Annotated in this window: 47 protein-coding genes, 1 other RNA gene and 2 pseudogenes (1 of these 50 running past the window's edge); 39 read left to right on the top strand and 11 right to left on the bottom strand. The window is 45.4% G+C overall.

The window, feature by feature from the left end:
* Positions 1 to 461, bottom strand: the beginning of a protein-coding gene (locus AACQ21_RS13355) for an inorganic phosphate transporter (RefSeq protein ID WP_026027278.1). The gene continues 799 nt to the left of window position 1, outside the view; 461 of the gene's 1,260 nt are visible here — the first part of the coding sequence; it begins with the start codon at positions 459 to 461; its stop codon lies off the left edge, out of view.
* Between the two features lie 144 nt (positions 462 to 605).
* A complete protein-coding gene (locus tag AACQ21_RS13350; protein WP_013856047.1) occupies positions 606 to 1,286 on the bottom strand; it encodes a TIGR00153 family protein in 681 nt (226 codons plus the stop codon).
* 204 nt (positions 1,287 to 1,490) lie between these two features.
* On the opposite strand from AACQ21_RS13350, the gene AACQ21_RS13345 reads away from it, so the two are divergent.
* The 4 genes from AACQ21_RS13345 (at position 1,491) to hldE (ending at position 9,120) form a co-directional block, all read left to right on the top strand.
* A complete protein-coding gene (locus AACQ21_RS13345) occupies positions 1,491 to 3,014 on the top strand; it encodes a CYTH and CHAD domain-containing protein (RefSeq protein ID WP_105976916.1) in 1,524 nt (507 codons plus the stop codon).
* 382 nt (positions 3,015 to 3,396) lie between these two features.
* On the top strand, positions 3,397 to 4,653 hold the full coding sequence (locus tag AACQ21_RS13340) for a methyl-accepting chemotaxis protein (RefSeq protein WP_013856051.1): 1,257 nt from the start codon (positions 3,397 to 3,399) through the stop codon (positions 4,651 to 4,653).
* A gap of 126 nt (positions 4,654 to 4,779) precedes the next feature.
* Positions 4,780 to 7,626, top strand: a complete 2,847-nt coding sequence (gene glnE, locus AACQ21_RS13335; protein WP_105976914.1) for a bifunctional [glutamate--ammonia ligase]-adenylyl-L-tyrosine phosphorylase/[glutamate--ammonia-ligase] adenylyltransferase — start codon at positions 4,780 to 4,782, stop codon at positions 7,624 to 7,626.
* Positions 7,627 to 7,689: 63 nt separating this feature from the next.
* Positions 7,690 to 9,120, top strand: a complete 1,431-nt coding sequence (gene hldE / locus AACQ21_RS13330) for a bifunctional D-glycero-beta-D-manno-heptose-7-phosphate kinase/D-glycero-beta-D-manno-heptose 1-phosphate adenylyltransferase HldE (protein WP_013856054.1) — start codon at positions 7,690 to 7,692, stop codon at positions 9,118 to 9,120.
* A gap of 85 nt (positions 9,121 to 9,205) precedes the next feature.
* Here the strand turns inward: hldE and tolC are convergent, their stop codons facing one another.
* Entirely contained in the window at positions 9,206 to 10,513 is a 1,308-nt protein-coding gene (gene tolC / locus AACQ21_RS13325) for an outer membrane channel protein TolC (RefSeq protein WP_105976913.1), read from the bottom strand.
* Positions 10,514 to 10,747: 234 nt separating this feature from the next.
* Between tolC and nudF the strand changes: the two genes are divergently transcribed.
* The 6 genes from nudF to parC all read left to right on the top strand — a co-directional run bounded on the left by nudF (position 10,748) and on the right by parC (position 17,627).
* Positions 10,748 to 11,377 carry an ADP-ribose diphosphatase gene (nudF, locus tag AACQ21_RS13320; RefSeq protein WP_105976912.1) on the top strand — a complete coding sequence of 210 codons (630 nt, stop codon included), beginning with the start codon at positions 10,748 to 10,750 and terminating at the stop codon, positions 11,375 to 11,377.
* On the top strand, positions 11,365 to 11,799 hold the full coding sequence (locus AACQ21_RS13315; RefSeq protein WP_017042669.1) for a DUF1249 family protein: 435 nt from the start codon (positions 11,365 to 11,367) through the stop codon (positions 11,797 to 11,799). Before nudF ends, AACQ21_RS13315 begins: the two co-directional genes overlap by 13 nt.
* Positions 11,800 to 11,846: 47 nt before the next feature.
* Positions 11,847 to 12,668 (top strand): 3',5'-cyclic-AMP phosphodiesterase, encoded by an 822-nt coding sequence (gene cpdA / locus AACQ21_RS13310; RefSeq protein WP_013856058.1) that lies wholly within the window; start codon positions 11,847 to 11,849, stop codon positions 12,666 to 12,668.
* A complete protein-coding gene (yqiA, locus tag AACQ21_RS13305) occupies positions 12,658 to 13,254 on the top strand; it encodes an esterase YqiA (protein WP_017042667.1) in 597 nt (198 codons plus the stop codon). The genes cpdA and yqiA overlap by 11 nt, the downstream gene beginning before the upstream one ends.
* Before the next feature lie 212 nt (positions 13,255 to 13,466).
* Positions 13,467 to 15,350, top strand: coding sequence for a DNA topoisomerase IV subunit B (gene parE / locus AACQ21_RS13300; RefSeq protein ID WP_017042666.1), 1,884 nt, complete (start codon positions 13,467 to 13,469; stop codon positions 15,348 to 15,350).
* A complete protein-coding gene (parC, locus tag AACQ21_RS13295; RefSeq protein ID WP_105976911.1) occupies positions 15,351 to 17,627 on the top strand; it encodes a DNA topoisomerase IV subunit A in 2,277 nt (758 codons plus the stop codon).
* 71 nt (positions 17,628 to 17,698) lie between these two features.
* On the opposite strand, the gene degS is transcribed toward parC, so the two are convergent.
* From degS to zapG, 3 genes are all read right to left on the bottom strand, one after another.
* Positions 17,699 to 18,763: an outer membrane-stress sensor serine endopeptidase DegS gene (degS, locus tag AACQ21_RS13290; RefSeq protein ID WP_026027274.1), complete on the bottom strand. Its 1,065-nt coding sequence runs from the start codon at positions 18,761 to 18,763 to the stop codon at positions 17,699 to 17,701.
* Positions 18,764 to 18,905: 142 nt separating this feature from the next.
* A complete protein-coding gene (locus AACQ21_RS13285; RefSeq protein ID WP_094149138.1) occupies positions 18,906 to 20,270 on the bottom strand; it encodes a Do family serine endopeptidase in 1,365 nt (454 codons plus the stop codon).
* 116 nt (positions 20,271 to 20,386) lie between these two features.
* Positions 20,387 to 20,830, bottom strand: a complete 444-nt coding sequence (zapG, locus tag AACQ21_RS13280) for a Z-ring associated protein ZapG (protein WP_017046504.1) — start codon at positions 20,828 to 20,830, stop codon at positions 20,387 to 20,389.
* A gap of 144 nt (positions 20,831 to 20,974) precedes the next feature.
* Between zapG and zapE the strand changes: the two genes are divergently transcribed.
* From zapE to sspB, 8 genes are all read left to right on the top strand, one after another.
* Positions 20,975 to 22,081 carry a cell division protein ZapE gene (gene zapE, locus AACQ21_RS13275; protein WP_105976910.1) on the top strand — a complete coding sequence of 369 codons (1,107 nt, stop codon included), beginning with the start codon at positions 20,975 to 20,977 and terminating at the stop codon, positions 22,079 to 22,081.
* A gap of 237 nt (positions 22,082 to 22,318) precedes the next feature.
* A complete protein-coding gene (rplM, locus tag AACQ21_RS13270) occupies positions 22,319 to 22,747 on the top strand; it encodes a 50S ribosomal protein L13 (RefSeq protein WP_013856066.1) in 429 nt (142 codons plus the stop codon).
* A 15-nt stretch (positions 22,748 to 22,762) separates the two neighbouring features.
* Entirely contained in the window at positions 22,763 to 23,155 is a 393-nt protein-coding gene (rpsI, locus tag AACQ21_RS13265; RefSeq protein WP_010318040.1) for a 30S ribosomal protein S9, read from the top strand.
* 326 nt (positions 23,156 to 23,481) lie between these two features.
* Positions 23,482 to 24,078 carry a ubiquinol-cytochrome c reductase iron-sulfur subunit gene (gene petA / locus AACQ21_RS13260; RefSeq protein ID WP_010318038.1) on the top strand — a complete coding sequence of 199 codons (597 nt, stop codon included), beginning with the start codon at positions 23,482 to 23,484 and terminating at the stop codon, positions 24,076 to 24,078.
* Complete coding sequence (locus AACQ21_RS13255; RefSeq protein WP_017046505.1) at positions 24,078 to 25,343, top strand: cytochrome b; 1,266 nt, start codon at positions 24,078 to 24,080, stop codon at positions 25,341 to 25,343. Before petA ends, AACQ21_RS13255 begins: the two co-directional genes overlap by 1 nt.
* Complete coding sequence (locus AACQ21_RS13250; RefSeq protein ID WP_105976909.1) at positions 25,340 to 26,077, top strand: cytochrome c1; 738 nt, start codon at positions 25,340 to 25,342, stop codon at positions 26,075 to 26,077. Before AACQ21_RS13255 ends, AACQ21_RS13250 begins: the two co-directional genes overlap by 4 nt.
* A gap of 97 nt (positions 26,078 to 26,174) precedes the next feature.
* Positions 26,175 to 26,810, top strand: coding sequence for a stringent starvation protein SspA (gene sspA / locus AACQ21_RS13245; RefSeq protein WP_105976908.1), 636 nt, complete (start codon positions 26,175 to 26,177; stop codon positions 26,808 to 26,810).
* Between the two features lie 9 nt (positions 26,811 to 26,819).
* A complete protein-coding gene (gene sspB, locus AACQ21_RS13240; protein WP_026027949.1) occupies positions 26,820 to 27,299 on the top strand; it encodes a ClpXP protease specificity-enhancing factor in 480 nt (159 codons plus the stop codon).
* An 86-nt stretch (positions 27,300 to 27,385) separates the two neighbouring features.
* On the opposite strand, the gene AACQ21_RS13235 is transcribed toward sspB, so the two are convergent.
* From AACQ21_RS13235 to AACQ21_RS13220, 4 genes and pseudogenes are all read right to left on the bottom strand, one after another.
* On the bottom strand, positions 27,386 to 27,955 hold the full coding sequence (locus AACQ21_RS13235) for a BON domain-containing protein (protein ID WP_017042658.1): 570 nt from the start codon (positions 27,953 to 27,955) through the stop codon (positions 27,386 to 27,388).
* Between the two features lie 3 nt (positions 27,956 to 27,958).
* A pseudogene (locus AACQ21_RS13230) lies at positions 27,959 to 28,550 on the bottom strand (phosphoheptose isomerase).
* Between the two features lie 3 nt (positions 28,551 to 28,553).
* Positions 28,554 to 28,922 carry a YraN family protein gene (locus AACQ21_RS13225; protein WP_105976907.1) on the bottom strand — a complete coding sequence of 123 codons (369 nt, stop codon included), beginning with the start codon at positions 28,920 to 28,922 and terminating at the stop codon, positions 28,554 to 28,556.
* Positions 28,909 to 30,714, bottom strand: coding sequence for a penicillin-binding protein activator (locus tag AACQ21_RS13220; protein ID WP_105976906.1), 1,806 nt, complete (start codon positions 30,712 to 30,714; stop codon positions 28,909 to 28,911). Before AACQ21_RS13220 ends, AACQ21_RS13225 begins: the two co-directional genes overlap by 14 nt.
* A 69-nt stretch (positions 30,715 to 30,783) precedes the next feature.
* Between AACQ21_RS13220 and rsmI the strand changes: the two genes are divergently transcribed.
* From rsmI to lpxC, 16 genes and pseudogenes are all read left to right on the top strand, one after another.
* Positions 30,784 to 31,650 (top strand): 16S rRNA (cytidine(1402)-2'-O)-methyltransferase, encoded by an 867-nt coding sequence (gene rsmI / locus AACQ21_RS13215; RefSeq protein ID WP_013856074.1) that lies wholly within the window; start codon positions 30,784 to 30,786, stop codon positions 31,648 to 31,650.
* A 119-nt stretch (positions 31,651 to 31,769) separates the two neighbouring features.
* An RNA gene (gene rnpB, locus AACQ21_RS13210) (RNase P RNA component class A) lies at positions 31,770 to 32,173 on the top strand.
* Between the two features lie 200 nt (positions 32,174 to 32,373).
* Positions 32,374 to 33,324 (top strand): 16S rRNA (cytosine(1402)-N(4))-methyltransferase RsmH, encoded by a 951-nt coding sequence (rsmH, locus tag AACQ21_RS13205; protein ID WP_010318016.1) that lies wholly within the window; start codon positions 32,374 to 32,376, stop codon positions 33,322 to 33,324.
* A gap of 3 nt (positions 33,325 to 33,327) precedes the next feature.
* Entirely contained in the window at positions 33,328 to 33,645 is a 318-nt protein-coding gene (gene ftsL / locus AACQ21_RS13200; protein WP_105976905.1) for a cell division protein FtsL, read from the top strand.
* Positions 33,642 to 35,386 (top strand): annotated as a pseudogene (locus tag AACQ21_RS13195) (penicillin-binding transpeptidase domain-containing protein). Before ftsL ends, AACQ21_RS13195 begins: the two are co-directional and overlap by 4 nt.
* A gap of 16 nt (positions 35,387 to 35,402) precedes the next feature.
* Positions 35,403 to 36,890: a UDP-N-acetylmuramoyl-L-alanyl-D-glutamate--2,6-diaminopimelate ligase gene (gene murE, locus AACQ21_RS13190; RefSeq protein ID WP_105976904.1), complete on the top strand. Its 1,488-nt coding sequence runs from the start codon at positions 35,403 to 35,405 to the stop codon at positions 36,888 to 36,890.
* Positions 36,887 to 38,245: a UDP-N-acetylmuramoyl-tripeptide--D-alanyl-D-alanine ligase gene (locus AACQ21_RS13185; protein WP_105976903.1), complete on the top strand. Its 1,359-nt coding sequence runs from the start codon at positions 36,887 to 36,889 to the stop codon at positions 38,243 to 38,245. The genes murE and AACQ21_RS13185 overlap by 4 nt, the downstream gene beginning before the upstream one ends.
* Positions 38,242 to 39,324, top strand: a complete 1,083-nt coding sequence (gene mraY, locus AACQ21_RS13180) for a phospho-N-acetylmuramoyl-pentapeptide-transferase (RefSeq protein WP_013856079.1) — start codon at positions 38,242 to 38,244, stop codon at positions 39,322 to 39,324. The genes AACQ21_RS13185 and mraY overlap by 4 nt, the downstream gene beginning before the upstream one ends.
* 15 nt (positions 39,325 to 39,339) lie before the next feature.
* On the top strand, positions 39,340 to 40,677 hold the full coding sequence (murD, locus tag AACQ21_RS13175; RefSeq protein WP_105976902.1) for a UDP-N-acetylmuramoyl-L-alanine--D-glutamate ligase: 1,338 nt from the start codon (positions 39,340 to 39,342) through the stop codon (positions 40,675 to 40,677).
* A 42-nt stretch (positions 40,678 to 40,719) separates the two neighbouring features.
* Entirely contained in the window at positions 40,720 to 41,895 is a 1,176-nt protein-coding gene (gene ftsW / locus AACQ21_RS13170; RefSeq protein ID WP_094125312.1) for a cell division protein FtsW, read from the top strand.
* Positions 41,882 to 42,943 carry an undecaprenyldiphospho-muramoylpentapeptide beta-N-acetylglucosaminyltransferase gene (gene murG, locus AACQ21_RS13165; protein ID WP_017046515.1) on the top strand — a complete coding sequence of 354 codons (1,062 nt, stop codon included), beginning with the start codon at positions 41,882 to 41,884 and terminating at the stop codon, positions 42,941 to 42,943. Before ftsW ends, murG begins: the two co-directional genes overlap by 14 nt.
* Positions 42,944 to 42,956: 13 nt before the next feature.
* Positions 42,957 to 44,417, top strand: a complete 1,461-nt coding sequence (murC, locus tag AACQ21_RS13160; protein WP_105976901.1) for a UDP-N-acetylmuramate--L-alanine ligase — start codon at positions 42,957 to 42,959, stop codon at positions 44,415 to 44,417.
* Positions 44,418 to 44,605: 188 nt separating this feature from the next.
* On the top strand, positions 44,606 to 45,379 hold the full coding sequence (locus AACQ21_RS13155) for a cell division protein FtsQ/DivIB (protein WP_088718004.1): 774 nt from the start codon (positions 44,606 to 44,608) through the stop codon (positions 45,377 to 45,379).
* The gene (gene ftsA / locus AACQ21_RS13150; protein ID WP_010317995.1) at positions 45,372 to 46,634 is read left to right on the top strand and encodes a cell division protein FtsA; all 1,263 of its coding nucleotides are present in this window, start codon (positions 45,372 to 45,374) and stop codon (positions 46,632 to 46,634) included. Before AACQ21_RS13155 ends, ftsA begins: the two co-directional genes overlap by 8 nt.
* Before the next feature lie 30 nt (positions 46,635 to 46,664).
* A complete protein-coding gene (ftsZ, locus tag AACQ21_RS13145; RefSeq protein WP_017042647.1) occupies positions 46,665 to 47,882 on the top strand; it encodes a cell division protein FtsZ in 1,218 nt (405 codons plus the stop codon).
* Between the two features lie 97 nt (positions 47,883 to 47,979).
* Positions 47,980 to 48,897, top strand: coding sequence for a UDP-3-O-acyl-N-acetylglucosamine deacetylase (gene lpxC, locus AACQ21_RS13140; protein ID WP_010317993.1), 918 nt, complete (start codon positions 47,980 to 47,982; stop codon positions 48,895 to 48,897).
* Between the two features lie 70 nt (positions 48,898 to 48,967).
* On the opposite strand, the gene AACQ21_RS13135 is transcribed toward lpxC, so the two are convergent.
* Positions 48,968 to 49,423 carry a DUF721 domain-containing protein gene (locus AACQ21_RS13135; RefSeq protein WP_105976900.1) on the bottom strand — a complete coding sequence of 152 codons (456 nt, stop codon included), beginning with the start codon at positions 49,421 to 49,423 and terminating at the stop codon, positions 48,968 to 48,970.
* 324 nt (positions 49,424 to 49,747) lie between these two features.
* On the opposite strand from AACQ21_RS13135, the gene secA reads away from it, so the two are divergent.
* From secA to carB, 5 genes are all read left to right on the top strand, one after another.
* On the top strand, positions 49,748 to 52,474 hold the full coding sequence (gene secA / locus AACQ21_RS13130; protein ID WP_013856087.1) for a preprotein translocase subunit SecA: 2,727 nt from the start codon (positions 49,748 to 49,750) through the stop codon (positions 52,472 to 52,474).
* Between the two features lie 104 nt (positions 52,475 to 52,578).
* Positions 52,579 to 52,977 (top strand): 8-oxo-dGTP diphosphatase MutT, encoded by a 399-nt coding sequence (gene mutT, locus AACQ21_RS13125; RefSeq protein WP_026027953.1) that lies wholly within the window; start codon positions 52,579 to 52,581, stop codon positions 52,975 to 52,977.
* Between the two features lie 104 nt (positions 52,978 to 53,081).
* Positions 53,082 to 53,891, top strand: coding sequence for a 4-hydroxy-tetrahydrodipicolinate reductase (dapB, locus tag AACQ21_RS13120; RefSeq protein ID WP_105976899.1), 810 nt, complete (start codon positions 53,082 to 53,084; stop codon positions 53,889 to 53,891).
* 482 nt (positions 53,892 to 54,373) lie between these two features.
* Positions 54,374 to 55,513 (top strand): glutamine-hydrolyzing carbamoyl-phosphate synthase small subunit, encoded by a 1,140-nt coding sequence (gene carA, locus AACQ21_RS13115; protein WP_105976898.1) that lies wholly within the window; start codon positions 54,374 to 54,376, stop codon positions 55,511 to 55,513.
* Positions 55,514 to 55,529: 16 nt separating this feature from the next.
* A partial coding sequence (gene carB / locus AACQ21_RS13110) for a carbamoyl-phosphate synthase large subunit (RefSeq protein ID WP_105976897.1) occupies positions 55,530 to 57,671 on the top strand: 2,142 nt, incomplete at its 3' end.

Raw genomic sequence — 57,671 nt, 5'->3', positions numbered from 1 at the left:
ACTGGAGTGACAATCCAACTGCCTACGATGCCTTTTACTGAGGCCCAATCAACCGCTTCTGGGCCGACAGATATGCAGGCAAATCCGATAATGGCGCCGATGATAGAGTGAGTCGTTGATACAGGCCAACCCATGTATGAAGCCAGCAATAACCATGTTCCGGCTGCGAGAAGCGCAGACATCATGCCATAAACAAGAACGTCGGGTTGGTGAGCGAAAAGTGCGGGTTCGATGACGCTGTTACGAATGGTTTCGGTTACTTCACCACCCGCTAAATATGCACCAGCGAATTCAAAAATCATCGCAATGATAATAGCTTGTTTTACGGTTAGCGCTTTTGAGCCTACTGAAGTTCCCATTGCATTAGCAACATCATTTGCACCAATACCAATCGCCATCATGAAGCCAAAAGCGGCTGCAACAAGAATCAGGACAGTGCCGTAGTTCGCAAGGATATCCATCGTAATACCTAGTCTTTTGATAACAAGCGGAGCATAACTGGACTCATTTTCTCGAAGCGAGTCAAAACCATCAGCGGAGAAAATAATCAACGCCTAAGCTGATGGATCAAGTTTTGCTCTTCGTTATTTGGTTAACTTACTGATTTAAGAGCGAGAAAGCATTAGTTCAAGACGAGCGCCAACGCGCTGAGCTTGATCGGCAATGCCGCCCACCCATTCTAGAATTTTGTACAAGAACATTACATCGATCGGATTCATTTTCGACTCAATAGCCATTAATTGTTGGCGGAGTCGAACCTGCATCGCATCGGTGTCATCTTCAATCACATCCAGTTGATTGATCATTTCCGCCACCAGTGTGACTTCACGACCTTTAAATCCTGTTTCCAATAACTCATCGAGCTCATTGATCACTTTTTGCGCTTGATTTGCTGCATCAAGGCAGCGTTTTACGTAGGCAATGAAGTTTTCTTGAAGAGGCTCTGGGATGATCAATTGACGACCGTAGACACGGCCTGCAATATCTTTTGCAAGGTTGGCCAGTTTATCTTGCTGAGTTAACAGCTCTAGCATGTCAGTACGATCGACAGGCATAAATAAACCGCGTGGTAGTTTAAGACGAATTTCACGCTTGAGTACGTCCGCTTCTTTCTCTAAATGAGAAATTTGGGCTCGAATTTCACCTGCTTTCTCCCAGTCACCCTTTGAACAAACTTCAAAGAAATTGACTAAGTGAGAGCAACATTCATTCACACACACAACGTGGCGCTGCAAAGGCTTTATAGGGGACTTTGCAAATAACCCCATAATTGTATTTACTGGCATGGTCGTTCAACCTAAAAAATATAACCTTAAAATAACATACACCATTCATGGCGAAATGTTGAGCGATGGCTATAAAGGCGCGCATGTTAACCCATTAAATCTCTCATTAAAACTGTTTTAGATCATCATTCCGGTGATATTTGTTACTTGCCCCACTGTGCATTAGGCCATATTCTTTCGCTATCTGCTTTGAAAGGGTTAGTTATGGAAACCGAGATAGAACTGAAGTTTTTTGTTTCACCAGAATTTTCGGAAATTTTGCGTTACAAGATCTCTGAAATCAAAGTACTTCAGCACAGTTGTCGAGCGTTAGGGAACACTTACTTCGATACACCTGACAACTGGTTGCGTCAACACGACACAGGGCTTCGTATTCGTCGCTTTGATGATGTGTATGTTCAAACTGTTAAAACGGCGGGTCGAGTCGTTGCAGGGTTGCACCAAAGACCAGAATACAATGCTGAGCACAACAGCAATGAACCGAACTTGACGCTTCATCCGGAAGATATCTGGCCACAAGGTAAAGATATGACGACCTTACAATCTGAACTGATGCCTCTATTTTCGACCAACTTCACACGCGAGCAGTGGTTGATTGGCATGGCCGATGGCAGCCAAGTTGAAGTGGCTTTCGATCAAGGCTTTGTCGTTGCAGGTGAAAAACAAGAACCTATCTGCGAAGTGGAGCTGGAGTTGAAATCGGGGCAAACGGATGCTTTGTTTACGTTAGCTCGCCAGTTTTGTGAGCACGGTGGTATGCGTCTGGGTAACTTGAGTAAAGCGGCGCGAGGCTATCGTCTTGCGTCTGGTTATCAAGGTGATGAAGTTCACGCCTTAACCTTGGTCAATACAGTCAGTACTGACAGCGTGGAAGAGTGTTTTATTCACTCGCTAGAGCATGCATTATCCCATTGGCATCACCATGAACAGATCTACACCGAGCGCGATTCAATTCCGGCGTTACATGAGATAAGCCACGCCACTAGTTTTTTACGTCAGATCTTGAGCATTTATGGCGGCATTGTGCCACGTCGCGCTAGCGCTATTTTACGTCAGGAATTGAAATGGTTGGAGCAAGAGTTATCGTGGTTAAAAACTCATGACTACCTAACCAATCTGCTTGAAGATAAAGGCCACGCACTGCGTAAACTGGACGCTCGTAAATTTATCATCGCCGAGTTAAAAGAGCAGCAAGAGGCACTACCTAATCGGGAAGAAAACTTAAAGCTGCTCAGTTCGGCGCGGTATACTGGGTTACTGCTTGATCTCAGTCGTTGGATTTTGAGCCGTGGATGGCAACCCTTCTTGGACGATAAAGCCAGAGAAAAAATGGCGCGTAACGTCGGTTCGTTTTCGGTGAAGCAGTTGGATCGCACATGGGCCGAGTTAATGGAAGCTTTTCCCCCTAAAGTTGAGCTAAGCCCTCAAGAGTATATTGATCAGCAGTATCGTTTAATGCGTAATCTCTACACTGGCATCGGTTTTGCGAGCCTTTATGATATTGAAGAACGCAAAAACTTCCGTCTCCCTTGGGCTGATTTACTGCAAGGAATAGATGATTTATTAATGCTCAAGCCGCTAGAGAATTTGATCGACAAGTTGCAAGAAGACGAACAAGAACAACTCAAGCGATGGCTGATTCGCCAACAAAACTCCATTGTTCATGCGATGGAGCAGACGCGACAAATTGGCATTGAAGCCGAGCCTTATTGGCGTAAAAGTCGCTAATCAACATGGCTCACAGCCAAAATGAAAAAGAGATACTGCGGTGTCTCTTTTTTTATATCTCTGCTCATTTAGTTTCATTAATTACAATTGATTTGTGGATGAGATCAAATCTCCAACATGTTGCACAACGAAACGACTACAGTTCAAAAAATCAGGGTCGATAGAAACCTAACAGGTATCATGATTGACAGGGATGAACAACAAGCCTGAGATCACAAATAATGTCATGAGTGAGTGGATCAGCAACAATAAACACATTGGATTTGTCTCATCTTTGATATCATCTTTTTTCATACGAAGCTCAAAATAAATAGCTTTTTTAGTTTTTGAGTTTGCTTACTTACCGAAATTTCAACATATAAGACATAGTGGAGAACTGACAATGGCAACAATGGCATTTAAGCCATGGGAACGTTTGATTACCGATATTCGTCTCGTTCCTAAAATGGTTATGCTGATGGTGTTTAGTACAGTATTGATCATCGCAAAGCAGCTTTGGGATGCTCGTACTTTTTACGAATCACTGCTTGCAGCAACTCAGAATACCGAAATCGCTCAGCAACACTATGATGCTTATTTGACTCAAGTAGTATGGCAAACGGCATTCATGATCATCGTTTTTGTTGTGCTTTTACTCGCCGCAGCCAAAGTCATGCTACGCCAAACACAATATTTAAGTGATTCAATTAAGTTGATGGCAAGTCGTGATCTTTCCACACCGATTAATATGGAATGTAAAGATGAGTACGGCGACGTTGCGCGAGAGCTTGAGAAAACCCGCCGTCAGTTGCAAGACGTCATTAAGATGCAAGTGGATGCCTCACAAGAGCTTTCGTCACTTACTGAAGTCATGACCATCAGCATGTCAGAAACCAAAGATTCGGCTCAAGAAGAGTTTAACGAAATTGACCAATTGGCCACCGCCATGAGTGAAATGACATCCACGGTGCAAACGGTCGCAGAGCATGCACAAAATGCATCAGCACTAACCGAGCAAGCGTCAGGTCAAGCAGAAACTGGTCAGCGTTTTGTCAAAGGCACCATCACTAAGATGAGTGAGCTATCGAAGGATATCGCGGCATCAGCGCAAGCCGTCAACCAAGTTGAAGAACGAGTGGTTGCGATTGGCAGTGTTGTTGGAACCATCCAAAGTATTTCCGAGCAAACCAACCTACTCGCGCTCAATGCTGCCATTGAAGCGGCTCGGGCTGGTGAAGCTGGGCGTGGTTTTGCGGTGGTGGCCGATGAAGTGCGTAACTTAGCGCAGCGCACCCAAAAAGCGACGATTGAGATCCAAGAGATGATTTCTCAATTACAAAATAGTGCCAATTCAGCCGTTGATTTAATGGAAAAAAGTGTAGTTGAAGCGGCTGAAGGAGTTGAGCTGGTTACGAATGCGGGCACTGAATTAGATGGTATTGTGAATCAAGTGCAACGGATCAATGACATGAATATCCAAATCGCAACGGCCGCTGGGCAGCAAACTAGCGTGGCTCAGGAAATGGACCAAAATCTAACCAATGTGAGGGAGCTCGTTGAAGCCTCAGTAACAGTAGTTGGTGAGTTGCTTGAAACATCAGAGATCATGCAAAGCAACGCTGAAGAGTTAGATCGGAAAATCACGATGTTCAAAGTCTAACTCTGTAGAAATTCGATCCTTCAATCAACGCCCACAATTCTTGTTGTTGGGCGTTTTTTATTGATATAAGTTTGCTATAAATAGCCTTCTAGCGACTGCATTGGTCTCAATTCACAAGGATGTCTCATGTTACTGCCTTCATCACTTCACGCTTTTGCGCACACCACCTATCAACATTTGCTAGAGCAACAACCGAGCATTGCACAGTGGTCCGAGCCATTGAAAAAACAGCTGTTGTATGTGGTCGGGATGAGCCAGTTTATCAATGAAGCATTATTGCGCGATGAACGGTTGTGTATGCAATTACCGGAAATGTTGGCGGGAGAGTCAAGGCTAGAGCATTACCGAGACGATCTCGTTATACAGCTAGAAGAGTGCAAAGATGAAATGTCAGGGCATCGTATTTTGCGTCAGTTTCGTAACCGGGAAATGGTGTACATCGCTTGGCGAGATTTCACCGCCAGTTGGACATTAGAAGAGAGCCTTGCACATCTTTCAGCACTGGCGGAAGCACTCATTTTTGAGACTTACCAGTGGCAGTACGCTGTTTGCTGCTTCGAGTGGGGAACGCCAACTAACGACCAAGGTGAAGCACAACCGATGCTGATCATCGGCATGGGCAAGTTAGGTGGCGGTGAGTTGAACTTCTCATCGGATATCGACCTCATTTTTACTTATCCTGAAAACGGTGAAACACAAGGCGCTCGCCGCAGCATCGCGAATGCGCAATTTTTTACCCGTTTAGGCCAGCGAATCATTAAAGCGTTGGATCAACATACCTTTGACGGTTTTTGCTACCGAGTTGATATGCGTTTGCGTCCTTTTGGTGAAAGTGGCCCACTGGTGATGAGCTATGCGGCGCTCGAAGATTATTACCAAGAGCAAGGGCGTGATTGGGAGCGTTATGCGATGATCAAAGCTCGAGTAATGGGGCGGGAAATGTATCCGCAGTATCAAGAGCTGCGTCAAATGCTGCGACCATTTGTGTTCCGCCGCTACATCGATTTTAGCGCCATTCAATCTCTGCGCCGTATGAAATCGATGATCAGCAGCGAAGTGAGACGTAGAGGGCTGCATAACAACATCAAATTAGGCGCAGGCGGGATCCGCGAAATTGAATTCATCGCACAAGTATTTCAGTTAATTCGTGGTGGACGAGAACCCAGTTTACGTCAGCGTGGACTATTAGAAACACTGGTTGCAATAGAAGAACTTGCCCTGCTCAAACCGCAAGAAGTGGCCGATTTACGACAAGCTTATCTGTTTTTACGCCGCCTTGAGAACCTATTGCAAGCGATGGCCGATAAGCAGACGCAAACCTTGCCAGACAATGAACTGGATCAACTTCGCTTAGCTGTTGCTATGCAATGCACTGACTGGGTAACGCTGCTTCACGAAACGCATCAACACATGACCAAAGTACATCAAGTATTTGCAACTCTGATTGGCGATGATGAAGAAGAAGATGACCACTGCGTTGCTAAACATTTTCACGAGCTGTGGGATATGGCGCACAAGCCAGATGTGCTTGAAACGATTTTTCAACAAGAGCTTACCTGTGATGATCCTGCCGGCATGGCGCATGTATTGATCCAATTTAAAGAGGATTTGGCGAAAAAAACGCTGGGCCCACGCGGACGAGATGTATTAAACCGGTTGATGCCAAAACTGTTCCAAGCGATTTTCATTCACCCAGATGCGCAGTTTGGCTTACCTCGTGTGCTGCATTTGATGTACAAAATTGTGACTCGAACCACTTACCTTGAGCTGCTAGATGAACACCCTGCGGCATTGACGCAGCTGGTGCGTTTATGTACCGCAAGCCCGATGATTTCGGAACAGCTTAGTCGTTACCCCATTTTACTCGATGAACTTATCGACCCGCAGCATCTCTATAATCCAATCGAGTTGTCTGCTTATAAAACTGAACTGCGTGATTTTCTTGCTCGTATTCCCGAAGAGGATATGGAGCAGCAAATGGAAGGATTGCGCCAATTTAAGCAGATCTGCATTTTGCGTATTGCTGCTGCTGATATTGCCGGTGCGTTGCCTGTGATGAAAGTGAGCGATCACTTAACCTACCTTGCTGAAGCCATCGTTGAAGCTGTGATCAACCAAGCTTGGCAGCAAGTCAGTGCAAAATACGGCCAACCCACTCATTTAAAAGAGAGGGATGGTAAAGGGTTTGCAGTCGTTGGCTATGGCAAAGTGGGGGGCTGGGAGTTGGGTTACAATTCCGATCTTGATATCGTGTTTCTCCATGACTGCCCAGTGGATTGTTACACCGATGGCGCAAAAGAGATTGATGGCCGTCAGTTTTATTTGCGCTTAGCCCAGCGCGTGATCCACATTTTTGCTACTCGTACCGCTTCTGGTATTTTGTATGAAGTTGATACTCGTTTGCGCCCGTCTGGAGCGTCCGGTTTATTAGTTAGCCCCGCTGAAGCGTTTGATGAATACCAGCGCAATGAAGCGTGGACGTGGGAACACCAAGCCTTAGTTCGAGCTCGAATGATTTATGGTGATGAGCCACTGCAACAGGCTTTCCATCGCACCCGCCATGAGATTTTGTCATTGGCAAGAGATGAAACCAAGCTCAAGCAGGATGTAGTCGCGATGCGGATAAAAATGCGCGATCATTTGGGGGGAAAGAAAAGTGGCCGTTTTATGCTTAAACAAGATGCTGGTGGCATCACTGATATTGAGTTTTTAGCTCAATATCTAGTGCTGCGTTTTAGCCATGAAAAGCCAAAATTGACGTTTTGGTCAGACAACGTACGCATTTTTGAGTCACTGCTGAACCAAGGCGTTATGGAGGAAGAACAAGCGCTGGCTCTCACCGATGCCTATACCTCAATGCGCAATCAGATCCATCATCGAAACTTGCTTAACTTGGATGCGGATGTTGACGAAAGTAAGTTTGTTGACCTGCGAAAACGAGTCACAAACGCTTGGCAGCAGTGGCTAGGTTGAGTGTTTTAGAGACTCAATGAGCTGTGTTACACTCAGCGCAATAACAAAAATTGGAGATCCACAATGAAACCAATCCTACCTGACTACAATGATGCAGGTGTATTGATTATTGGCGATGTGATGCTTGATCGCTACTGGTATGGCCCAACCGGTCGCATCTCACCAGAAGCCCCCGTTCCTGTAGTAAAAGTAGAGAATAGCGAAGAACGTCCAGGCGGCGCGGCAAACGTTGCAATGAACATTGCTTCGCTGGGCGGTCATGCGCACATTGTTGGTTTAACTGGCGTGGATGAGCCAGCGAAGGTTCTGACTGAAACGTTAACAGCGTTGAAAGTGAGTTGTGATTTTGTTGCTCTGCCAAATTATCCAACCATTACAAAATTACGCGTGCTAAGCCGAGGCCAGCAGCTGATCCGTTTGGATTTCGAAGATAAGTTTGAGAACACCGATCCAGAACTGATTTTATCTCGCATGGAGCTGGCGTTACCGAAAGTAAAAGCGGTGATCTTGTCCGATTACGCCAAAGGCGCATTAGAGCATGTGCAGCAATTAATCCAAAAAGCACGTGCAGCCAACGTTCCCGTTTTTATCGATCCTAAAGGAGCCGATTTCGAACGTTATCGTGGCGCAACATTGCTCACACCTAACATGTCTGAATTTGAACAGGTCGTAGGCAAAGTAAAAACAGAGCAAGAGCTAGTAGAAAAAGGCTTTGCCTTGATTGAACAGTTTGATCTTGGCGCACTGTTGGTGACTCGCAGCGAACATGGTATGACACTGTTACAACGCAATCAGAAGCCATTCCATTTACCAACATTAGCCAAAGAAGTGTATGACGTAACGGGCGCTGGAGATACGGTGATTTCAGTGCTTGCAGCATCAGTTGCGGCAGGTAAACCACTTGATGAAGCGTGCGCATTGGCCAATGCGGCGGCGGGTGTTGTGGTTGGTAAACTGGGCACGTCAACCGTTTCAACCATTGAACTAGCGGAAGCGGTTCACGGTAGCAAAGATACTGATTATGGTGTCATCAGTGAACAAGCCTTAATTGATGCGGTAAAAGTAGCTCAAGCTCAGGGCGAAAAGGTGGTGATGACCAATGGTTGCTTTGATATTTTGCATGCAGGACATGTTTCTTATCTTAACCACGCAGCCAAATTGGGCGATCGCCTGATTGTTGCCGTTAACACGGATGAGTCGGTTAAGCGTTTGAAAGGCCCAGGTCGCCCAGTCAATACAACGGATCGCCGCATGGCGGTACTGGCTGCATTGGGCGCTGTCGATTGGGTGGTTCCTTTTTCTGAAGATACGCCACAGCGTTTGATAGCGGCTGTACTACCTAACTTACTGGTGAAAGGTGGTGACTATAAACCTGAAGATATCGCCGGTGGTGAAGAAGTGATTGCTGCGGGTGGAGAAGTCAAAGTGTTGAACTTTGAAGATGGTTGCTCAACCACAGAAATTATTGAAGCGATTAAAGGCGGTAGAGGCTAACATCGCGCCGTATCCTTTGGCATTTTGTATAAAATGAGCCAATCACGACAAAAAAGCCGCTGAATTGTCAGCGGCTTTTACTTTTTTAGCTGTCTGCTTTTAAGCCAGCGTTGATATCTAAAATATCTTGCTCACTCAAGGTGCCTACTGCTTGACGCAATTGCAGTACGCTCAGCACATAGTCATAACGTGCGTTAGAGAGATTTTTATTCGCATCGTAGAGACGGCGCGTTGAATCAAGCACATCAACAATAGTTCGCGTACCTACATCAAACCCTGCTTCGGTCGCTTCCAGTGCTGATTTCGCTGAAATAACTGACTGCTCATAAGCACGTAAAGCGCCAATAGAGGCATTGATGTTGTTGTTAAATGCGCGTACATCTTTCACAACGCTGCGATACGTTTTTTCTAAATCTTGGCTTGCAGCAACGTACGCAAATTCAGCTTGTTTGGTTTGCGAAGTGGTTTTTCCACCAGTGTACAATGGCACCGCAAGGTTAATACCGACATTAAAATCGTTATAATCCCCTTTAGAGCCGCTATTATTATTACTTTCATCGCCGTACTTGTAGCCGCCATCAAGAGTCAGTGAGGGTAAGTGCCCTGAACTTGCTAATGAAATATTATCTTTCGCGACATCTTGAGCAATACGAGCGGTCAGCAAAGAGAGGTTTTTCTGTTGGGCTTCTTCAAGCAGAGCATCAATCGGCTGCGTTGTTTTGCTGGCTGAAAAACGATTAGTATCCAACACACTTAAATCAGAATGTTCTTGGCCGGTAATTTCACGCAAGGTTTCATAACTATTAGTGAGGCTATTTTTTGCCAAAACTTCATCAGCAAGCACGCCATCGTATTGCGCTTGTGCATCATGCACGTCAGTAATTGCAGAAAGACCGACTTCAAAACGTTGTTTCGTTTGCTCTAATTGACGAGCCACTGCCGCTTTTTCTGCACGGACAAATGCCAAGTTATCTTTGGCGCGAAGCACTTCAAAATAGGCTTGTGCAACGCGTAAAATTAGACCTTGCTGGGTGGCCGCATAGGCAGAATCCGCTTTGCGTGCATTCTTTTCTGCCGTGTCTAAAGAAACCCAACTTGAACGTTGATAAAGCTGCTGAGAGAAACTGATGCCTGCTGTGAGCTTATCACTTTCGCGTGTATCAATATCGCTGCGGTTGATATTGTAACCAGCAGTCAGGTTGATCTGCGGTAACAGATCGCCACGGCTAGATGTGACCGCTTCAAATGCAGCATCACGTTGAGCTGCAGAGCTCAGTAACTGAGGATCATTTTCTTTGGCTTGATTATAGATTTCAGTAAGAGTATCCGCCCATACTGAAGAACTCAGGCTGCCTAATGCTGCGCTGATGAATAGTGGAAGCAGTTTTTTCATTGGTCCTATTCCCTGCCTTAATATGTAAGAAGGTTACTTTTAAGGAGTTTAACTTAAATTGGTGGTAATTCACTCGAAACTTTGCACTTTTTTACACATAGCTGTCCACATGTGCAATAAAATTCGATGCTCGTTTAAAAATAAATATAAAATTTATATAAAAAGTTGAGCAATATCCTTGGTGATGGATGAATTCCATGATTAAACTATGAGATTCACTGAGCGAGGTTTCAAATGCAGCAGTCTGACAAACAGTACAACATTTTTACGCCCCAAGATGTGGACGTCATTTCAAAAGAAACACTGTTCCAAGGTTTTTTCCGCATGGTGAAATACCGCTTTAAACACAAGTTGTTTGAAGGTGGATGGAGTGAGGTGATTGAAAGAGAAATGTTTGAAAGAGGTCATGCTGCGGCTATGCTTCCTTATGATCCTGCGCGTGATGAAGTCGTGATTATAGAGCAAATTCGAGTTGGAGCACTAGAGCACGCCCATCCTTGGCAACTGGAGATTGTTGCTGGAGTCATCGACACTAATGAAACGTCCGAGCAGGTTATACGTCGAGAGGCGATGGAAGAGGCGGGAATTGAAGTGAACCGAACCGAAAAAATTAGCTCTTATTATCCATCATCTGGGGGATGCTCTGAATTACTCGACGTCTTTGTTGGTGAAATCGATGCAACGCAAGCTAAAGGCGTACATGGGCTTGACTATGAAGGTGAAGACATCAAAGTTCATGTCATGAGCCGTGAAGAGGCTTACCGCTTAGTGAAAAATGGCCAAATTGAGAATGGTGCCTCAATTATCGCTTTACAATGGTTAGAGCTAAACTATCAACAGTTACAATTGCAATGGCAGAATTAGCATTGAAAAAACCGTATCACGTTGATTTATCGGAACTAATGCGTGTGTACGAAACTAACTACGCGAAATTGAACGCTTTGTTACCAAGTCAGCCGAGCGTAGGTGACTTACGCTGTTATCAGGCCGCTCAAATGACCTATCAATTACAAGTGCTAGAGGTCACAAAGTACACAACTTTAGTGGAGATTTGTCAGAGTGATGACGTTTCAGTATTTCCATTACCGTCGATGTCTGTCAGGCTTTACCACGATGCACGTGTTTCCGAAGTGTGTGCAAGTGCGCGGATAAATCAGATCAAAGCTCGCTATGATTACCCGAATGAACAAATGATGCAAAAAGATGAGAAAGCGCAAATCAATCGCTTTTTAGGCGATTGGCTTACTTTCTGTTTAAAGCACGGGATTAGTCGAGCTCCAATTTAGTCTTCGTCATAGATGAAAATTAGTCATTCAATTTGGATTAATAAATTTTGAACGTGTCGCCAACTCTAGACAATTCAGACAGCATCAAGCTGCTACAAATTACCGATACGCATCTGTTTGCGCCGGATGATGGCAGCCTGTTGAGTGTTAATACGGTAGATAGCTTTCATGCTGTTGTGGCGGAGATTTGCGCACAACATGTTGAATTTGATGCAATTCTGGCTACGGGCGACATCTCGCAAGATCATAGTGCTGAGTCTTATCTTCGTTTCTCTCGTGGTATTTCCTCATTAGAAAAAACTTGTTTTTGGCTTCCCGGTAATCACGACTTTAAACCTAATATGGGCGCCGTATTCCCGTCAGAGCAGATTCAACAGTCGGAGCATGTATTACTCGGTGAACACTGGCAGATGGTGATGCTCGATTCTCAAGTGGTGGGCGTACCGCACGGACGGCTGAGTGATCAACAATTGGCTTTACTTGACGAAAAATTATCGACGCACCATCAGCGACACACCTTGATTGTGCTGCATCATCATCCTCTATTGGTGGGGAGCGCCTGGCTCGATCAACATAGCCTCAAAGACAGCGATGCTTTTTGGAATATCGTCACGCAACATCGCAATGTGAAAGCCGTCCTGTGTGGTCATGTTCATCAAAATATGGATAAACTCCATCACGGTGTCCGAGTGATGGCCACTCCCTCGACCTGTGTACAATTTAAGCCCAATTCAGATGATTTTGCTTTGGATCGCACTTCCCCAGGATGGCGTGAATTGACGCTATCTGCTGATGGTCAAATAGAAACTCAAGTCAAACGTTTAGCTAATGGCGCATTCCAACCGGATTTTAACGCTAATGGATACTGAGATGCCTACTCGTCAACCTATGCTGCTTTATATTCACGGCTTTAATAGCTCGCCGCTGTCGCACAAAGCACAAGTGATGGTGAAGTATTGCCAAATGCAGCGTCCTGATATCAAAGTGATGGTGCCTAAGTTACCCAGTTTTCCCGCGCAAGCTGCGGAATATCTACTTGATCTTATTCATCAACATCAAGATCAATATCGTATTGCGCTGGTGGGGAGTTCATTAGGCGGGTATTTGTCTATTTGGTTAAACCATTTGTTTGGTTTTCGTGCCGTGGTGATAAACCCAGCAATCAAACCGTATGAATTATTGGTCAATTTTTTAGGCGAACAAGTCAACCCCTACACGCAAGAGCACTATCGGCTAGAGGCGAAACATATTGAAGAGCTCAAAGCATTAGAGGTTAAAATTAATGACGTCACGTCATTTTGGTTGTTGCAGCAAATGGGCGATGAAGTCTTAGATTACCGTCAAGCCGTCGCTAAATTGACGGGAGCAAAACAGACGGTTGAATTTGGCGGCGATCATAGCTTTGTGAACTTTGAGCGATATCCGCGACAAATCATCGAATTCCTAGATCTCTGACCAATTCATTGAGGGGGGAGTCATAATTTTACCTGTAACTTACTTATCTCGCTTGACATAAGCAAGGCTCTTCCAGACTATGTCCTATCTATACTTTTGCAGTTTGTAATGCTGAAAAAATCAGCGTTGTTGTCGTTAATTAATCACAAGTACATCATTGATAAACTGCCGAAAAAGTAACGAATCATTTATCTATAAAAGCATTCCGTATTATGACTGAACAATATAATGCTGGGGCCATTGAAGTTCTTAATGGTTTAGAACCAGTACGTCGCCGACCTGGGATGTATACGGACACCGCGCGACCTAACCATTTAGGCCAAGAAGTTATCGATAACAGTGTCGATGAAGCGCTAGCCGGATATGCCTCCAAGGTACAAGTTATTCTCCACGCCGATCAATCACTTGAAGTGATCGATGATGGGCGTGGTATGCCTGTTGATATTCACCCTGAAGAGAAAATATCAGGCGTTGAGCTTATCTTCTGTAAATTGCATGCGGGTGGTAAGTTTTCAAACAAAAGCTACCAGTTCTCCGGTGGTTTACATGGGGTAGGTATTTCCGTAGTGAATGCCCTATCCAAGCGTGTGGAAGTGACCGTTCGCCGTGATGGGCAAATATATGAAATGGCGTTTGAGCACGGTAATAAAGTCGAGGAATTGACGGTAACTGGTACCTGTGGTCGTCGCAATAAAGGGACAAGTGTCCACTTTTGGCCCGATACCAGCTACTTTGATTCGCCTAACTTTTCAGTGACTCGCCTAATCAATAATTTGCGCGCTAAAGCGGTACTTTGCCCGGGGCTCGAGATCACCTTTAGTGATAAGGTTAACAATCTTGAGCACCGTTGGTACTACGAAGACGGCCTAAAAGATTATCTCGCAGAAGGCGTAAAGGGTTACACCTTATTGCCCGAAGAGCCATTTACGGGTGAGTTTGTCGCTGAAACTGAAGCGGCCAACTGGGCGGTGATCTGGCTACCTGAAGGTGGTGAGATGATCACCGAAAGCTATGTTAACTTAATCCCTACCGCACAAGGTGGTACGCACGTTAACGGCTTACGCCAAGGGTTACTCGATGCGATGCGTGAATTCTGTGAGTTCCGCAACCTGTTGCCGCGTGGCGTTAAGTTAACTGGTGAAGATGTCTTTGATCGCTGTTCTTATGTATTGTCGGTTAAGATGCAAGACCCACAGTTTGCAGGGCAAACCAAAGAGCGCCTTTCTTCACGTCAAACCGCGGCTTTTGTTTCAGGTGTGATAAAAGACTCCTTCAGTTTATGGCTGAATGAAAAACCACAACTCGCTGAATTACTTGCCGAAGTGTGCATAGCCAATGCGCATCGCCGCATGCGAGCCAGCAAAAAAGTGGTACGGAAAAAAATCGCATCAGGCCCCGCGCTCCCCGGTAAATTGACCGATTGTTCAGTGCAAGACCTGAGCCGCACGGAAATCTTCTTTGTCGAAGGGGATTCAGCAGGCGGCAGTGCTAAGCAAGCGCGCGATCGCGAATTTCAGGCGGTTATGCCACTGCGTGGGAAAATTTTAAATACGTGGGAAGTGTCGGCAGACCAAGTGCTGGCTTCACAAGAAGTGCATGATATTTCTGTTGCGCTTGGGATTGATCCTGATAACGACGATCTAGATGGATTGCGTTACGGTAAAATCTGTATTCTCGCAGATGCGGACTCTGATGGTTTACATATTGCCACCTTGCTCTGTGCCTTATTTACCAAACATTTCCGAGCACTAGTCAAAGCGGGCCACATTTTTGTTGCGATGCCTCCTTTGTATCGGATCGACTGCGGCAAAGAGGTCTTTTATGCACTCGATGATGCTGAAAAAGAGGGCATTTTAGAGCGACTTAGCCAGAAAAAAGCCAAAATCAACGTCCAACGATTTAAAGGTTTGGGTGAAATGAATCCGCTTCAATTGCGTGAAACAACGATGGATCCAAACACGCGCCGCTTGGTGCAACTGACCATTGATGATGCTGAAGCAACGGATGAGATGATGGACATGTTGCTAGGTAAAAAGCGTGCAGATGACCGCCGCGCATGGTTGCAACGTTATGGCGATATGGCAGAGGTGCAATAAATGTCAACTGAAATAACCTTTGATGGTGTTGAAAAACTGCCGCTGCGTAAGTTCACTGAAGACGCCTATCTCAATTATTCGATGTACGTCATCATGGACCGCGCACTGCCTTATATTGGCGATGGTTTAAAACCGGTACAGCGACGTATTATTTATGCGATGTCGGAGCTTGGACTCTCGGCGTCAGCCAAGTACAAAAAATCAGCGCGTACCGTTGGTGACGTGCTCGGTAAATACCACCCGCACGGTGATTCGGCCTGTTACGAAGCGATGGTATTAATGGCACAACCCTTTTCTTACCGCTATCCACTGGTGGATGGTCAAGGTAACTGGGGTGCTCCGGACGATCCAAAATCCTTCGCGGCGATGCGTTATACCGAAGCGAAACTGTCTAAATTCGCTGAAGTTTTACTGGGTGAGCTTGGACAAGGCAACGTTGATTGGCAGCCTAACTTTGATGGGACAATGCAAGAACCACAAATGCTGCCGGCGCGTTTACCTCATATTTTGCTCAATGGCGTCACGGGAATTGCGGTGGGCATGGCGACCGATATTCCGCCACATAATGTGCGCGAAATTGCCGATGCGACGATTCACCTGATCGATAACCCGGAAGCGCAACTGCACGATGTGATGCAGTACGTGCAAGGGCCGGATTATCCGACCGAAGCGGAAATCATTTCACCTAGAATTGAAATTGAGAAAATATATCGCTCAGGTCGCGGCAGTATCAAAATGCGCGCGGTTTGGCATAAAGAGGGTAGTGATGTTGTGATCACAGCATTACCTCATCAAGTCTCAGGCGCTAAATTGCTCGAACAAATCGCTAACCAAATGCGCGCGAAGAAATTGCCAATGGTTGAAGATTTACGCGATGAATCGGATCACGAGAACCCTACGCGTATTGTTATTGTGCCGCGTTCTAACCGCGTAGATTGTGACTTGTTGATGAGCCACTTGTTCGCATCAACCGATCTAGAGAAAAGCTTCCGTGTTAACTTGAACATGATTGGCTTAAACAATCGTCCTGAAGTGAAAGGTTTAGTGACCATTCTTTCTGAGTGGATTGAGTTTCGTCGCACCACGGTTCGCCGCCGCTTACAGTACCGTCTTGATAAAGTCATGGCGCGTTTGCACATCTTGGAAGGTTTGCTCATTGCTTATCTGAATATTGATGAAGTGATTGAAATCATTCGTACTGAAGATGAACCGAAAGCGGTATTGATGGCCCGGTTTGGTATTAGTGCTATTCAAGCCGATGCGATTTTAGATACCAAACTTCGCCACTTAGCCAAACTTGAAGAGATGAAGATTCGTGGTGAGCAAGATGAGCTTGCCAAAGAGCGCGAAAAATTAGAGCAGTTGCTTGGTTCTGAGCGTCGCTTGAACACATTGTTGAAGAAAGAGATCAAAGCGGATGCTGAGAAGTACGGTGATGATCGCCGTTCACCACTGATTGAGCGTGCTGAATCTAAAGCGTTGACTGAGCGTGACCTTGTGCCAAGTGAAGCGATCACCGTTGTGCTTTCGGAAAAAGGCTGGGTACGTCATGCCAAAGGGCATGATGTGGATTGCCAAAGTTTGAGCTACAAATCCGGCGACCAGTATTTGGCTCATGCTTGTGGTAAGAGCAATCAACAGGTCGTATTCTTGGGTAGCGATGGTCGAAGTTATTCGCTTGAAGCTCACTCGCTACCTTCGGCGCGCAGCCAAGGTGAGCCGATTACGGGTCGTCTCAACATCACAGAGGGCTCGTCTATTCGCCAAGTAGTGATGGGGGAAGAGGATCAACTCTGGCTAGTGGGCTCGGATGCCGGTTATGGTTTTGTGTGTAAAGGTGGTGAACTGCTGTCGAAAAACCGTAGTGGTAAAGCCTTAGTTAATTTGCCTGATAACTCAGAGGTAATGACGCCGCAGGCCATCGGTAATTTGGAGTCTGATGACATTTTAGCGATCACGAATCAGGGGCGAATGTTGCTATTCCCAATCAAAGATTTACCACAGCTAACCAAAGGCAAAGGCAACAAAATAATCAATATTCCTGCGGCTAAGTCCAAAGAGCGTGAAGAGTTTGTGTCACACTTAATCTCCTTGCCTCAAGGATCGGCTATTACGCTCTATGCCGGCAAACGCAAACTTGGTTTAAAAGCCAGCGATCTAGAAAACTTCCGTGGTGAGCGTGGACGTCGAGGTAGCTTACTGCCGAGAGGGCTACAACGTGTTACTGCGATTGAGATTGAATCAGAACTTAGTGATTCAGATCTTGAGCAAGAGTAAAAGTCTATAAATAAAAGCCCCCTTCGTGAGTTGGGGGCTTTTTTATGTTTCTTTGTTTTTGGTGGCTTAGTTTATTCGCGTAGGTCTTCAACAATTGTCACGGGAAGTGTCATCTCTTCACCTTTACGTAAGATGAGCACATCGACAACGGTACCTGGGCGCAAGTCAGTGACAATTTCCATCACACTCTTGCGACCATTAATTTTTTTACCGCCAATTTTTAGAATAATGTCACGCTCTTTAAAACCAGCCGTTTCCGCAGGGCCATTGGGGTCAATGCCCAACACAACTATGCCGCCAATATGTTCACTGCCAAGTAGGCGAGATGTTACTGGAGTAATATCTTGCCCATCAATACCGATATAGCCGCGAATCACGCGTCCATCAGCAATGATTTTTTCCATAATGGTATTGGCTAATTTGTAGGGAATCGCGAATGATATACCATCGGTTTTCATTTCAGTTGCTTGTTGAAACGAAGCCGTATTAATACCTACGAGCTCTCCTTGAGTGTTGACCAAAGCTCCACCTGAATTGCCTTCATTAATGGCCGCATCAGTTTGGATGAAAGCTTGACGTCCATCGGTACTGACTGATGAACGTTCAGTGGCAGAAATGATACCAAAAGTAGTGGTTTGTCCAAGGTTGTATGGATTGCCAATGGCCAGTACCACATCGCCAACTTTCACCGAGTAATTGGGATTTTGTGGAATAACGGGAAGGTTCGTTCCTTCGATTCGCAAAATTGCGATATCCGTGCGTCGATCTTTGCCTACTAATTGCGCTGCTGCGAGACGGCCATCTTGTAAGGCCGCTACGATTTGGTCGGCTTGGGCTACTACGTGATAGTTAGTAATGATGTACCCTTTCTCGCTCACAATCACACCAGAACCTAACCCTTGAATCGACAGTTTACTGCGATCGCTTTCGGTGTATTTTTGGTTGTAAATATTGACTACAGCAGGTGCGGCGCGGCGAACGGCTTGGTTAAACGAAATTTGCAAAGAGAGCGCATTGGGAGACTCTTCGGCCGCGATTTGCGGGAGAACATTTGAACGTAGCGAGGGAACCGCTAGTAAAATAACAACAGCAGCGAGAAGCCCAAGCCCCACTGAACGAAGTAAAAAGTTAAGCATATCTTCCCCAAACAAAACCCGCTATATACTCAGCTTATTTTACACCTGAGCTTGAGAGAGGAAGAATAGCACTACATGATTGAATAAGAAAAGGGCAGCATTCAAATGCTGCCCTGATCACTCGACAAGAGATTCTCACTAATTAGCGAATAACCAAGTAAATGGTTCTATCACCTCGTTGGATATTCAGCGCAAGTATGCTCGGCTTTTTCTCCAAAATTTCGCGTAATTGTGCGAGGTTTTTCACTCGTTGGCGGTTAACACCAATGATGATGTCCTCTTTTTGTAGTTGATACGCTTCTGCCGCTGACCCTTTCTCTATAGCAGTCACTTTAACGCCAGCGATTGGGTCTTGATCCGTCGTATTGGTCAGTGCCGCACCAGTCAACCCCGAGTGCAGTTGCTCTGCTTTGGTTGTGGTGTTGTTTTCACTCAAGGTTACGTCGAAGGTTTTGCTTTTACCATCGCGGATAACATCGATTGTGATTTTTTTACCTGCACCTAATGTTGCCACTTTGGCTCTTAATTCATTGAAGGTAGAAACGTTTTTTCCATTAATAGCTGTGATGACATCACCCGCTTTGATCCCTGCTTTATCGGCGGCGCTATCTTTGATAACTTGGCTAACAAACGCCCCTTTACTTGACTCATAGCCTAGCGCTTCAGCCAGTTCAGAGGTTATTTCACCCCCTTGAACGCCGAGCACGCCACGTTTTACCTCACCAAATTCTAAGATCTGTTCGGTTAAGTTTTTCATCATATTTGATGGTATTGCAAAACCGATCCCAACGTTGCCACCATTCGGCCCAAGAATCGCGGTATTAATCCCAATCAATTCACCATTGAGATTGACTAAGGCACCACCAGAGTTGCCACTGTTAATCGCGGCATCGGTCTGAATAAAGTTCTCAAAGTTTTCAAGATTAAGTCCACTTCGTCCTAGCGCAGAAACAATGCCGGAAGTCACCGTTTGACCAAGACCAAACGGGTTCCCGATCGCGACCGTGAAATCACCTACACGCAGTTTGTCTGAATCCGCGATACGAATTTGGGTTAAATTTTTTGCTTTTTTGAGTTTGATCAGCGCGATATCGGACATTTTATCGCCACCGACGAGCTCCGCATCGTATTCTCGGCCGTCGTATAGTTTGACGCGAATCTTATCAGCGCCATCGATGACGTGATAATTAGTCACAACATAACCTTTGTCTGCGTCAGTAATGACACCAGAGCCTAATGCTCTAAATGGCCGCTCTTGCGATTGGTCGATTGGGAAGTCAGGACCAAAGAAAAATCGAAACTGCTCGGGTAAACGTTGATGGGAAACTTGAGTTCCCTCAACTGAGATACTCACAACCGCCGGTGTCACTTGCTCTAGCATCGGTGCTAAGCTCGGCAATGGCTCACCACTGACAGAAAAGGGTAGCGCTGCCATTGCGGGTAGTGGGGTGATGATTGAACTTAAACTTAACGATAGAGCGGTTAAAAGAAGTAAAGGTTTTTTCATCATAAGCTCCTTTGGAATAACTGTGTTCGAAGTTTAATATTTGTACGAAAGACAAAACTTCAACACTCTCGTGAGGTTTATGACTCAAAAACCTTTATAAAGTTCATGAATTCAGATTAAACGGCTTTCACCTTAACCACGTCTGCAGAATGAATGATCTCTTTTTTAGGGGTATTAAAAAGCCCTGTTGCGCCATTGGCATAATCTTTCGGTGGCTGTTCCAAAATGTCATCGTTGCTTTTCTCTGTATCATTATGCAGAGCGATTTTTTTGATAAATGGGTTATCTTGCTCTGGCATATTCGGCAGAATTTCGGACGATGTTTTGGCCATGTGTTGATACAGTTTTGTATAATCTTTACCTAGTGTATCGAGTATTTCTGCCGCTTGAGCAAAATGATCCGACAATTCTTGGCGTTGTTGTTCCAAACTAAATTTCGCGTTATCTAATTCTTTTTGTAGAGACTTTTGGTTTTTATATTGAGGCGTAGTCAATCGTGAAATGACCATTCCCAACACAGCCCCTACTAGCAAGCCTACAATGGCATATATCCAAGGCATAACAGCTCCTTATTGTTGTTATTTAACATGTTTTTTACCTGTTGGTTACACACGTCGCTTGGACATGTTACTATGACTGCTCTAGCCAATAAAGCGAAATACACGAAATAGCAGTTTCCATTTTCTTTAGTGCAGTAGGCGGTCATGACACCAAAACAGCGATATGAACACGATGTAAAAAAACTCGGTTTTCAACGAGACTCTGCTCAAGAAAGCGCCGTCGATGCGCTGGATTTACTCTACCATCAGTTTCAGGATTATCTTAACCAACCAGTTAAGCCCTCCGCGGTTTGGACTAAATGGCTTGGCCGCCAACCTAAACAGCCTAACTTACCTAAAGGGCTCTATTTTTGGGGCGGTGTCGGGCGAGGAAAAACCTATCTAATGGATACGTTTTTTGAAGCTCTGCCAACCACTCGCAAAATGCGAGTGCATTTTCACCGTTTTATGTACCGAGTTCATGATGAGTTGAAGGCGCTGGCTGGAGTTGAAGAGCCTTTAGAAAAGGTTGCCGATATTTTTAAGTCTGAAACGGAAATTATCTGTTTTGATGAATTTTTTGTATCAGATATTACCGATGCGATGATTTTGGGTACCTTGTTTCAAGCACTGTTTAAGCGCGGTATTATCTTAGTGGCGACATCGAACATTCCACCGCACGACTTATACCGCAATGGCTTGCAGCGAGCACGCTTTCTCCCTGCAATTGTTTTGATTGAATCACACTGTCATGTGTTGAACGTCGATAGTGGCATTGATTATCGCTTAAGAACATTAGAGCAAGCGGAAATTTACCACTATCCATTGGATGAAGCAGCAAGCCACAATTTACAACATTACTATCGGCAATTGGTTGGTGACGAGAAAAAAGAAGCACGCAGTGAGATTGAAATCAATCATCGCACCCTCGCTGTTGTAAAGGCTAGTGATGGTATTTTACATGCGACATTTGAACAGTTATGCCAAACGGCGAGAAGCCAAAACGATTACATTGAGTTGTCCAAAATTTACCACACAGTACTGCTGGCCGATGTGAAGCAAATGGATCGCGCCATCGATGATGCAGCGCGGCGTTTTATTGCGTTGATTGATGAATTTTATGAACGACATGTAAAAGTAATTATCTCAGCCGAAGTGGCGTTGGACGATCTGTATCTGCATGGGCAACTTGAGTTTGAATTCAAACGTTGTCAGTCGCGGTTAATTGAAATGCAAAGTCATGAGTATTTATCAAGGGAACATCTGGCCTAGCTCAATCCGAACACTTTTAAAGCAAAATAAAAAATTCGTGATTTTGTTCAAAAAGAGGTGATTTTTTCTACTGACTTCCCTATAATCCTGCGACCCACCGTTACTGCAGGCCTGTTTCTGTGAAACGAGAGGCCGAGAGAAACCAAACGCTCGAAGGGGCAACTTTGGACTCTTAGACAGTGGGGGCATTTTAATGCTCCTTTTAGTGTAAATTTTATTTAACGGGTTATTATTAGCATGAAAACTTTCGTTGCTAAACCAGAAACTGTAAAACGCGACTGGTATATCGTAGACGCTGAGGGTAAAACTCTAGGTCGTCTAGCAAGTGAAATTGCATCTCGCCTACGTGGCAAACATAAAGCTGAATACACTCCTCACGTAGACACTGGTGATTACATCATCGTTGTAAACGCTGAGAAAGTTACTGTAACAGGTAACAAAGCAGCAGCTAAAACTTACTACCGTCACACTGAATTTCCAGGCGGCTTAAAATCAATCACTTTCGACAAGCTGATTATTCGTAAGCCAGAGATGGTTATTGAGCTAGCGGTTAAAGGTATGCTACCACGTGGTCCTCTAGGCCGTGCTATGTACCGTAAGCTGAAAGTTTACGCTGGCGCTGAGCACAACCATGCTGCTCAACAACCAAAAGTACTAGACATCTAATTGGGGATTTCGAAAATGGCAGAGAATCAATACTACGGCACTGGCCGTCGCAAAAGCTCAGCTGCACGCGTTTTTATTAAACCAGGCAGCGGCAACATTGTAATCAACAAGCGTAGCCTTGATGTTTACTTTGGTCGTCCAACTTCTCGCATGGTTGTTAAACAACCTCTTGAGCTAGTTGAACTAACTGAGAAACTAGATCTATACATCACTGTTAAAGGTGGTGGTATTTCTGGTCAAGCTGGTGCTATCCGTCACGGTATCACTCGCGCTCTAATGGAATACGACGAATCACTACGTCCTGTTCTACGTGCAGCTGGCTACGTTACTCGCGACGCTCGTTGCGTTGAACGTAAGAAAGTTGGTCTGCGTAAAGCACGTCGTAAACCACAATTCTCTAAGCGTTAATCTTTTTTCAAAAGATTCGCTTCCAGTGTTACTGGATTGTGGTTCAAAAGCCCGGTATTTATACCGGGCTTTTTGTTTTTTGGTGTTAGCAAACACTCATTTTTTTAATCACATCATTTGGTTGTTGCTCTTTAATCTTCCTTTTGTGACCTCACGTGCGATTTACTTCACGAATGTTACGAAAAGGTAGCTTTATCTTGTCAAAAAGTAGGGTTTTATTTATGATTTGCCATCAAATAAATACAACTAGATTCGTATTTTGTTAGCCATGCTCTTGATAAGCGGAATAATAATAATCCACAGGGAGCAAATGGGAGAATGTTTGGATGAGCAATGCGCCTTTAAATAACGGTCGCAGACGTTTCTTAACCGCGACAACAGCCGTTGTCGGAGGGTTAGGAGCTGCTGCTGTCGCCGTTCCTTTTATTAAATCTTGGAACCCAAGTGCCAAAGCCAAAGCGGCTGGAGCCCCCGTTGAAGTTGAAATCGGTAAACTTGAAGAGGGGCAAATGGTTCGTGTTGAGTGGCGAGGAAAACCTGTTTGGGTTGTTCGTCGTTCTCAATCAGTGGTCGATGGGCTAAAAGATATCGAAAACCAACTTCGAGATCCTCAATCGGATGAGCAGCAGCAGCCTAATTATGCGCAAAATGCTTATCGATCGATTAAACCTGAATATTTCGTTGCTGTGGGTATTTGTACTCACCTTGGCTGTTCACCTACTTATTTGCCTGATTCTTTTAGTGAACAAGTTCAAGGGGTTAAATCTGGTTTTTTCTGTCCTTGCCATGGTTCGAAATTTGATATGGCGGGTCGAGTTTTTCAAGGTGTTCCGGCACCACTAAACTTGGTTATCCCTCAATATATGTATCTTAGCGATACTCGTATTGTCATAGGATTAGATGAGACCGGGGAGGCTGCATAATGCAAGTTTTACTTGATTGGGTAGAAAAGCGTTTACCTGCAATGAACGCTTACAAAAAACACCTATCTGAATATCCAATGCCAAAAAACTTTAACTTTTGGTATTTGTTTGGATCGTTAGCTATGTTGGTTCTTGTTAACCAACTGCTCACTGGCGTGTGGCTAACCATGAACTATGTGCCATCAGGTGAAGGGGCTTTTGCATCTGTTGAATACATAATGCGTGATGTTGAGTATGGTTGGTTACTGCGCTATATGCACTCCACTGGCGCTTCAGCTTTCTTTGTGGTGATTTATCTACATATGTTCCGTGGCTTAATTTACGGTTCCTATCAAAAGCCTCGTGAGCTGCTATGGCTATTTGGCATGCTGATCTTCTTAGTGTTGATGGCCGAAGCCTTTATGGGATACTTGCTACCATGGGGACAAATGTCCTATTGGGGAGCGCAAGTTATTATCTCTTTGTTCGGTGCAATCCCCGTTATCGGCGATGATTTAACTCTATGGATACGTGGTGACTACGTTATTTCAGGTGCCACTCTGAACCGTTTCTTTGCACTGCATGTGATTGCTTTACCTATTGTTTTATTGTTGCTAATTGTTCTCCATATATTAGCACTGCATGAAGTCGGCTCTAATAACCCTGACGGTATCGAAACCAAAGTACCAAAAGGGTCGATGGGCGATGATTATAAAACGCAGTTTAAATTTCACGACTACTACACCAAGAAATACGACATCATTGATTCGATTCCATTCCATCCTTACGGGACAGTGAAAGATCTTATTGGTGTAGCCGGTTTCTTAATCCTGTTCTGTTATGTGTTGTTCTTTAACCCAGAGATGGGGGGCTACTTCCTTGAGCCGCCTAACTTTGAAGCGGCAAACCCACTAAAAACGCCAGCACACATCGCACCTGTTTGGTATTTCACGCCTTTCTATGCAATTTTACGTGCTGTTCCTGATAAGTTAATTGGTGTGGCTGCGATGGGTGCATCGATTGTGGTGTTGTTCTTATTGCCATGGCTGGATCGTTGTAAGGTTCGTTCTTACCGTTATCGTAGTAAGTTCCACTTAATCAATATTATTCAGTTCACTATCTGCTTTATTGCGTTAGGGGTTTTAGGTGCGTTACCTGCGACAGCCACTTACACAATGCTTGCACGTATATTTAGCGTTGGTTACTTCATGTTCTTTGTTTTGTTGTTCTTCTACAGCAAAAATGAAGCAACGAAACCATTACCAGAGAGGGTGACATTTAAATGAAAAAGTGGATTGTAATTTTGTTTGCAATGCTGCCATCTCTTGCTTTGGCAGCTGGCGCAAATGTACATTTAGATAAAGCAAATAATGATTTAACAGATCAAGCATCACTGCAGCATGGTGCAAAGCTATTCATGAACTACTGTTTTGGTTGCCACTCAACTCAGTACCAGCGTTATGAGCGTGTAGCGAATGATTTGAATATTCCCTCGGATTTGATGAAAGAGAATTTGATTTTTGATCCGAATGCCAAAATTGGTCAACTGATGGAGAATGCGATTCCAGATAAGTCGGCAGCGAAATGGTTTGGTGCACCACCACCAGATTTAACGCTTGTGGCTCGTGTTCGAGGAACAGATTGGTTGTATACTTACCTTCGTTCATTTTATGCCGATCCTAGCCGGCCCTTTGGCGTAAACAACATCGTATTCCCAAGTGTCGGTATGCCTCATGTGCTTGAAGAGCTACAAGGGATCCCACAACCAGTTTATGGTACTCATCTTGTCAATGGCGAGGAAGTCAAGGCTGTTATTGGTGTCGAGTCTGATGGAACGGGTGAGCTGAGCCAAAGTGAGTATGATCAAGCGGTCCGTGATATTGTTAACTTCCTTGAATATTCAGCAGAACCAGTCAAGCTTGAACGTCAAACTTTAGGTTGGTGGGTAATGGCATTCCTTGTGCTATTTACCACCGTGGTTGTTCTATTGAAGAAAGAATATTGGCGTGATGTGCATTAATTGTGCTACCATGCGGCGTTAATTTCTAATTTTTAGAATCTTCAATGGAGGCTTGGCCTCCATTGTTTTTATATCTGTAAGTGTGCTGGAGGGCTCCATGGCTGTAGCTGCCAATAAACGTTCTGTGATGACGCTATTTTCGAGTGCATCTGATATGTATAGTCATCAGGTACGTATTGTTCTAGCGGAAAAAGGTGTCAGTGTTGAAGTAGAATTAGTTGATGAAACCAATCTGCCAGCTGACCTTATTGAGCTAAACCCATATAAGACAGTACCAACGTTAGTTGATCGTGAGCTTGCTCTTTATGACTCAAAGATCATCATGGAATACCTAGATGAGCGTTTCCCTCATCCACCGCTGATGCCTGTTTATCCTGTGGCTCGTGGTAATAGCCGTTTGATGATTTACCGTATTGAGAAAAACTGGTACTCACTGGCTGAGAAAGTCGTGAAGGGTAATGCGGAAGAGTCAGAAGCTGCTCGTAATAAATTACGCAATGATCTGCTTACTCTTGGTCCTGTGTTCGCGGAATACGAATATTTCATGAGTGAAGAGTTTAGCCTCATTGACTGCTATTTAGCTCCATTACTATGGCGCTTACCTGTTTTGGGTATTGATCTGATTGGTCCTGGCTCTAAAGAGCTTAAAGTATATATGAATCGTGTTTTTGAGCGTGATTCATTCTTGGCTTCTTTAACAGAAGCTGAACGTGAGATGCGTTTAGTTCGTTAAGGCAGTTTGATGGATATCTCTCAAATGACTCCTCGCCGACCTTATATGCTTAGAGCATTTTATGATTGGCTATTAGAAAATGAATTGACTCCTCATGTTGTTGTGGATGCTACTCTTACGGGTGTACGAGTGCCGATGGAGTTTGTGCAAGATGGACAAATTATCCTTAATCTTGCCCCAAGAGCGATAGGTAACCTTGAGCTTGGCAATGAAGCGATTACGTTCAATGCTCGCTTTGGCGGACGTCCTCATTCGGTCATAGTGCCTTTGTACGCAGTGCAAGCTATCTATGCACGTGAAAACGGTGCAGGTACTATGTTTGAACCTGAAGAGGCCTATATCCCTTATCTAGAAGCGGGCATAACAGAGGAATCTGAACAAGAGCCGATGTTAAGCGTTGCTTCTCAAGAAGATGAGGAATTATTAGAGACTCGAGCACAAGAAACCTCCCGGCCGAAGGGAAAACCAAGCCTAAGAGTCATTAAGTAACTCATTTTCACACATTAAGCAGTCATGATCGAAAAAGCAGCGATATTCGCTGCTTTTTTTCTAAAAAAAACAAAGGATAACCGAGGTTATTCGCTGTATTGAAATGCCTTAATCACCTGTTTTACGCCTGATATGTTTCGAGCAATATCACTGGCTAGATTAGCCTGTTCTGCCGAGACATAGCCAAGTAAAAATACTTCTCTATTTTCTGTGATTACTTTGATTTTGATTGTGTTCAGTTCAGAATTGGCCAACAGCGCTGATTTTACTTTAGTCGTAATCCAACTGTCGTTACTGATTTCGCCAATTGATAAAGGCGCTTTTATTCTGACTTGATTATGAATGGTTTTGACCCCTTTTGTCTCACGTGCTTTATTTTCAAACTCATTGAGTAATCCGGAGTTTTCAGCTTGTCCCATCAACACGACAATCCCTTGATAAGAACTGGCCGTAATGCGAGTTTTTCCGTTAAAGGGGGCTTTATTGGCGATACCTGCTACTTCAAATTCGATGTTATTATCATTCCAAATTTCTTGAGTGGTTCGAGGGTCTGTTACTAGGCTCGCTGTTGTTGCCGCGCCAGCAAGGATAACTCCTGCACAACCTGATACAGCAAAGCTCAACAGTAGAATGAGTGAAAGTTTTAATCTATTCATTGTCTATTCTTCATGAGAAGGGAAAAGGACTTGATCAATCAAGTCACATAAGCAGTGTAGGGTGACCATATGAACTTCATGGATTCGAGCCGTCCGCTGCGAGGGGATGCGGATCTCCACATCATTTTCACCTAGAAGACCAGCCATTTCTCCACCGTCTTTGCCTGTGAGAGCGATAATCGTCATATCACGAGTCACAGCCGCTTCCATCGCTTTAATGATGTTTTTGCTGTTACCACTGGTTGAAATAGCCAACAAAACATCACCAGGTTGACCAAATGCACGTACCTGTTTAGAGAATATTTCTTGGTAGTGATAGTCGTTAGCAACTGCGGTTAACGTGGTATTGTCTGCGGTTAATGCAATGGCGGGTAAACTCGGACGTTCAGTTTCAAAACGGTTCAGTAAGCAAGAAGAAAAAAGACTGGGCATTGGCCGAAGAGCCACCATTACCGCAACAGAGAATTTTATGACCGTTAAGTAGCGTTGCCACCATGGCTTGTGCAGCATGCGTGATCGCATGGGGTAGTGCTTCAGCAGCCGCAATTTGAATTTGGATGCTTTCGGTAAAACTGTCTTTAATGCTGTCGAGCATCGTTTATCCTTGAGTTATTGCGTTTTTAATCCACTCAATGTGGTGCACATCTTGGTGGATGGCGATCACATCGAAACGAAAATCAGTGTCATAGGGCGATAGGCCATGTTTCAGTAGCCATAAATTCGCGGTTTTCGTCAACTTTGCCATTTTTGCGGTAGTAACCATTTCTGCGGCATGCCCATGACATTGGTTTTTTCTGTATTTAACCTCTACGAACACTAAGGTGTTTTTATCTCGCATAATGAGGTCGATTTCACCGACTTTGGTATTGAAGTTTTGTTCAATAAAAGCCAAACCACAATCTAATAAATAGTGTTTGGCTGCAGTTTCATACTGTTGACCAACTGCGCGGCGACTAAAGAGCGCCATGCACTGCCCAACTGATCTCTCTCTGTACCACGCATTGCTCATCAATACTTAATGTGCCTGTTTTGCCATCGATACTATACCCCTCGACGACTTTCATTTGTGGCAACTCAATCATTAACTGATAAGCATCCATACCTAATGCTTGTAAGCGCCGCTCGCTATTGGAGTTCTTTGGCCACAATTGGTTCATTTCATTATCCAGCATTGAATTGGGATGAATGAGTAATGGAATATCGCTATAAGTTACACCAGAGAGGTCTTCATACTGTGTGTTACCACTGTTACTACGAGAGTTTGAAAACAGTTTGGGTGGCTTAGTGTCAGGGTTAATAGCGACCTCGATAAAGGGTTTAATTAAAGTCAATTCTGCGCTGTTAGCCACGATATAAACCGAATCGATATCACGACGACTGCGGGGCAGGCTTTGTAAATCAATACCCATCAACGCATCCATTTGCGCGATATTTTGTTGGCTATCTTGCAGACCAAATACTGAGTTAATGTTGCGTTGCAATTGACGCTTATCACCAAATAGGTTCACCGATACTTTATTCTTGCTGTATTTTTGCCATTCTGCGTTAAACGCTTCTACTACACGCTGGCCGTAATTACCTTGAGGAGCGAGTATTAAAGGGTACTGATAGCCTTGGCTAAACAGATACTTAGCGGCTTGTTCAACCTCTTGCTCTGGCGAAAGTGCAAGATAGCAAGTGTTAGGATGATCTTCAATTTGGTCTGGAATATTCAACGCCAGCGTAGGGATAGAAGCTAAGCGTGCTTGTTGAAGCTTATGTAGATTCTCGATGTTCTCTTTGATGAGTGGCCCAACAATGAAATCAATGTTTTTTTCAATCAGTTGCTTGTCTATGAGCGCGGCGTCTTCGGCATTGGTATCAATCACAGTCAAGGTAGCATTGAGGTCACGGTTACGGTCATTCATCATCGCCATGATAAAGCCATCACGGATCAGTTGAGCTTGCGTGGCAAACTTTCCGGAAAGAGGAAGTAACAACGCGGTGTTAGTGGGTTTGATGATTTCCAGCGCTAAAATATCTTGTATCGCTTTAGGTGTATAACGAGCCGCTGGGTGATTGCTGTTTTCCGCAAGCCATTTTTCGAGCGTATTCTTCAACTGCGGAATATTACTATTGAGCGTTTTCATATATACAGCCAGTTGTAGCCAGCCATCGAGCACGTTTTCGTTAGGCTCTGGATTTAATTGGGTAATTTCACGTTCGCTATAGTGATTGAAATTGAGCCAAATTTGATCGGCAATCACCTCTTGCTCGGCATCATCAACGTAAGTGCTTAATGCAATAAGCTCCCTACTTGAATCAAAAGGGCGGCTGAGCGCGGTAAAAATATCGGCGCGCATTTGATGGTATTGAGCCCATGTTTCAGGGCTTAGCTTCCACCAAGCCTGAAAATTAAGCTGAGAGAGCGCTTGTGAAAACTGTTCCGCATTACTCAACAACTGCGCCTTAGCCATTTGCCATTCAGCTTGTTGCGCTTCAGAGAGCGACTGTTTGGCTAAGCGCATAATCAACAGTTGCGCTTGTTCGCTGTTGTTTTCGTTAATGGCGGCTTTAAGAGCCATGATCAACCAATCATTTTGCAGTGAACCTTGGCTACTATCTGCTTGCATCAAGTAAGTTTGCGCTGACTTGGTGGGATCTTGCGTAATATCGACTGAGGTGGGCGTCGACGGTGAAGACGAACACGCCGCCAAAGCCATTGCTAATGCAACGGGCGTGAATAAGCGTGGTACACTGAGTCTCGGATGGTTCTTCATAGCCATGAGTTCTTTCGTTATTCCGTGTAAAATTGTCTCTATATTAATCGTTGAAGTGATGGTAAACAAATGACAGATAGCAAAACCTTGCCAGCAGAGATCCCAACTCTCTACATTGTTCCTACGCCAATTGGCAATTTGGGTGATATTACCCAGCGAGCCATTGAAGTACTCTCAAGTGTTGATGTTATCGCTGCGGAAGATACACGCCATACTGGCAGACTTCTCGCTCACTTCAATATCCAGACTAAAACCTTTGCCTTGCATGATCACAACGAACAGCAAAAAGCACAAGTGTTAGTCGATAAATTATTATCAGGGCAATCTATTGCGTTGGTTTCTGATGCAGGAACGCCACTGATCAGTGATCCAGGGTACCATCTTGTCAATCAATGTCGTCAAGCTGGTGTGAGAGTTGTGCCACTTCCGGGCGCCTGTGCTGTGATTACTGCGCTCAGTGCATCAGGCTTGCCTTCTGATCGTTTCAGTTTTGAAGGTTTTTTGCCGCCGAAAAGCAAAGGGCGTAAAGATAAATTCCTAGAGATCGCTAAGGCTGAACGCACCTGTATTTTTTATGAGTCACCACACCGAATTAGCGAATCACTGCAAGATATGTTAGCTATCTTAGGGCCAGATCGTAACGTGGTGCTAGCCCGCGAGCTCACCAAAACCTTCGAGACGATTCAAGGTTTGCCGTTAGGCGAACTGATTAATTGGATTAATGAAGATGAGAACCGCAAGCGTGGTGAAATGGTGTTACTGATCCATGGTTACAGAGAAAGCGTGGACGATAGCTTGCCGGACGAAGCGTTGCGCAGTTTAGCGATTTTGACAAAAGAGCTGCCTCTGAAAAAAGCGGCCGCATTGGCGGCTGAAATTTATAACCTTAAGAAAAATGCCCTTTATAAGTGGGGGCTTGAAAACCTATCTGCTTAATTAGCCAGCGGCATCTTGATGTTTTAAATCGATGGATAATTAAACGCTTAAGCGTGAATTAAACACAGAAGTTGTTTGAGCCTAGACAGTACCTATCTTTCTCTATACAATCCGCCCTCGGAGTTGACTGGGTAGTCGCTGCTTCATTGATGTCCTTTAGCCTTGTGCTGGGGAGACTGATGGAGGGGAGGAAAGTCCGGGCTCCATAGAGCAGGGTGCCAGGTAACGCCTGGGGGGCGAAAGCCTACGACAAGTGCAGCAGAGAGAAGACCGCCGATGGCCCAATTTCTTCGGAATGGGCACAGGTAAGGGTGAAAGGGTGCGGTAAGAGCGCACCGTGCGTCTGGCAACAGTTCGTAGCAAGGTAAACTCCACCCGGAGCAAGACCAAATAGGCTTCCACATTGCGTTGCTCGCGTAAGGAAGCGGGTAGGTTGCTTGAGCCAGTGAGTGATTGCTGGCCTAGACGAATGGCTACTGCCGCGCAAGCGGAACAGAACCCGGCTTATACGTCAACTCCACCTATTGCAGACCCATCATAACTCTTGCGGTTATGATGGGTTTTTTGCTTTTTATTGACGAAAATTATTTCGTAAGCACTAAACTTAGCGCAATATCACGTGATGCCAACGTCAAGTGGTAGCGATGCGGCGTTAAATCAGTAAACTGAATACTTGCGCCGTAGCCGATTGCTATATTTCAGCTTTAGCCCGATGAGAAAACGATGACTGAACCTTTTCAACACATTTCTGTACTACTGAATGAATCTATTGATGGCCTTGCTATCAAACCAGACGGTATTTATATCGACGGCACGTTTGGCCGTGGTGGTCATAGTCGTACAATTCTCTCTAAGTTGGGTGACAATGGTCGTCTGTACAGCATAGATCGCGATCCACAAGCGATTGCTGAAGCTGGAAAAATTAACGACCCGCGTTTTACTATCATTCATGGCCCATTCTCTGGCATGGCACAATACGCTGAGCGCTACGATCTGGTCGGGAAAGTAGATGGAGTACTACTTGATTTAGGCGTTTCCTCGCCGCAGTTGGACGATGCCGAGCGCGGTTTTAGTTTCATGAAAGATGGCCCGCTTGATATGCGTATGGACCCGACGTCAGGGATCCCTGTCTCGCAGTGGCTTGCGCAAGCCGATTTGGACGACATTACTTGGGTGATTCGTGAATTTGGTGAAGACAAGCACGCGCGCCGTATTGCCAAAGCGATTGTCGCTTACCGTGAAGACGATGAAAAAGAGCCTCTGACGCGTACCAGTCAATTGGCCAAACTGATTTCAGAAGCTGCGCCGAAAAGCTTTAAAGAGAAAAAACACCCGGCTACGCGCTCATTTCAAGCATTTCGTATCTATATCAATAGTGAATTAGAAGAGATCGACACTGCATTAAAAGGCGCAGCTAAGATCTTAGCCCCACAAGGGCGCTTATCGGTGATCAGTTTCCACTCGCTTGAAGATCGCATGGTCAAACGCTTTATTCGTAAAGAGAGTAAAGGCCCAGAGGTTCCACATGGTTTGCCGTTAACAGAAATACAAATTCAGGCATTGGGCTCAGCCAACTTAAAACCAGTTGGGAAAGCGATTATGCCAACTAAAGAAGAGGTGGAACTCAATCCCCGTTCACGCAGCTCAGTATTACGAGTTGCTGAAAAACTGTAGTCCATGTCTAAGTCGCCGCCTAACTTAACCAAACTGATTGCACTTGACCTGTTTACGGTGGGTCGATTGCCACTTATTTTGTTAATGTTAATTTTTGCCAGTGCGATGGGAGTGGTGTTTATTACCCATCATTCTAGGCAGGCGATTTCAGAAAAAGATCAAACCTTAGTTGAGCGCGAGCGGCTCGATAATGAATGGCGTAACCTCATTCTTGAGGAAACGGCCCTCGCAGAACATAGCCGCGTGCAGAATCTTGCCAAACAAGAGCTGGAAATGAAGCGACCTGATTCTGATAAAGAAGTGGTGATTACGCTCAAATGAAAAAAAACAAAGACAAAAACAAAGACAAAGCTCAAGCGGCACCTCGTCAAGAAAAAGCGACATCTCCTATTTTGATCCGTTGGCGATTCTATCTCATCCTCTTTTTTGTATTCGTTACTTTCGCTTTATTGGTTGGGCGCGTTGCCTTCATCCAAATTATCGAACCGGATAATTTGATCCGCGAAGGGGATATGCGCTCTGTCCGAGCCAAAACCTTGCCATCGGCACGCGGAATCATTTCAGATCGTAATGGTGAACCTCTCGCAGTCAGTGTTCCTGTCGATGCAGTATGGGCTGATCCTGTAGCTATTTTTAAAGCCGGCGGCTTAGTTGAACGTGAACGCTGGTACGCACTGGCTGATGTGTTAGGCATTAAGCGCAGTGAGCTGCTGAAAAAAATTGAAGAGAACCAAACCCGCCGTTTTATCTATTTGCAGCGTCAAGTGAGCCCTGCAATGGCCAATTATATTCGCGAACTTAAATTAGCGGGTGTGGGGCTCAAGGCCGAATCTCGCCGTTACTATCCAGCCGGTGAGGCGAGTGCACACTTAATTGGTGTGACGGGCATCGATGGCCACGGTTTAGAAGGGGTTGAGCGCAGCTATGATAAATGGCTGACGGGGGAAGCTGGCAAACAGGTGATCCGCAAAGATCGGTATGGCCGAGTGGTGGAAAATATCTCGCTTGAAGAGCGTGAAGAGGGCAAGCCACTGGCGTTGACCATTGACCAACGTTTGCAAGCGATCGCCTTTCGTGCGGTCAAGCAAGCTGTGGCGGACTATCGTGCTACTTCGGCATCGGCCATTTTGCTCGACGTGAAAACGGGTGCAGGGGATTAGCGATGGTTAACGCCCCCTCATACAACCCCAATAACCGTTCCGATTGGCAAAGTTTTAAAATGCGTAACCGCGTGATCACGGACGCCTTTGAACCGGGCTCAACTGTCAAACCTTTTGTAGTATTGGCCGCGCTTGAAAATGGCGTTGCGAATGACAAAACGGTGATTGATACAGGGAATGGCATCATGCAAATCGGCGGCAGTCGAGTGCGTGATACCTCAAAAGTCGGCAAAGCCGATTTAACCTTAATTCTGAAAAAATCGAGTAACATCGGAGTGGCTAAGCTGGCGCTTGAAATGCCTCTCGAAGCTCTATTAGGTATGTATACCTCTGTAGGGCTTGGTGAAATGTCCGGTTTAAACCTCGTCGGTGAGACTTTGGGTATTTTCCCGAATCGCCGCCGTTGGTCACCGTTTGAAATTGCCACCTTGGCATTTGGCTATGGTTTGTCAATTACCCCCATTCAGTTGGCTCATGCTTATGCCACTTTAGGCAATTTAGGTCAGTACCAACCAATCCATATTATTGACAGCAACCAGCAAGATTTATCACGCCAAGTGGTTGATAAAACTAATGCTAAGAAAGTGTTGGAAATGTTAGAAACCGTTACCCAACCCGGTGGCACAGCAACTCAAGCCGCGGTTCCGGGCTATCGCATTGCGGCCAAGTCAGGCACTTCGCGCAAAGCGATTGCCGGCGGTTATGGTGATGAATATTTTGCTTACACGGCAGGAGTGGCTCCAGTGAGCGACCCTCGAGTCTCGTTAGTGGTGATGGTGAATGAACCTCAAGGTGACTTATATTATGGCGGCTCCGTTGCCGGCCCTGTCTTTGCCGAAATAATGAAAGGAGCGTTGCAGATCCTCAATGTCGCTCCTGATGAAAATCGATTCCAAAAATAATTAAGAGAGAAGCACAATGACGCCGAGTATGTGTTTACAAGATCTCATCGCCCCTTGGCTTGACCTCGATGGCCATTCTATTTCAACGTTGTCGGTGACTCGTTTAGTGCTCGATAGCCGTAAAATATCACCCAATGATACCTTTATTGCAGTGGTCGGCCATTCCATCGACGGAAGGCGGTTTATTGAGAGCGCCACTCAAGCTGGAGCGAATCTGGTATTGGCTCAAGCGTGTGGGCAGCATCCGCATGGCAGTATGACTACCGTCAATGGCGTGTTAGTGATTTACCTTGCTGATCTAAACCAACATCTATCTCAACTGGCATCGCGGCTTTATCGTTCGAAGACCAGTACGTTGATTGGGGTTACGGGAACTAACGGTAAAACCACCATTACTCAATTAATCGCGCAGTGGATTGACTTGTTAGGCGAGAAAGCGGCGGTGCTGGGGACGACGGGGAATGGTTTTCTTAACCATTTACAGCCTGCCGCCAATACCACAGGTAATGCCATTGAGGTCCAAGAAACACTCTATCAATTAGCGCAGCAGGGCGCTCGCTATACCGCTCTGGAAGTCTCTTCGCACGGATTAGTTCAAGGGCGAGTTCAAGCATTGAAGTTCGCTGTGGGCGTGTTTTCTAACTTAAGCCGCGATCATCTCGATTATCATGGCACCATGGAAGAGTACGCCAAAGCAAAGCTCTCCTTATTTACCGCTCATCACTGCCAACACGCTGTCATTAATGCCGACGATGCGGTGGGGGCGAGTTGGTTAGCACAGCTGAAAGCACCGATTGCCGTCTCTTTAAAGCAGCAACCGCAATGCGCTAAAGCGCTGTGGGCGAGCTCGGTCTCTTACAGTGATAATGGTATTTCATTAACCTTCGACGGCTACTATGGTCAAGGTGAATTGAGCGTGCCGTTGATTGGCGAATTTAACGCCAGCAATCTTCTACTCGCGTTTGCCACTATGCTGACTTTAGGTTTTGATAAACAAGCCTTGATGACAACGGCTTCTCAACTGCAGCCGGTCTTAGGGCGAATGGAGCTCTTTCAAGCGCCAAATCGTGCGAAGATCGTCGTCGATTATGCACACACGCCTGATGCTTTGGAAAAAGCACTACTAGCACTTCGCGTTCATTGCCAAGGTCAGCTATGGGCGATTTTTGGTTGTGGTGGCGACCGTGATAAAGGCAAACGCCCGATGATGGCCGAAATTGCAGAGCGCTGCGCCGATAAGGTCATTTTGACCGACGATAACCCTCGTAGCGAAAAACCGGCAGACATTGTGCAAGATATGGTGGCAGGGCTTGAGTTTGCAAGTCATGCACACGTTGAACACAATCGTTACGCTGCCGTGCAATACGCCCTGCAACATGCTGATCAGCAAGACATCATTTTATTGGCAGGCAAAGGGCATGAAGATTATCAAGTGATGGCCCATCAAACTATTCACTATTCGGATCGCGAAACGGCGCAAACCTTACTGGAGATAAGTGCATGATAGAAGTCTCTTTACAGCAATTGACGCACGTTTTGCATGCACAATTGGTTGGTTGTGATGTCACCGTGTCTGAGGTCTCGACCGACACGCGTCAAATCAAACCCGGTGCGCTCTTTGTTGCCTTGGTCGGTGATAAATTTGATGCTCATGAGTTTGCTGTACAAGCGGTTGCGTCTGGTGCAAAGGCGTTATTGGTTCAGCGCCCTTTGGCGGTTTCGGTTCCTCAACTGGTGGTTACCGACACCAAACTGGCGTTAGGCCAGCTTGGCGCTTGGGTTCACCAACAGTGTCAAACACCGACCGCTGCGATTACAGGCAGTTGCGGTAAAACCACAGTCAAAGAGATGGTGGCAAATATTTTATCAGCCAAAGGCCGCGTGCTCTTTACTGCTGGCAATTTTAATAATGATATCGGCGTGCCGCTCACTCTGCTTCGCTCTGGTCCTAATGATGCGTATGCGGTGATTGAGTTAGGGGCGAACCATATTGGTGAAATTGCTTATACCACCTCTTTAGTGAAGCCGGATGTCGCATTGGTGAACAATGTTGCCGCGGCGCATCTGGAAGGTTTTGGCTCAATTGAGGGCGTAAAACAGGCGAAAGGTGAAATTTATCAAGGCCTTGCTTCAGGTGCGACAGCCATTATTAATTTAGAAAGCCACGGTGGTGAGCGGTGGAGCGCTATTTTAGCGGACAAAACCGTTAAAACCTTTTCCAGCCGTCAAATTGCAGATTTTTACGCCCGTGGTATTAGGCTTAATGAACAAGGTGAAGCCCAGTTTGAAATGATCACACCCGTCGGTCATATTGATATTGGGCTCAATATTGTGGGTGAACATAACGTTTCTAATGCGTTGGCGGCGGCGGCATTAGCCATTGAGTTGGGGGCGAATCTTGAAGAGGTGCAGTACGGACTTGCGCATCTAGCTCAGGTGAAAGGGCGTGTTGATGTCACCCAATTGAGCTCGACAGTGAAACTGATTGATGACAGTTACAATGCCAGTGTTCCAGCGATGAAAGCGGCGGTTGATCTACTTAACACTTTCTCTGCAAGGCGTTGGTTAATTTTAGGTAATATGGCTGAGTTGGGCGATGAAAGCCTTGCACTTCATCGTCAAGTCGGTGAACATGCTGCACCATTCCAGTTTGACTATGTCCTTACTTACGGTCGCGATGCAAAAGTGATCAGTGACCTATGCCATGGTCTTCATTTTGAAAGCCATGCGGACATGATTGCTTATATCGAGCAGCAATTATCACAATTCGATCAAGAGTCTCATACCTTACTTGTCAAAGGTGCAAACAGTGCGGGTATGAGTAAAATTGTGGCTGCTCTCAAGGAGAAATACTCATGATTATTTGGCTCGCGGATCTACTCCAGCCATACTTCTCTTTTTTTCGTCTGTTCGAATATCTCTCATTTCGGGCCATCGTCAGTATTTTAACCGCACTTGCTCTGTCGTTATGGATGGGGCCGCGCTTGATTAAACGTTTGCAACTACTGCAAATTGGTCAAGTAGTGCGGAACGACGGTCCAGAATCACATTTTAGTAAGCGCGGTACGCCAACCATGGGCGGTGTTATGATCCTCGCCTCTATCATTACTACCGTACTGCTGTGGACAGATCTCTCAAACCCTTACGTGTGGGCTGTACTCGCGGTGCTGCTTGGTTATGGCGTCGTCGGTTTTGTGGATGATTATCGCAAAGTGGTGCGTAAAAACAGTGATGGATTGATCGCGCGCTGGAAATACTTTTGGCAGTCGGCCATTGCGTTGATAGTGGCGTTTGCTCTCTATGCACATGGCAACGATACCGCAGCTACTCAGCTTGTGGTGCCTTTCTTTAAAGATGTGATGCCGCAACTGGGCTTGCTCTACATTGTGCTGACCTATTTTGTCATCGTCGGAACCAGTAACGCGGTGAACTTAACCGATGGTCTGGACGGTTTAGCCATCATGCCGACTGTTTTGGTTGCTGCCGGTTTTGCTGTGATTGCATGGGCAACTGGGAACGTCAATTTCGCCAGTTATCTGCATATTCCTTATGTTCCTTATGCCTCAGAGCTAGTGGTGGTGTGTACTGCAATTGTGGGGGCCGGTTTAGGTTTTCTGTGGTTCAACACTTATCCTGCGCAAGTCTTTATGGGCGATGTGGGTTCACTCGCTTTAGGCGGTGCACTCGGTACAATTGCGGTGTTGGTTCGTCAAGAGTTTGTGTTAGTGATCATGGGCGGCGTGTTTGTGATGGAAACCTTGTCGGTGATTTTACAAGTCGGTTCCTACAAATTGCGTGGTCAACGTATTTTCCGGATGGCCCCTATCCATCACCACTATGAATTGAAAGGTTGGCCAGAACCACGCGTGATCGTCCGTTTTTGGATTATCTCAATTGTGTTGGTGTTAGTGGGTTTGGCTACACTAAAAGTGCGCTAGTGATAGAGCAAAACGGTGTTGAATGGAATGAAGATGGATCGTTGGCAAACTGTTAATAATGTGGTGGTCGTGGGGCTGGGTATGACGGGCCTCTCGGTGGTTAACTACCTTTTGAGCCTAGATCGCTCGCTCACGATTAAGGTGATCGACACACGGGAAAACCCGCCAGGTCGAGAGCATTTAAGCTCGCAAGTTGAGCTACATTGTGGCGGCTGGAACAAAGCTTGGTTATTTGACGCAGACCTGATTGTGACTAATCCAGGCATTGCTTTAGCTACGCCAGAGATTCAACAGGCGTTAGCACGACATATTCCCGTGGTGGGCGATATTGAGCTCTTTGCTTGGCAGGTGGATAAGCCTGTTATCGCTATCACAGGAGCCAACGGCAAGAGCACAGTGACGGATTTAACCGGAGTACTTGCTAAAGCTGCTGGGGTTAAGGTTGCCGTTGGCGGCAATATTGGTGTGCCTGCTTTAGATCTACTTCAGCAAGAGGCCGATCTTTATGTGCTGGAGCTCTCAAGCTTCCAGCTAGAAACGACCTCAAGTTTAAAACTCGTCTCTGCTGCCTTTCTCAATCTGACTGAAGATCATATGGATCGCTACGATGGTATGGAATCGTATCGCCAAGCTAAATTGCGCATTTTTAAGTATGCGCAAGCGGCGGTCGTGAACGCCGATGATAGCCAGACGGAACCTCCCTCATTTTCAGGTCACATCGCACGTTTTTCCGTTGAACATGACGCGGACTATTGCACGCAAATGATTGATGGCAAATCGTTCTTAGTGGCGAAAGGCACGCCATTGTTGGCAAGCGAGGAACTCAGCTTAGTGGGACGACACAATAGTGCCAACGTGCTCACTGTGCTCGCACTGCTCGATTTGGCGGGTGTTGATTACTCATCTGCGCTTGATGCATTGAAATCTTACCGCGGGCTGACACATCGTTGTCAGGTTGTTGCTGATAATCACGGCGTAAAATGGGTCAATGACTCGAAAGCGACCAATGTCGCAAGCACTCAAGCGGCGTTGTCGGGGTTAAATTGCCAAGGGATTTTGTATCTGCTTGTGGGGGGCGTTGGCAAGGGCGCTGATTTCTCGCCATTAGCACCGATACTAAAAACATTGAACGTAAAACTGTGCTGTTTTGGCGTTGACGGTGGGCAATTCATGCCACTGCATCCATCGGCTCAGTTCTATTCATCGATGGAAGAGATTATCGTATCGATCAAACCGCAGCTGCGTCGTGGTGATATGGTGATGCTTTCGCCTGCTTGTGCCAGTTTTGATCAGTTTAAAAACTTTATGGCCAGAGGTGACGCCTTTGCCGAGCTTGCGCAGCGTTACGCTTAATCAACAGGAAATTGCATTTTGTCCTTTTCAAGCCTCATCAAAATGACTCGTCAATGGTTTCAGAACCAAGCGCCTGAAGCCTTGTTTGATCGTCAATTGGTATGGATTGCTTTAGGTTTGATGCTGACTGGGCTTGTGATGGTGACATCGGCTTCGTTTCCTATCAGTTCGCGTTTAACGGATCAACCGTTTCACTTTATGTTTCGTCACGCCATTTTCTTGATGCTGGCCATCGTGACATCGAGTGTGGTGTTGCAAGTGCCAATGAAACGTTGGATGCAATACAGCTCGGTGCTACTTGGCGTCTCTTTTATGCTGCTGATTGTGGTTTTGCTCGCGGGCAAATCGGTCAATGGTGCCTCGCGCTGGATCCCTTTGGGGTTATTTAACCTGCAACCTGCTGAGGTCGCGAAACTGTCACTGTTTATTTTCATGGCTGGTTACTTAGTTCGTAAACAAGATGAAGTGAGGCAAACCTTTTTTGGTGGTTTCATGAAACCGATTATGGTGTTTGGAACCTTGGCTATCTTGCTACTTGGTCAGCCAGATTTGGGAACCGTGGTTGTGATGCTGGTGACTCTGTTTGGTATGCTGTTTATTGCTGGGGCCAAACTGTCACAATTTATTGCGCTCATGGTGGCTGGAATTGTTGCGGTAATCGCACTGATTGCGGCAGAGCCTTACCGTATTCGCCGTGTAACTTCATTTCTTGACCCGTGGGAAGACCCGTTTGGCAGCGGTTATCAATTGACTCAATCTTTGATGGCCTTTGGTCGTGGAGAATGGTTTGGTCAAGGGCTTGGTAACTCGATTCAAAAGCTAGAGTACTTACCTGAAGCGCACACTGATTTCGTATTTGCAGTGCTGGCTGAAGAGCTCGGTTTTGTTGGCGTTGTACTGGTTCTACTGCTGATTTTTAGTCTGGTGCTTAAAGCGGTGTTTATCGGTAAAAAAGCCTTTGAGCATGATCAGCAATTTGGTGGCTATCTGGCCTTTGGTATTGGAATTTGGTTTGCATTCCAAACACTCGTCAATGTGGGTGCTGCTGCGGGTATGGTGCCGACTAAGGGCCTAACGCTGCCCTTGATCAGTTACGGCGGTTCAAGCTTAATTATTATGTCGGTTGCGGTGTCGATCTTATTGAGAATTGATCATGAATGTCGACTCAAAGATCGCAATCGAGTGTCTATAGAAAAAGAATCCAATGATAAACAATAAACGTTTAATGGTTATGGCTGGTGGCACGGGGGGACATGTTTTTCCCGGCCTAGCTGTGGCTAAACAGCTCCAACAACAAGGTTGGCAGATCCGCTGGCTAGGGACTGCGGATCGGATGGAAGCAGAATTAGTGCCTAAACATGGTATTGAGATCGACTTTATTCAGGTCAAAGGTTTACGTGGCCAAGGCATAGGGCGTTTGCTGAAAGCGCCTTTTCAAATTGTGAACGCGATTTTTCAAGCGCGTCGTTATTTGAAGCAGTGGCAACCTGATGCGGTGCTCGGCATGGGCGGATACGTCAGTGGCCCCGGTGGCGTGGCAGCGTGGTCTATGGGAATTCCCGTTGTGCTTCACGAGCAAAATGCCGTAGCAGGGTTAACCAACCGTTGGCTTTCGAAAATTGCCAAACGCGTATTTCAAGCCTTCCCCGGAGCCTTTACTGAGGCGCAAGTCGTAGGTAACCCTGTACGTCAAGATGTCGCTACATTACCCGCACCGCAAGTACGCTTTGCTGAGCGAAATGAACCGATCCGCATTCTCGTGATGGGCGGCAGCCAAGGTGCGCAGATTCTCAACCGAACTTTGCCTGACGTACTAGCTATGCTTGGCGATAATTACCAAGTTTGCCATCAAGCAGGCAAGAATAATCAGCAGTCGGTTGAGCAAGCTTATCGCGCGCTTCAGATCAAAAATGCACACGTTACCGAGTTCATTGAGGATGTGGCTGGCGCTTATGCGTGGGCTGATTTACTGGTGTGTCGCTCGGGAGCATTAACGGTTTCTGAAGTGGCAGCGGCCGGTGTTGGCGCTATATTTATCCCTTTTATGCATAAAGACCGACAGCAAGCGCTTAACGCGGATCACTTAGTCGCTTGTGGGGCGGCCAAAATGATTGAACAGCCGCAGCTCACAGTAGAAAAACTAGCGCAAGAGATTGCTTCTCTTGAGCGTCATGATCTGCTGTTGATGGCGCAACAAGCGCGTGCAGCCGCACAACTGGATGCTGATAAAGTCGTTGCCGACGCTATCATCGCACTTACCCAATAACGAGAAATTTTTCATGACCATTAAACATACTCAAGATTTAGCTCAAATCCGTGCCATGGTGCCAGAGATGCGCCGCGTCAAGTGTATTCACTTTGTCGGTATTGGTGGGGCGGGAATGAGCGGAATTGCAGAAGTATTGCTCAATGAAGGCTACCAAATTACCGGCTCTGATCTCGCTTCCAACCCTGTGACTGAAAGATTGGCAAGTAAAGGGGCTATCATTTATATCGGTCATCAAGCCACTAATATTGAACTCGCCAGCGTGGTGGTAGTCTCTACTGCAATCGATGAGCTAAATCCTGAACTGAAAGCGGCGCGTGAGCGACGCATTCCTATTGTTCGTCGTGCAGAAATGTTGGCGGAATTAATGCGTTTTCGTCATGGCATTGCGGTGGCTGGTACGCATGGTAAAACAACGACTACGGCATTGGTTACGCAAATTTATTCTGAGGCTGGTTTAGATCCCACGTTTGTTAATGGCGGGTTAGTCAAAAGCGCTGGCACCAATGCGCGTTTGGGTTCAAGTCGGATTTTGATTGCTGAAGCTGACGAAAGTGATGCTTCATTCCTTCATCTTCAGCCTATGGTTAGTATCGTGACCAACATCGAAGCTGATCACATGGATACGTATGGCGGTGATTTTGAAACGCTCAAACAGACCTTCATCGATTTCTTACACAACCTGCCATTTTATGGTCAGGCGATATTATGTATTGATGATCCTGTTGTGCGTGAAATCATCCCACGTATCAGCCGTCAAGTGATCACCTACGGTTTTGCCGATGATGCAGATGTCAGGATTGAGAATTACCATCAGCAGGGGCAACAAGGCCAGTTTACGGTCGTCAGACAGGGACGAGCCAATCTGGATATCACGCTTAATATTCCAGGTCGTCATAATGCGCTTAATGCCTCCGCGGCTATTGCAGTGGCAACGGAAGACGACATCAGCGATGAAGCGATTTTAAAAGCGATGGCTAGCACCCAAGGTACGGGACGTCGTTTTGATCATCTGGGCGAGTTTGATACGGGCAATGGGGTTGCGATGCTCGTTGATGATTATGGTCATCATCCGACCGAGGTGGGCGTGACTATTAAGGCGGCGCGTAGTGGTTGGCAAGAAAAACGGCTAGTGATGATTTTCCAACCCCATCGCTACAGTCGAACTCGCGATCTGTATGATGATTTTGCCAATGTACTGGAGCAAGTCGATGTGCTGATCATGCTCGATGTCTATGCCGCAGGAGAAAAGCCGATTGCGGGAGCCGATGGTCGGTCGTTGTGCCGAACGATACGCAGTCGCGGTAAAATCGATCCTATTTTTGTTCCCGACAGCACCATACTGCCTTCGGTTCTGGCTAATGTATTACAAGATGGTGACCTCGTGCTGACGCAAGGTGCTGGGGATATCGGCAAGGTAGCGAAACATTTAGCGGGACTCGAACTGAATATCAGTAAAATGCAACAGGTTTAATTTAAATGGCTTATTTGTGTATCAATATTGAATAACATGGTATCCAGTCCAGATTTATTACTTTCAATGTTTGATACTTTCAGCGACCTCAGTATAATCCGGAGGTTAAAGTCAGTGCTTTTACCTCTATTGTGAACCAAATAGGGCATGCGATTGCGATTTAGAAACAGGAACATCAGGCTTTGTTAATGAATGTGTTCGATGAAAGCCGAGCTGTGTCCCGTTCGCCACTCATAAAAGATCACGCCGCTGGCGCTATTTTTTTATTTGTGGTGTTGTTGCTGATAAGTTCACTCATTTATTCAACACTCAGTTGGATGTGGGACGAACAGAGGCTACCGCTTTCAAAAATTGTTCTACAAGGTGACTTGCAATACGTATCTTCGCTAGATGTGCAGCGCGCTTTTGCTCAGTTGGATCATATCGGTACTTTCATGTCGCAAGATATTAACGTACTTCAATCGAGTGTACAGGTCATCCCGTGGGTGGCCCATGCATCGATTCGTAAACAATGGCCTGACACAATAAAAGTGTTTCTGACAGAGTATAGAGCGGTAGCGATTTGGAATGGCAACGCTTTGTTAGACGGATATGGCACGGTATTTAATGGTGATATTGGTCAATTGAACGGCGATAGAGTGAAACTTTATGGCCCGCAAGGAACCAGTCACGAAGTACTGGATGTTTGGAATAAAACGAACCCTAAGTTTCAATCATTAAACTTAAATATATCGTCACTGTTACTCAACGATCGTCGAGCGTGGCAAATAATTTTAGATAATGGCATCCGCTTAGAGTTAGGTAAAGAATCACTAGATGAGCGAGTTGCACGTTTTATTTCGCTGTATAAGAATTTAGGTAATAAAGCTGAACAAGTTAGCTATATCGATCTTAGATATGATACAGGAGCCGCAGTAGGTTGGTTCCCTGAACAAGAAGCACAAGAGAGTAAAAATGACTAAGACCGCTGATGACAACATTATTGTTGGTCTTGATATAGGCACAGCCACCGTGTCAGCTTTAGTCGGTGAAATACTGCCTGACGGTCAAATTAATATTATTGGCGCTGGTACGAGCCCATCCCGTGGGATGGATAAAGGGGGAGTTAACGATCTTGAATCGGTCGTTAAGTCTGTCCAAAGAGCGGTTGACCAAGCAGAATTAATGGCGGAATGCCAAATTAGTAATGTGTTTCTCTCTCTATCTGGGCGACATATTGCGAGCCGTATTGAAAAAGGCATGGGAACTATTTCGGATGAAGAAGTTTCTCAAGAGGATATGGATCGAGCGATTCATACCGCCAAATCAATAAAAATTGGGGAAGAGCAAAGAATATTGCACGTTATTCCTCAAGAATTTACGATTGATTACCAAGAGGGAATTAAAAACCCGCTTGGTTTATCAGGTGTGCGCATGGAAGTGAGCGTGCATCTTATTTCTTGTCATAATGATATGGCGAGAAATATTATCAAAGCGGTAGAACGCTGTGGTTTAAAAGTTGAACAACTGGTTTACTCTGGTTTAGCGGCAAGTAATGCAGTTATTACGGAAGATGAGCGAGAGTTAGGTGTGTGCGTGATTGATATAGGCGCAGGCACTATGGATGTTGCTATCTGGACCGGTGGTGCGTTACGACATACTGAAGTGTTTTCTTATGCAGGAAACGCAGTAACCAGTGATATTGCTTTTGCATTTGGCACACCAGTCAGTGATGCTGAAGAGATTAAAGTAAAATATGGCTGTGCGCTGAGTGAATTGGTAAGCAAGGATGATACCGTTAACGTCCCAAGTGTAGGAGGAAGACCTTCGCGAAGTTTGCAAAGACAAACCTTGTCGGAAGTGATTGAACCTCGCTACACTGAATTAATGGGATTAGTTAACCAAACTATAGATACTGTCCAAGACAAATTGCGCAAAAATGGTATTAAACACCATTTAGCGGCTGGTGTTGTTTTAACTGGCGGCGCTGCGCAAATTGAAGGTTTGGTTGAGTGTGCGGAACGCGTTTTCCGCAATCAAGTTCGCGTAGGCAAGCCTTTAGAGGTGAGTGGCCTTACAGATTACGTAAAAGAGCCGTATCATTCTACGGCGGTTGGTTTACTTCATTATGCGAAAGAGAGCCAAATTAATGACGACACGGAATACAGCGAACCGAAACGCCAATCCATGTCGAGCTTAATTGGTCGTTTGCGTAACTGGATACAAAAAGAGTTTTAACCTGAGTTGCAGGGAAAACGGAGATAACACATGTTTGAACCGATGATGGAAATGTCTGACGATGCTGTAATTAAAGTCGTTGGAGTTGGTGGTGGTGGCGGTAACGCTGTTGAACACATGGTGCGTGAGTCCATCGAAGGCGTGGAATTCATCAGTGTCAATACCGATGCGCAAGCACTTCGTAAAACAAGCGTAAGTAGCGTCATTCAAATTGGTGGTGATATCACTAAAGGTTTGGGTGCTGGTGCAAACCCGCAAGTTGGACGTGATGCAGCTCTAGAAGACAGAGAAAGAATTAAAGAAGTTCTGATGGGTGCCGATATGGTGTTTATCGCAGCTGGTATGGGCGGTGGTACAGGTACTGGTGCAGCTCCTGTTATTGCAGAAGTTGCCAAAGAACTGGGTATCTTAACCGTAGCGGTTGTCACGAAACCTTTCAGTTTTGAAGGAAAAAAACGTTTGGCATTTGCTGAACAAGGTATTGAAGAGTTGTCAAAACACGTTGACTCTTTGATTACCATTCCTAATGAAAAACTACTGAAAGTGTTAGGTCGTGGTATTACCTTACTTGAAGCATTTGCGAGTGCGAATGATGTACTTAAAAATGCAGTGCAAGGTATTGCAGAGCTAATTACACGCCCAGGCATGATTAACGTGGACTTTGCTGACGTACGTACTGTGATGTCAGAAATGGGCCACGCGATGATGGGTAGTGGAGTAGCTCGCGGCGAAGATCGTGCTGAAGAAGCGGCAGAGATGGCAATTTCTAGCCCTCTTTTGGAAGATATTGATCTTGCAGGCGCTCGTGGCGTGTTGGTCAATATTACTGCTGGTTTGGATATGCGACTAGACGAATTTGAAACCGTCGGCAATACTGTTAAGGCGTTTGCGTCTGACAATGCGACAGTTGTCATCGGTACTTCGTTAGATCCTGATATGGCAGACGAAATTCGCGTGACTGTCGTTGCAACGGGTATTGGCAATGAAAAAAAGCCAGACATTACTTTAGTTGCAGGCGGTAAAGCCAAAGTCGCACCAGCAGTTCAACCACAAATGGTTCAGCAAGCAGCGAAAATCGAAGAAAAAACGGCACAGCCTTTGCAAGAAAGAGCAGAAGTGAAACCGCAATCAGCATCGTCGTCAACTGTTTCATCTTCTTCCGGTGCAAGCCAAAATACGGCACCGAAAGCAGATAAGGAAAATGGATATCTTGATATCCCAGCATTTTTACGTCGTCAGGCTGATTAACAATTAGACATAATTTGACACTGTTCAAAATTATGGTAGCATTCGCGGTCGGTGCTTTACCGACCGTGTTTTGTCGCACTGACATAGAGGCAAGTAGATGATCAGACAACGAACTCTGAAAGAAATAGTGAAAACAACTGGGGTGGGCTTACACTCTGGTCGTAAAGTCACATTAACGCTTCGCCCTGCTGCTGCAAACACTGGGATCATTTACCGCCGTACTGATGTCAATCCTCCAGTAGACTTCCCTGCGGACCCTGAATCTGTTCGCGATACCATGCTATGTACTGCTTTGGTCAACGATGAAGGTATTCGTATCTCTACTGTTGAGCACTTAAATGCAGCATTAGCGGGCATGGGAATCGACAACGTTATCATCGAAGTTGACGCACCTGAAATTCCTATTATGGATGGTAGTGCTAGCCCATTTGTTTACTTGCTACAACAAGCGGGCATTCAAACGCTGAATACACCAAAACGTTTTATTCGAATTAAGAAACCAGTTCGATTTGAAGATGGTGATAAGTGGGCGGAACTTGTACCCCATAACGGTTTTCGTATGGATTTTGAGATTGACTTTCAACATCCTGCTATCGATTCTGATGAACAGCGCATGGTGTTTGATTTTTCCTCGCAAGGTTTCGTCAAAGAAATTTCAAGAGCTCGTACTTTTGGTTTCATGCGTGACATTGAGTACCTACAATCGCAAAACCTCTGTTTAGGTGGTAGCTTTGATTGCGCCATCGTATTAGATGAATACCGTATTCTTAATGAAGAAGGTTTGCGTTTTGCCAATGAGTTTGTCACTCATAAAGTATTGGATGCCATTGGTGACTTGTACATGTGTGGTCATTCCATTGTGGGTGAGTTCCGTGCTTATAAATCAGGCCATGGTTTAAATAACCAGCTACTGCGTGCGGTCTTAGCCGACCAAGAGGCGTGGGAATGGGCTACTTTTGAAGAAGAAGTTGGCTCTCCAGTGGCGTTTGCTGAACCAAATATGGTTCTCGCTTAATCGCAATTTTTAAATAAAAAGGCCAGACAGTTGTCTGGCCTTTTTATTTGTACTAATTCATTGATGACGCTTATTTGGGCCTAGCCAATTTCGCCAAATTTTCCAAACGTTTTTTGACTTTGGGGGAAGCGCTACTCGCCACCATCAATAATGCTTGCGCCGTATTTTCAGATAGTGGTGGGCGAGCGACCATTTCTTTTTCTTCTTTCATACCACGATTACGATAGAGCGCTGGGTTTATCTTGAGCTCAATGCTGATCAATTTGGCAAATCCTTGGTTGCGTAACTGATTCAAAATGTGTAATCGGTCATAATCAAGCTTCATTTTTATTGATGCACTGGCCACTTCAACGATTAAGTGACCACCGCGCACATTAGCGGCTCGGACATGATCGGCCGTTCCTTTAGGAAGCAACTTATTGAGCACTTTATTTAAAGCGAGGATCTCGGTGGCATGTTGCTGTATTTTCTTTAGAGATGAATCGCTGATCAGCTCTTTCGTTAACGTGGGACGGTGATCGCGCATGGTGTCTCCCTCTTAAGTTGCCATTCAATTCTATTGTGGTGCCTATGATGCGTATAGTAATAAATCCATGTTATTGCTTAAACAGTGCTCAAAAAGCGTAAAAATATTAAGTGTGCTTCAAACAAATAGTTTTGCTATTGGTTGTTGCCGCAAAAATTCCTTACACTATGCGTTACATAATTATTTAATACCTTGAAAATAAACCTCACCGTCACAATATCTGTGATACATGATTTATCTCAGTATCCTTAGTTCAAAACTGGTAGAGACTGACGGCATTAAGAGTAGATCGAAAACGATCTAATAAAGAGAGATTCCTGACACATGATAACTAAGCTACTGACAAAGGTTATTGGCAGTCGCAATGACAGAACGCTGCGCCGCCTTAAAAAAATTGTCAAAGAGATCAACAGCTACGAGCCTACTTTTGAAGCACTAACTGATGAAGAATTAAAAGCCAAAACGGTTGAGTTTCGTCAACGTTTAGAGCAAGGTGAAACCTTAGACCAATTACTTCCTGAAGCATTTGCCACCGTGCGTGAAGCGTCCAAGCGCGTATATGGCATGCGTCACTTCGACGTACAGTTGATCGGCGGTATGGTTCTCAACGCGGGTCAAATCGCAGAAATGCGCACTGGTGAAGGTAAAACGTTAACCGCGACTTTACCTGCGTATCTCAATGCCTTGCCTGGCAAAGGCGTGCACATTGTTACTGTCAACGATTATCTTGCTAAACGTGACGCAGAAACAAACCGCCCACTGTTTGAGTTTTTAGGCATGACGGTCGGTATTAACGTACCCAATATGCCACCACAAGAGAAAAAACTTTCTTATCAAGCCGATATTCTTTACGGGACCAATAACGAGTTTGGTTTTGATTACTTACGTGACAACATGGCTTTCCGCAAAGAAGACCGTGTACAGCGTGAACGTTTCTTTGCTGTAGTCGATGAAGTGGACTCGATTCTTATTGATGAAGCGCGAACGCCGTTGATCATCTCAGGTCCTGCAGAAGATAGTTCTGAGTTGTACATCCGCATTAATACCCTCATTCCACTTCTGCAAAAGCAAGATAAAGAAGATTCTGAAGAGTATCGTGGTGATGGTCACTACACGGTTGACGAAAAATCAAAACAAGTTCATTTGACTGAAACGGGTCAAGAATTTGTTGAAGAGTTGATGGTGAAAAATGGTTTGATGGAAGAGGGCGATACTCTTTATTCACCCACGAATATTAGCTTACTTCACCACGTCAATGCCGCATTGCGTGCGCATGTGTTATTTGAGAAAAACGTTGATTACATCGTGACAGAAGAGGGCGAAGTGGTCATCGTTGATGAGCACACTGGCCGCACCATGCCAGGTCGTCGTTGGTCTGAAGGTTTACACCAAGCTGTCGAGGCGAAAGAAGGTGTTAAAATCCAAAACGAGAACCAGACTCTTGCGTCGATCACCTTCCAAAACTATTTCCGTTTATACGAAAAACTTTCTGGTATGACGGGCACTGCCGATACCGAAGCGTTCGAATTCCAATCGATTTACGGTTTGGAAACCGTGGTGATCCCAACCAATAAACCTATGGTTCGTGATGATATGCCTGATGTGGTGTATCGCACTGAAGCTGAAAAATTTGCGGCGATCATTGAAGACATCAAAGCGCGTGTTGCAAAAGGTCAACCAACCCTAGTCGGTACGGTTTCGATTGAGAAATCTGAACTACTTTCTAATGCGTTGAAGCAAGCTAAAGTGAAACATAACGTGCTTAACGCGAAATTCCATGAAAAAGAAGCAGAAATTGTAGCGCAAGCGGGTATTCCGGGCGCGGTGACGATTGCGACTAACATGGCTGGTCGTGGTACTGATATTGTATTGGGGGGCAGCTGGCAGGCACAAATTGAGCAGCTAGAGAATCCAACACAAGAGCAGATCGATGAGATCAAAGCGAAGTGGAAAGAGGTTCATAACCAAGTGTTAGCCGCTGGTGGTCTGCACATCATTGGTACTGAACGCCACGAATCTCGTCGTATCGATAACCAGTTACGTGGTCGTTCTGGTCGTCAAGGGGATGCGGGTTCTTCACGTTTCTATCTATCGATGGAAGATTCACTGCTGCGTATCTTCACCTCAGATCGTATGGCAAGCCTTATCCAAAGTGGTATGGATGAAGGTGAAGCGATCGAAAGTAAGATGCTTTCTCGCTCGATTGAAAAAGCGCAACGTAAAGTCGAAGGACGTAACTTTGATATTCGTAAACAGCTTCTTGAATACGATGATGTTGCTAACGATCAACGTAAAGTAGTTTATGAGCTGCGTGATGAGCTCATGGAAGCGGACGATATCAGCGAAATGATTGAGCAGAATCGTCAAGATGTTCTGACTTCCGTTATTGACGAATACATTCCGCCACAATCACTTGAGGATATGTGGGATGTTAAAGGATTGGAAGATCGTTTGAAGAACGATTTTGATTTAGAGCTGCCATTACAGCAATGGCTAGATGCTGATGATAAATTGTACGAAGAAGCGCTGCGTGAACGTATTCTTGAACAAGCGGTTAGTGTGTACCGTGAAAAAGAGAAAGCGGTTGGGGCTTCTGTTCTGCGTAATTTTGAAAAATCGGTCATGCTACAAACTCTGGATACCTTGTGGAAAGAGCATCTAGCGGCGATGGATCATTTGCGCCAAGGCATCCACTTACGTGGTTACGCGCAGAAAAACCCAAAACAAGAGTACAAGCGTGAGTCGTTTGAGCTGTTTGAAGAACTACTGAATTCTTTAAAAACCGATGTGATTACTATCTTGTCGAAGGTGCGCGTACAGCAGCAAGAAGAAGTTGAACGTATGGAAGCACAGCGTCAAGCGCAGGCGGAAGAAGCCGCGCGTCGCCAACAGTTCCAGCACCAAAGTGCCGATAGTTCGGTTGCAGATGAAGCTTCAGAAGATCAAGGACACCAGCCTATGGTTCGTGAAGAGCGCAAAGTTGGTCGTAATGAGCCTTGCCCTTGTGGTAGCGGTAAAAAGTACAAACAGTGCCACGGACAGATCAACTGATCCCTTGAATGATCACCCCAAGAGTCGCTTAGGCGACTCTTTTTTTAACTCAATATTTCTCATCTTTATTTTCTAGGTTGGGAAGTCGGCGAATCGGAGTCTTTATGAAACGTGTTCATATTGTTGCGGCTATTATCTTCAATAGCGATAAATCAGAAATTTACATTACCAAACGACCAGATCATCTTCACAAAGGCGGTTTTTGGGAGTTCCCTGGCGGCAAAGTTGAAGCGGGAGAAACGATTGAACAAGCCATTTTCCGCGAGCTAGATGAAGAGATTGGTATTCATATTACTGAGCAATCTCCTTACCAATACCTTGAGTTTGACTATTCAGACAAGTCCTTAACTTTTGATTTTATTTGCGTGACACAATTTGATCATCAGCCGTATGGTAAAGAAGGGCAGCAAGGAGAATGGGTAGCGGTTTCTGAGTTGGCAAACTATTCATTTCCTGAAGCCAATGCGCCCATCGTCGAGCGCGTCATGAAAGAGTTTGCCTAAGTCGCTAGCCACCACAAGCAAATGTTGATAGTTTACAGAAACACCTTGAACGAAGAGAAACGATGCAAGCTTAAGCTGATGTCGTCACAATGGAGAATAACGCAATGGTGAGAATTGCGATTGCAGGAGCGGCGGGTCGAATGGGCCGCAATTTGGTGAAAGCCACTTATCAGAATAACCATGCTCGAGTGGGTGCGGGCTCAGAGCGTCCTGAGTCCTCGTTGGTTGGTGTTGATATCGGTGAGTTATGCGGTGAAGGGCGATTTGATATCGCGTTGGTGGATAACCTAGAGAATGCCGTAGATAACTTCGATGTCATCATTGATTTTACAGCTCCTGTGAGCACCTTAGCCAATATTGAGTTATGTAAAAAACACGGTAAGAAGCTAGTGATTGGTACAACGGGCTTTTCTGAAGAAGAAAGAGCACAAATCAATGCTGCCGCACAACAGATTGCGATTGTCATGGCTCCTAACTACAGCGTTGGGGTTAACCTTGTTTTCAAATTGCTTGAAAAAGCGGCTAAAGTGATGGGTGATTACTGTGATATTGAGATCATTGAAGCCCACCATCGTCATAAAGTGGATGCTCCGTCAGGAACCGCAATTGGCATGGGAGAGGCGATTGCTAATGCTATGGGTAACCAACTGAGTGACGTTGCCGTCTATGCGCGAGAAGGTATTACCGGTGAACGTACTAAAAATGAGATTGGTTTTGCTACGATTCGTGCTGGCGATATCGTGGGTGAGCATACCGCGATGTTCGCTGATATCGGTGAACGTGTAGAAATCACCCATAAAGCGACGGATCGTATGACTTTTGCCAATGGTGCAGTGAGAGCGGCTGTTTGGCTTGCTGATAAACCTGCGGGTTTTTATAGCATGACTGACGTGTTAGGTTTGAACGATCTTTGATTACATAATTATGCGTCAGTGTTTGCTGGCGCATCTTTGTTACACCTCTTTTTACCGATTTAATTATCTCTCTCTATTTTTACTTTTCTTACTTACTTTTGTTGTGTTTTGAGTGGGTATTGATTTCTTTTTGTTTTAGATGTCTGAAATTGTACTTATTCTCTGCTTGATTAACGTTTGCGTGATTTTGTTTATCGTTGATTATTTAAAATGCATCAAAGAGTTTCAGTTTGCTGATTCTAATTCCTCCATTCTCATTTTTTTACTCATCAAACCTATCTTTTTGCTGTCTTAGGTTCGCTTTTTATCTCTAACGCTTTAAATGTTGCTTTAATTTATTATGAAATGTTGACAGTAATCATGGTGGTCATTAGAATACCGCCAATTTGTCTAAATCACCCTATGGCGCGACTCTATGGCCTTAAGGAAGACAGATTTGCAGTTTAATTTATATTTTTTGCATTTTTATTCTGGAGGTTGTCTTGAGTAAGTCAGCACTGTTAGTCCTAGAAGATGGGACGGTGTTCCACGGTGTATCCATTGGCGCTGATGGAATATCCGTTGGTGAAGTCGTCTTTAATACCTCGATGACGGGGTACCAAGAAATCCTCACTGATCCTTCCTATTCTCAACAAATCGTTACTCTTACTTACCCCCACATAGGCAATACCGGAACCAATTCCGAAGACGAAGAATCCTCTTCTATCCATGCACAAGGCCTTGTGATTCGCGATCTCCCTCTTATCGCTTCTAACTTCCGTAATGAACTTTCCCTTTCTGACTACCTTAAATCACAAAATATTGTGGGCATTGCCGATATCGACACGCGCAAGCTAACGCGCATTTTGCGTGAAAAAGGAGCTCAGAATGGCTGCATTATGGCAGGTGACCATTTAGATGAAGCATTGGCGCTGGTAAAAGCCAAAGAGTTCCCCGGTTTAAAAGGAATGGATCTTGCGAAAGAAGTTACAACAAAAGAAGCGTACCAATGGAAACAAGGTTCGTGGACGCTCGAAGGTGGACTTCCTGAAGCGAAAGATGACAGCGAGTTGCTCTATCACGTTGTTGCCTACGATTTCGGTGCAAAGCGCAATATCCTCCGTATGTTGGTTGACCGAGGATGCCGCCTAACTGTGGTACCAGCACAAACCTCGGCAGAAGAAGTTCTAGCGCTGAAACCTGATGGTGTCTTTTTATCAAATGGCCCTGGCGACCCAGAACCATGTACTTATGCGATTGAAGCAACCAAAGTGTTCTTAGAGAAAGGACTGCCTATTTTTGGTATCTGTTTAGGACATCAAATTTTGGCATTGGCGTCTGGTGCAAAAACAGTAAAAATGAAATTTGGCCACCATGGCGCGAACCATCCAGTGAAAGATTTGGATCGTAATGTGGTGATGATTACGGCACAAAACCACGGTTTTGCTGCTGATGAAGCAACGCTGCCTATCACACTTCGTGCAACGCACAAATCGCTATTTGATGGTTCACTACAAGGAATTCACCGCACCGATAAGCCAGCCTTTAGCTTTCAGGGACACCCTGAAGCGAGCCCTGGCCCGCACGATGCCGCCCCTTTGTTTGACCATTTTATTGAACTAATTAAAAAGCACACAGCGTAATTCGGAGTAGTAGACAATGCCAAAACGTACTGACATTAAAAGTATTCTAATTCTAGGTGCTGGCCCGATTGTAATCGGTCAGGCTTGTGAGTTTGACTACTCTGGCGCTCAAGCATGTAAAGCCCTGCGTGAAGAGGGTTACCGAGTGATTTTGGTTAACTCGAACCCTGCCACTATCATGACTGACCCAGAGATGGCCGATGCGACTTATATTGAGCCTATCCATTGGGAAGTAGTGCGTAAAATCATCGAAAAAGAGCGCCCAGACGCGGTATTACCGACCATGGGTGGTCAAACCGCATTGAACTGTGCACTTGAACTGGAAAAGCATGGTGTTCTGGCTGAGTTTGGCGTTGAGATGATTGGCGCAACGGCTGATGCAATTGATAAAGCGGAAGATCGTTCTCGCTTTGATAAAGCGATGAAGTCAATCGGCTTAGCTTGTCCTCGCGCTGATACGGCAAAAACGATGGAAGAAGCTTACCGCGTTCAAGAGATGGTGGGTTTCCCTTGCATTATTCGCCCTTCATTTACCATGGGTGGAACCGGCGGTGGTATCGCTTACAACAAAGAAGAGTTTGAAGAGATTTGCCGCCGTGGCCTTGATCTTTCGCCAACCAACGAGTTGTTGATTGATGAATCACTCATCGGTTGGAAAGAGTACGAAATGGAAGTGGTTCGCGATAAAGCGGACAACTGCATTATAGTCTGTGCGATTGAAAACTTTGACCCAATGGGTATTCACACGGGTGACTCGATCACGGTAGCTCCTGCGCAAACGCTAACTGACAAAGAATATCAGATCATGCGTAACGCATCGCTAGCCGTACTGCGTGAAATCGGTGTGGAAACGGGTGGTTCGAACGTACAGTTTGGTATCAACCCGAAAGATGGCCGCATGGTGATCATCGAGATGAACCCACGTGTTTCTCGCTCTTCGGCTCTTGCATCGAAAGCGACGGGCTTCCCTATTGCCAAAGTTGCAGCCAAATTGGCGGTAGGTTTCACACTTGATGAGTTAATGAACGACATTACTGGTGGTGCAACCCCAGCGTCGTTTGAGCCAACTATTGATTATGTTGTGACGAAAATCCCTCGCTTTAACTTCGAAAAATTTGCCGGTGCTAACGATCGCTTAACCACGCAAATGAAGTCGGTGGGCGAAGTGATGGCGATTGGTCGTAACCAACAAGAATCGCTGCAAAAAGCACTGCGTGGGCTGGAAATTGGCGTAAACGGCCTAGACGAAATGGTTGATTTAGACGCGCCAGATGCACTGACTAAAATTCGCCATGAGCTGAAAGAAGCGGGTGCTGAGCGTATTTGGTATATCGCAGATGCTTTCCGCGCTGGTTTGTCTGTGGATGGGGTCTTTAACCTGACTAACGTTGATCGCTGGTTCTTGGTACAAATCGAAGAACTGGTCAAAATGGAACAAGAAGTCAAAGCGGGCGGTTTTGCTGGCTTAAATGCGGATGTTCTACGCAAGATGAAGCGCAAAGGTTTTTCGGATGCGCGTCTCTCTTCACTGCTTGGCGTGGCTGAAAGTGAAATTCGTCGTATGCGTGACCAATATAATATTCATCCGGTTTACAAGCGTGTCGATACTTGTGCGGCGGAGTTTTCGTCTGATACGGCTTACATGTACTCCTCTTATGATGACGAATGTGAAGCACAACCGACCGATAGAGACAAAATCATGGTGCTCGGCGGTGGTCCAAACCGTATTGGTCAAGGTATCGAATTTGATTACTGTTGTGTTCACGCCTCACTCGCGCTACGCGAAGATGGTTATGAAACCATCATGGTTAACTGTAACCCTGAAACTGTTTCAACAGATTATGACACCTCCGATCGCCTCTATTTTGAACCAGTGACACTCGAAGATGTATTGGCGATTGTTCGTGTTGAAAAACCTAAAGGCGTCATCGTGCAATACGGTGGTCAAACACCACTGAAATTGGCTCGTGCACTTGAAGCCGCTGGAGTGCCTATCATTGGTACTAGCCCAGATGCGATTGACCGCGCCGAAGATCGTGAGCGTTTCCAGCAAGCGGTTGATCGTTTAGGTCTGCTGCAGCCAGAAAACGCAACAGTGACCACAATGGAACAGGCGATTGAAAAATCGAAAGACATCGGCTTCCCGCTGGTGGTACGC

The sequence above is a fragment of the Vibrio sp. V01_P9A10T6 genome, assembly GCF_963877065.1.
Lineage (GTDB): Bacteria > Pseudomonadota > Gammaproteobacteria > Enterobacterales > Vibrionaceae > Vibrio > Vibrio anguillarum.
This window is presented reverse-complemented; position numbering and strand designations above follow the sequence as displayed.

Coding starts and splice junctions, on each gene's coding strand:
- murE (WP_105976904.1), top strand. CDS start 35,403: ATGACGCCGAGTATGTGTTTACAAGATCTCATCGCCCCTTGGCTTGAC.
- ftsZ (WP_017042647.1), top strand. CDS start 46,665: ATGTTTGAACCGATGATGGAAATGTCTGACGATGCTGTAATTAAAGTC.
- yqiA (WP_017042667.1), top strand. CDS start 12,658: ATGGATACTGAGATGCCTACTCGTCAACCTATGCTGCTTTATATTCAC.
- parE (WP_017042666.1), top strand. CDS start 13,467: ATGACTGAACAATATAATGCTGGGGCCATTGAAGTTCTTAATGGTTTA.
- AACQ21_RS13235 (WP_017042658.1), bottom strand. CDS start 27,955: ATGAATAGATTAAAACTTTCACTCATTCTACTGTTGAGCTTTGCTGTA.
- parC (WP_105976911.1), top strand. CDS start 15,351: ATGTCAACTGAAATAACCTTTGATGGTGTTGAAAAACTGCCGCTGCGT.
- dapB (WP_105976899.1), top strand. CDS start 53,082: ATGGTGAGAATTGCGATTGCAGGAGCGGCGGGTCGAATGGGCCGCAAT.
- sspA (WP_105976908.1), top strand. CDS start 26,175: ATGGCTGTAGCTGCCAATAAACGTTCTGTGATGACGCTATTTTCGAGT.
- AACQ21_RS13345 (WP_105976916.1), top strand. CDS start 1,491: ATGGAAACCGAGATAGAACTGAAGTTTTTTGTTTCACCAGAATTTTCG.
- AACQ21_RS13285 (WP_094149138.1), bottom strand. CDS start 20,270: ATGAAAAAACCTTTACTTCTTTTAACCGCTCTATCGTTAAGTTTAAGT.
- hldE (WP_013856054.1), top strand. CDS start 7,690: ATGAAACCAATCCTACCTGACTACAATGATGCAGGTGTATTGATTATT.
- secA (WP_013856087.1), top strand. CDS start 49,748: ATGATAACTAAGCTACTGACAAAGGTTATTGGCAGTCGCAATGACAGA.
- AACQ21_RS13255 (WP_017046505.1), top strand. CDS start 24,078: ATGCAAGTTTTACTTGATTGGGTAGAAAAGCGTTTACCTGCAATGAAC.
- AACQ21_RS13135 (WP_105976900.1), bottom strand. CDS start 49,423: ATGCGCGATCACCGTCCCACGTTAACGAAAGAGCTGATCAGCGATTCA.
- rsmI (WP_013856074.1), top strand. CDS start 30,784: ATGACAGATAGCAAAACCTTGCCAGCAGAGATCCCAACTCTCTACATT.
- zapE (WP_105976910.1), top strand. CDS start 20,975: ATGACACCAAAACAGCGATATGAACACGATGTAAAAAAACTCGGTTTT.
- AACQ21_RS13185 (WP_105976903.1), top strand. CDS start 36,887: ATGATAGAAGTCTCTTTACAGCAATTGACGCACGTTTTGCATGCACAA.
- AACQ21_RS13155 (WP_088718004.1), top strand. CDS start 44,606: ATGAATGTGTTCGATGAAAGCCGAGCTGTGTCCCGTTCGCCACTCATA.
- zapG (WP_017046504.1), bottom strand. CDS start 20,830: ATGCCTTGGATATATGCCATTGTAGGCTTGCTAGTAGGGGCTGTGTTG.
- AACQ21_RS13225 (WP_105976907.1), bottom strand. CDS start 28,922: ATGGCGCTCTTTAGTCGCCGCGCAGTTGGTCAACAGTATGAAACTGCA.
- tolC (WP_105976913.1), bottom strand. CDS start 10,513: ATGAAAAAACTGCTTCCACTATTCATCAGCGCAGCATTAGGCAGCCTG.
- sspB (WP_026027949.1), top strand. CDS start 26,820: ATGGATATCTCTCAAATGACTCCTCGCCGACCTTATATGCTTAGAGCA.
- ftsL (WP_105976905.1), top strand. CDS start 33,328: ATGTCTAAGTCGCCGCCTAACTTAACCAAACTGATTGCACTTGACCTG.
- murG (WP_017046515.1), top strand. CDS start 41,882: ATGATAAACAATAAACGTTTAATGGTTATGGCTGGTGGCACGGGGGGA.
- AACQ21_RS13315 (WP_017042669.1), top strand. CDS start 11,365: ATGGCAGAATTAGCATTGAAAAAACCGTATCACGTTGATTTATCGGAA.
- ftsA (WP_010317995.1), top strand. CDS start 45,372: ATGACTAAGACCGCTGATGACAACATTATTGTTGGTCTTGATATAGGC.
- AACQ21_RS13350 (WP_013856047.1), bottom strand. CDS start 1,286: ATGCCAGTAAATACAATTATGGGGTTATTTGCAAAGTCCCCTATAAAG.
- mutT (WP_026027953.1), top strand. CDS start 52,579: ATGAAACGTGTTCATATTGTTGCGGCTATTATCTTCAATAGCGATAAA.
- ftsW (WP_094125312.1), top strand. CDS start 40,720: ATGACTCGTCAATGGTTTCAGAACCAAGCGCCTGAAGCCTTGTTTGAT.
- rplM (WP_013856066.1), top strand. CDS start 22,319: ATGAAAACTTTCGTTGCTAAACCAGAAACTGTAAAACGCGACTGGTAT.
- AACQ21_RS13220 (WP_105976906.1), bottom strand. CDS start 30,714: ATGAAGAACCATCCGAGACTCAGTGTACCACGCTTATTCACGCCCGTT.
- AACQ21_RS13250 (WP_105976909.1), top strand. CDS start 25,340: ATGAAAAAGTGGATTGTAATTTTGTTTGCAATGCTGCCATCTCTTGCT.
- petA (WP_010318038.1), top strand. CDS start 23,482: ATGAGCAATGCGCCTTTAAATAACGGTCGCAGACGTTTCTTAACCGCG.
- degS (WP_026027274.1), bottom strand. CDS start 18,763: ATGCTTAACTTTTTACTTCGTTCAGTGGGGCTTGGGCTTCTCGCTGCT.
- rsmH (WP_010318016.1), top strand. CDS start 32,374: ATGACTGAACCTTTTCAACACATTTCTGTACTACTGAATGAATCTATT.
- glnE (WP_105976914.1), top strand. CDS start 4,780: ATGTTACTGCCTTCATCACTTCACGCTTTTGCGCACACCACCTATCAA.
- lpxC (WP_010317993.1), top strand. CDS start 47,980: ATGATCAGACAACGAACTCTGAAAGAAATAGTGAAAACAACTGGGGTG.
- nudF (WP_105976912.1), top strand. CDS start 10,748: ATGCAGCAGTCTGACAAACAGTACAACATTTTTACGCCCCAAGATGTG.
- mraY (WP_013856079.1), top strand. CDS start 38,242: ATGATTATTTGGCTCGCGGATCTACTCCAGCCATACTTCTCTTTTTTT.
- AACQ21_RS13340 (WP_013856051.1), top strand. CDS start 3,397: ATGGCAACAATGGCATTTAAGCCATGGGAACGTTTGATTACCGATATT.
- murC (WP_105976901.1), top strand. CDS start 42,957: ATGACCATTAAACATACTCAAGATTTAGCTCAAATCCGTGCCATGGTG.
- rpsI (WP_010318040.1), top strand. CDS start 22,763: ATGGCAGAGAATCAATACTACGGCACTGGCCGTCGCAAAAGCTCAGCT.